62 protein-coding genes and 2 pseudogenes are annotated in these 56773 nt (G+C 67.0%); 28 read left to right on the top strand and 36 right to left on the bottom strand.

Translation table 11 applies throughout. The features are described from left to right. Positions 1 to 410 (top strand): annotated as a pseudogene (locus KGQ19_RS15840) (hypothetical protein); the annotation flags it as partial. Between the two features lie 454 nt (positions 411 to 864). Here KGQ19_RS15840 and KGQ19_RS15845 read toward each other — a convergent pair. From KGQ19_RS15845 to KGQ19_RS15855, 3 genes are all read right to left on the bottom strand, one after another. Then, positions 865 to 1335, bottom strand: coding sequence for a hypothetical protein (locus KGQ19_RS15845; protein WP_212009924.1), 471 nt, complete (start codon positions 1333 to 1335; stop codon positions 865 to 867). 119 nt (positions 1336 to 1454) lie between these two features. Then, positions 1455 to 1706 carry a hypothetical protein gene (locus KGQ19_RS15850; protein WP_212009925.1) on the bottom strand — a complete coding sequence of 84 codons (252 nt, stop codon included), beginning with the start codon at positions 1704 to 1706 and terminating at the stop codon, positions 1455 to 1457. Beyond that, positions 1703 to 1924: a hypothetical protein gene (locus KGQ19_RS15855; protein WP_212009926.1), complete on the bottom strand. Its 222-nt coding sequence runs from the start codon at positions 1922 to 1924 to the stop codon at positions 1703 to 1705. The genes KGQ19_RS15850 and KGQ19_RS15855 overlap by 4 nt, the downstream gene beginning before the upstream one ends. A gap of 310 nt (positions 1925 to 2234) precedes the next feature. Between KGQ19_RS15855 and KGQ19_RS15860 the strand changes: the two genes are divergently transcribed. The 6 genes from KGQ19_RS15860 (at position 2235) to KGQ19_RS15885 (ending at position 8526) form a co-directional block, all read left to right on the top strand. Next, positions 2235 to 2990, top strand: a complete 756-nt coding sequence (locus tag KGQ19_RS15860; protein WP_212009927.1) for a GntR family transcriptional regulator — start codon at positions 2235 to 2237, stop codon at positions 2988 to 2990. Further along, complete coding sequence (locus tag KGQ19_RS15865; protein WP_212009928.1) at positions 2987 to 3940, top strand: ABC transporter substrate-binding protein; 954 nt, start codon at positions 2987 to 2989, stop codon at positions 3938 to 3940. The genes KGQ19_RS15860 and KGQ19_RS15865 overlap by 4 nt, the downstream gene beginning before the upstream one ends. 708 nt (positions 3941 to 4648) lie before the next feature. Beyond that, positions 4649 to 5515, top strand: a complete 867-nt coding sequence (locus KGQ19_RS15870; RefSeq protein WP_212009929.1) for a helix-turn-helix domain-containing protein — start codon at positions 4649 to 4651, stop codon at positions 5513 to 5515. Next, a complete protein-coding gene (locus KGQ19_RS15875) occupies positions 5515 to 5949 on the top strand; it encodes a hypothetical protein (RefSeq protein ID WP_212009930.1) in 435 nt (144 codons plus the stop codon). Before KGQ19_RS15870 ends, KGQ19_RS15875 begins: the two co-directional genes overlap by 1 nt. 320 nt (positions 5950 to 6269) lie before the next feature. Then, complete coding sequence (locus KGQ19_RS15880; RefSeq protein ID WP_212009931.1) at positions 6270 to 7700, top strand: RNase A-like domain-containing protein; 1431 nt, start codon at positions 6270 to 6272, stop codon at positions 7698 to 7700. Positions 7701 to 7749: 49 nt separating this feature from the next. Then, positions 7750 to 8526 (top strand): contact-dependent growth inhibition system immunity protein, encoded by a 777-nt coding sequence (locus KGQ19_RS15885; RefSeq protein WP_212009932.1) that lies wholly within the window; start codon positions 7750 to 7752, stop codon positions 8524 to 8526. A gap of 124 nt (positions 8527 to 8650) precedes the next feature. Here KGQ19_RS15885 and KGQ19_RS52780 read toward each other — a convergent pair. The 7 genes and pseudogenes from KGQ19_RS52780 to KGQ19_RS15920 form a co-directional block, all read right to left on the bottom strand. Then, a pseudogene (locus tag KGQ19_RS52780) lies at positions 8651 to 8932 on the bottom strand (Scr1 family TA system antitoxin-like transcriptional regulator); the annotation flags it as partial. A 102-nt stretch (positions 8933 to 9034) separates the two neighbouring features. Beyond that, a complete protein-coding gene (locus KGQ19_RS15895) occupies positions 9035 to 9853 on the bottom strand; it encodes a WbqC family protein (RefSeq protein ID WP_212009934.1) in 819 nt (272 codons plus the stop codon). After that, entirely contained in the window at positions 9795 to 10457 is a 663-nt protein-coding gene (locus KGQ19_RS15900) for a YdcF family protein (RefSeq protein WP_212009935.1), read from the bottom strand. Before KGQ19_RS15900 ends, KGQ19_RS15895 begins: the two co-directional genes overlap by 59 nt. Beyond that, positions 10454 to 11566 (bottom strand): hypothetical protein, encoded by a 1113-nt coding sequence (locus tag KGQ19_RS15905; protein ID WP_212009936.1) that lies wholly within the window; start codon positions 11564 to 11566, stop codon positions 10454 to 10456. Before KGQ19_RS15905 ends, KGQ19_RS15900 begins: the two co-directional genes overlap by 4 nt. 651 nt (positions 11567 to 12217) lie before the next feature. Then, positions 12218 to 12373, bottom strand: a complete 156-nt coding sequence (locus tag KGQ19_RS15910; RefSeq protein WP_212009937.1) for an SAM-dependent methyltransferase — start codon at positions 12371 to 12373, stop codon at positions 12218 to 12220. Between the two features lie 51 nt (positions 12374 to 12424). Further along, positions 12425 to 12850: an NUDIX hydrolase gene (locus KGQ19_RS15915; protein WP_212009938.1), complete on the bottom strand. Its 426-nt coding sequence runs from the start codon at positions 12848 to 12850 to the stop codon at positions 12425 to 12427. Between the two features lie 9 nt (positions 12851 to 12859). Then, positions 12860 to 13657 (bottom strand): GntR family transcriptional regulator, encoded by a 798-nt coding sequence (locus KGQ19_RS15920; protein WP_212009939.1) that lies wholly within the window; start codon positions 13655 to 13657, stop codon positions 12860 to 12862. Positions 13658 to 13846: 189 nt separating this feature from the next. Here KGQ19_RS15920 and KGQ19_RS15925 point away from each other — a divergent pair, with 189 nt between their 5' ends. The 17 genes from KGQ19_RS15925 to KGQ19_RS16005 all read left to right on the top strand — a co-directional run bounded on the left by KGQ19_RS15925 (position 13847) and on the right by KGQ19_RS16005 (position 28069). After that, the gene (locus tag KGQ19_RS15925) at positions 13847 to 14473 is read left to right on the top strand and encodes a hypothetical protein (RefSeq protein WP_212009940.1); all 627 of its coding nucleotides are present in this window, start codon (positions 13847 to 13849) and stop codon (positions 14471 to 14473) included. Then, positions 14470 to 14730 carry a hypothetical protein gene (locus KGQ19_RS15930; RefSeq protein WP_212009941.1) on the top strand — a complete coding sequence of 87 codons (261 nt, stop codon included), beginning with the start codon at positions 14470 to 14472 and terminating at the stop codon, positions 14728 to 14730. Before KGQ19_RS15925 ends, KGQ19_RS15930 begins: the two co-directional genes overlap by 4 nt. Before the next feature lie 214 nt (positions 14731 to 14944). Continuing rightward, positions 14945 to 15514, top strand: a complete 570-nt coding sequence (locus KGQ19_RS15935; RefSeq protein WP_212009942.1) for a hypothetical protein — start codon at positions 14945 to 14947, stop codon at positions 15512 to 15514. Between the two features lie 20 nt (positions 15515 to 15534). Continuing rightward, positions 15535 to 15732, top strand: coding sequence for a hypothetical protein (locus tag KGQ19_RS15940; RefSeq protein WP_212009943.1), 198 nt, complete (start codon positions 15535 to 15537; stop codon positions 15730 to 15732). Positions 15733 to 15950: 218 nt separating this feature from the next. Continuing rightward, complete coding sequence (locus tag KGQ19_RS15945) at positions 15951 to 16892, top strand: cupin domain-containing protein (RefSeq protein WP_212009944.1); 942 nt, start codon at positions 15951 to 15953, stop codon at positions 16890 to 16892. A 177-nt stretch (positions 16893 to 17069) separates the two neighbouring features. Continuing rightward, on the top strand, positions 17070 to 18395 hold the full coding sequence (locus KGQ19_RS15950; RefSeq protein WP_212009945.1) for a tetratricopeptide repeat protein: 1326 nt from the start codon (positions 17070 to 17072) through the stop codon (positions 18393 to 18395). A gap of 129 nt (positions 18396 to 18524) precedes the next feature. Continuing rightward, complete coding sequence (locus tag KGQ19_RS15955; protein ID WP_212009946.1) at positions 18525 to 18917, top strand: LuxR C-terminal-related transcriptional regulator; 393 nt, start codon at positions 18525 to 18527, stop codon at positions 18915 to 18917. A 135-nt stretch (positions 18918 to 19052) separates the two neighbouring features. Continuing rightward, positions 19053 to 20159 carry a radical SAM protein gene (locus KGQ19_RS15960; protein ID WP_212009947.1) on the top strand — a complete coding sequence of 369 codons (1107 nt, stop codon included), beginning with the start codon at positions 19053 to 19055 and terminating at the stop codon, positions 20157 to 20159. Then, positions 20156 to 20791 (top strand): dTMP kinase, encoded by a 636-nt coding sequence (gene tmk, locus KGQ19_RS15965; protein WP_212009948.1) that lies wholly within the window; start codon positions 20156 to 20158, stop codon positions 20789 to 20791. Before KGQ19_RS15960 ends, tmk begins: the two co-directional genes overlap by 4 nt. After that, entirely contained in the window at positions 20788 to 21615 is an 828-nt protein-coding gene (locus KGQ19_RS15970) for an endonuclease/exonuclease/phosphatase family protein (RefSeq protein ID WP_212009949.1), read from the top strand. Before tmk ends, KGQ19_RS15970 begins: the two co-directional genes overlap by 4 nt. Before the next feature lie 34 nt (positions 21616 to 21649). Beyond that, the gene (locus KGQ19_RS15975; RefSeq protein ID WP_212009950.1) at positions 21650 to 21973 is read left to right on the top strand and encodes a MazG-like family protein; all 324 of its coding nucleotides are present in this window, start codon (positions 21650 to 21652) and stop codon (positions 21971 to 21973) included. Between the two features lie 311 nt (positions 21974 to 22284). Next, complete coding sequence (locus tag KGQ19_RS15980) at positions 22285 to 23820, top strand: ISL3 family transposase (RefSeq protein ID WP_212009951.1); 1536 nt, start codon at positions 22285 to 22287, stop codon at positions 23818 to 23820. A 251-nt stretch (positions 23821 to 24071) separates the two neighbouring features. Next, positions 24072 to 24362: a hypothetical protein gene (locus KGQ19_RS15985; RefSeq protein WP_212009952.1), complete on the top strand. Its 291-nt coding sequence runs from the start codon at positions 24072 to 24074 to the stop codon at positions 24360 to 24362. A 1614-nt stretch (positions 24363 to 25976) separates the two neighbouring features. Then, a complete protein-coding gene (locus KGQ19_RS15990; RefSeq protein WP_212009953.1) occupies positions 25977 to 26231 on the top strand; it encodes a hypothetical protein in 255 nt (84 codons plus the stop codon). Positions 26232 to 26240: 9 nt separating this feature from the next. Further along, a complete protein-coding gene (gene imuA', locus KGQ19_RS15995; protein WP_212009954.1) occupies positions 26241 to 27050 on the top strand; it encodes a DnaE2-dependent mutagenesis accessory factor ImuA' in 810 nt (269 codons plus the stop codon). Between the two features lie 62 nt (positions 27051 to 27112). Then, positions 27113 to 27421 carry a hypothetical protein gene (locus tag KGQ19_RS16000; RefSeq protein ID WP_212009955.1) on the top strand — a complete coding sequence of 103 codons (309 nt, stop codon included), beginning with the start codon at positions 27113 to 27115 and terminating at the stop codon, positions 27419 to 27421. Positions 27422 to 27769: 348 nt separating this feature from the next. Further along, complete coding sequence (locus KGQ19_RS16005; protein ID WP_212009956.1) at positions 27770 to 28069, top strand: hypothetical protein; 300 nt, start codon at positions 27770 to 27772, stop codon at positions 28067 to 28069. 142 nt (positions 28070 to 28211) lie between these two features. Here KGQ19_RS16005 and KGQ19_RS16015 read toward each other — a convergent pair whose 3' ends face one another. The 13 genes from KGQ19_RS16015 to KGQ19_RS16075 all read right to left on the bottom strand — a co-directional run bounded on the left by KGQ19_RS16015 (position 28212) and on the right by KGQ19_RS16075 (position 40551). After that, positions 28212 to 28550: a hypothetical protein gene (locus KGQ19_RS16015; protein ID WP_212009958.1), complete on the bottom strand. Its 339-nt coding sequence runs from the start codon at positions 28548 to 28550 to the stop codon at positions 28212 to 28214. Positions 28551 to 28657: 107 nt separating this feature from the next. After that, positions 28658 to 29614, bottom strand: coding sequence for a GH25 family lysozyme (locus KGQ19_RS16020; protein ID WP_212009959.1), 957 nt, complete (start codon positions 29612 to 29614; stop codon positions 28658 to 28660). Positions 29615 to 29626: 12 nt separating this feature from the next. Then, positions 29627 to 30157, bottom strand: a complete 531-nt coding sequence (locus KGQ19_RS16025) for a hypothetical protein (protein WP_212009960.1) — start codon at positions 30155 to 30157, stop codon at positions 29627 to 29629. 50 nt (positions 30158 to 30207) lie between these two features. Beyond that, positions 30208 to 30549 (bottom strand): hypothetical protein, encoded by a 342-nt coding sequence (locus tag KGQ19_RS16030; RefSeq protein WP_212009961.1) that lies wholly within the window; start codon positions 30547 to 30549, stop codon positions 30208 to 30210. 15 nt (positions 30550 to 30564) lie between these two features. Continuing rightward, positions 30565 to 30729, bottom strand: a complete 165-nt coding sequence (locus KGQ19_RS16035) for a hypothetical protein (RefSeq protein WP_212009962.1) — start codon at positions 30727 to 30729, stop codon at positions 30565 to 30567. Between the two features lie 36 nt (positions 30730 to 30765). Beyond that, complete coding sequence (locus tag KGQ19_RS16040; protein WP_212009963.1) at positions 30766 to 31287, bottom strand: hypothetical protein; 522 nt, start codon at positions 31285 to 31287, stop codon at positions 30766 to 30768. Positions 31288 to 31323: 36 nt separating this feature from the next. After that, complete coding sequence (locus KGQ19_RS16045) at positions 31324 to 31845, bottom strand: hypothetical protein (protein ID WP_212009964.1); 522 nt, start codon at positions 31843 to 31845, stop codon at positions 31324 to 31326. Between the two features lie 46 nt (positions 31846 to 31891). Further along, complete coding sequence (locus KGQ19_RS16050; protein ID WP_212009965.1) at positions 31892 to 32416, bottom strand: hypothetical protein; 525 nt, start codon at positions 32414 to 32416, stop codon at positions 31892 to 31894. Positions 32417 to 32439: 23 nt separating this feature from the next. Then, entirely contained in the window at positions 32440 to 34992 is a 2553-nt protein-coding gene (locus tag KGQ19_RS16055) for a hypothetical protein (protein ID WP_212009966.1), read from the bottom strand. Between the two features lie 114 nt (positions 34993 to 35106). Continuing rightward, positions 35107 to 38910: a phage tail tape measure protein gene (locus KGQ19_RS16060; RefSeq protein ID WP_212009967.1), complete on the bottom strand. Its 3804-nt coding sequence runs from the start codon at positions 38908 to 38910 to the stop codon at positions 35107 to 35109. Positions 38911 to 38953: 43 nt separating this feature from the next. Then, positions 38954 to 39427: a hypothetical protein gene (locus KGQ19_RS16065; RefSeq protein ID WP_212009968.1), complete on the bottom strand. Its 474-nt coding sequence runs from the start codon at positions 39425 to 39427 to the stop codon at positions 38954 to 38956. Between the two features lie 555 nt (positions 39428 to 39982). Beyond that, positions 39983 to 40183, bottom strand: a complete 201-nt coding sequence (locus tag KGQ19_RS16070; protein WP_212009969.1) for a hypothetical protein — start codon at positions 40181 to 40183, stop codon at positions 39983 to 39985. A gap of 23 nt (positions 40184 to 40206) precedes the next feature. After that, the gene (locus KGQ19_RS16075; protein WP_212009970.1) at positions 40207 to 40551 is read right to left on the bottom strand and encodes a hypothetical protein; all 345 of its coding nucleotides are present in this window, start codon (positions 40549 to 40551) and stop codon (positions 40207 to 40209) included. A gap of 76 nt (positions 40552 to 40627) precedes the next feature. Between KGQ19_RS16075 and KGQ19_RS16080 the strand changes: the two genes are divergently transcribed. Continuing rightward, positions 40628 to 42232, top strand: coding sequence for a pentapeptide repeat-containing protein (locus tag KGQ19_RS16080; protein ID WP_212009971.1), 1605 nt, complete (start codon positions 40628 to 40630; stop codon positions 42230 to 42232). Positions 42233 to 42240: 8 nt separating this feature from the next. Here the strand turns inward: KGQ19_RS16080 and KGQ19_RS16085 are convergent, their stop codons facing one another. Beyond that, positions 42241 to 43398, bottom strand: a complete 1158-nt coding sequence (locus tag KGQ19_RS16085; protein WP_212009972.1) for a phage tail tube protein — start codon at positions 43396 to 43398, stop codon at positions 42241 to 42243. Next, the gene (locus tag KGQ19_RS16090; RefSeq protein WP_212009973.1) at positions 43395 to 43634 is read right to left on the bottom strand and encodes a hypothetical protein; all 240 of its coding nucleotides are present in this window, start codon (positions 43632 to 43634) and stop codon (positions 43395 to 43397) included. Before KGQ19_RS16090 ends, KGQ19_RS16085 begins: the two co-directional genes overlap by 4 nt. A gap of 65 nt (positions 43635 to 43699) precedes the next feature. Here KGQ19_RS16090 and KGQ19_RS16095 point away from each other — a divergent pair, with 65 nt between their 5' ends. Continuing rightward, entirely contained in the window at positions 43700 to 44146 is a 447-nt protein-coding gene (locus KGQ19_RS16095) for a DUF6283 family protein (protein ID WP_230418725.1), read from the top strand. Positions 44147 to 44149: 3 nt separating this feature from the next. On the opposite strand, the gene KGQ19_RS16100 is transcribed toward KGQ19_RS16095, so the two are convergent. Genes KGQ19_RS16100 through KGQ19_RS16110 form a run of 3 tightly spaced genes read right to left on the bottom strand, consistent with a single transcriptional unit; the run spans position 44150 to position 46318 of the window. Further along, the gene (locus KGQ19_RS16100; protein ID WP_212009975.1) at positions 44150 to 44635 is read right to left on the bottom strand and encodes a hypothetical protein; all 486 of its coding nucleotides are present in this window, start codon (positions 44633 to 44635) and stop codon (positions 44150 to 44152) included. A 4-nt stretch (positions 44636 to 44639) separates the two neighbouring features. Further along, positions 44640 to 45656, bottom strand: coding sequence for a hypothetical protein (locus KGQ19_RS16105; protein WP_212009976.1), 1017 nt, complete (start codon positions 45654 to 45656; stop codon positions 44640 to 44642). Then, complete coding sequence (locus tag KGQ19_RS16110; protein ID WP_212009977.1) at positions 45656 to 46318, bottom strand: hypothetical protein; 663 nt, start codon at positions 46316 to 46318, stop codon at positions 45656 to 45658. The genes KGQ19_RS16105 and KGQ19_RS16110 overlap by 1 nt, the downstream gene beginning before the upstream one ends. 34 nt (positions 46319 to 46352) lie before the next feature. Here KGQ19_RS16110 and KGQ19_RS16115 point away from each other — a divergent pair, with 34 nt between their 5' ends. After that, positions 46353 to 47027, top strand: a complete 675-nt coding sequence (locus KGQ19_RS16115) for a hypothetical protein (RefSeq protein WP_212009978.1) — start codon at positions 46353 to 46355, stop codon at positions 47025 to 47027. Positions 47028 to 47039: 12 nt separating this feature from the next. Further along, entirely contained in the window at positions 47040 to 47750 is a 711-nt protein-coding gene (locus tag KGQ19_RS16120) for a pentapeptide repeat-containing protein (RefSeq protein WP_230418733.1), read from the top strand. Between the two features lie 4 nt (positions 47751 to 47754). Here the strand turns inward: KGQ19_RS16120 and KGQ19_RS16125 are convergent, their stop codons facing one another. The 8 genes from KGQ19_RS16125 to KGQ19_RS16160 form a co-directional block, all read right to left on the bottom strand. After that, positions 47755 to 48015, bottom strand: coding sequence for a hypothetical protein (locus KGQ19_RS16125; protein ID WP_212009980.1), 261 nt, complete (start codon positions 48013 to 48015; stop codon positions 47755 to 47757). A gap of 320 nt (positions 48016 to 48335) precedes the next feature. Continuing rightward, a complete protein-coding gene (locus KGQ19_RS16130; protein WP_212009981.1) occupies positions 48336 to 48482 on the bottom strand; it encodes a hypothetical protein in 147 nt (48 codons plus the stop codon). Then, positions 48483 to 49700: an SU10 major capsid protein gene (locus KGQ19_RS16135; RefSeq protein WP_212009982.1), complete on the bottom strand. Its 1218-nt coding sequence runs from the start codon at positions 49698 to 49700 to the stop codon at positions 48483 to 48485. A gap of 141 nt (positions 49701 to 49841) precedes the next feature. After that, complete coding sequence (locus tag KGQ19_RS16140; RefSeq protein WP_212009983.1) at positions 49842 to 51677, bottom strand: hypothetical protein; 1836 nt, start codon at positions 51675 to 51677, stop codon at positions 49842 to 49844. A 57-nt stretch (positions 51678 to 51734) separates the two neighbouring features. After that, entirely contained in the window at positions 51735 to 52124 is a 390-nt protein-coding gene (locus tag KGQ19_RS16145) for a hypothetical protein (RefSeq protein WP_212009984.1), read from the bottom strand. 661 nt (positions 52125 to 52785) lie between these two features. Continuing rightward, positions 52786 to 54309, bottom strand: a complete 1524-nt coding sequence (locus tag KGQ19_RS16150; protein ID WP_212009985.1) for a phage portal protein — start codon at positions 54307 to 54309, stop codon at positions 52786 to 52788. A 60-nt stretch (positions 54310 to 54369) separates the two neighbouring features. After that, complete coding sequence (locus KGQ19_RS16155) at positions 54370 to 55908, bottom strand: terminase large subunit domain-containing protein (protein ID WP_212009986.1); 1539 nt, start codon at positions 55906 to 55908, stop codon at positions 54370 to 54372. A gap of 41 nt (positions 55909 to 55949) precedes the next feature. Further along, entirely contained in the window at positions 55950 to 56408 is a 459-nt protein-coding gene (locus KGQ19_RS16160; RefSeq protein ID WP_212009987.1) for a hypothetical protein, read from the bottom strand. Positions 56409 to 56773 lie beyond the last annotated feature (365 nt).

Raw genomic sequence — 56773 nt, forward strand, 5'->3', positions numbered from 1 at the left:
CACCACCCCCGCGCCCGACAACTCCCCCGCCGCCGGATCCCCAGTGGCAGGGCAACGTCCAAGTCGGCTCCCTCGGCGACTCACTGGCCACCGTCCCACCAAGCCCGGACCAGTCCGGCGACCCCGACATCAGCGCCAGCTTCGACGGCACCTTCTTCGCCAGCCTCGGCGCCACGCAATGGACCGGCCCAGCCGCCCCGACCCCCGACGCCTGCGCGACGCTGCTGCTGGCCCAGAACTCTGCGCACGTGACGGTCGTCCCCGGCGCCGTGTACTGCCTCCGCGTAGCGCACAGCGCCTTCAACCCGGGGCGGCAGTACGCGGTGGTACAGGTGCTGAGCCAGGGGCGGGATGCGACGAACTTTCCCTACATACGGATTCAGGCCACGGTCTGGCCGGACCAGGAGTAGAGCGCAGCCTTACCCCGCGACCGACTCCCGGAGCAGCGGCGTGAAGCTCCGCCGCTGGTCAGCACTACCTCCAGAGAGCCGCTGAGAGAAGTGGGGATGATCATGGCATCAGGGCCTGTTCTGCGCTGCTCGACCTGAAACGCCGTCGCGCCGGCCAAGTACACACTGGAGAACGCATCCAGGCCACTGTCGACGTCGGCAACACTCAGGCCAAGGGCCAGCTCGAACTGCTGATGTTGCGCCATACACACAGCGAGCAGCTGGCCGACGAACGAGAGCGGCGCACAGCTGCGGAGCTGAAGGAACGCGACGTGCGGTTGGACAAGCTCGAATCAAGCCAGGCGGCCACGAACCGGCGCGTGTGGTTCCTGGCCGCGGTACGTCTGCGCTGGGTATTGCGGCCAACGTCGGGGTGCAGCTGCTGTTCGTGCACCACTGACCTATCGGCCCGGCGTCAGCTGGCGGCCAGCGTCATGTTGAAGCCGCTGGCGACCTCGGCCGGCATGAACGTCTGCGTGCCGCGGTGGCTGATCGTGACGGTGTAGGTGGTGGCCGCGGCGACGTTTGTACTGAACGCAAACTGGCAGCCGCCACCGCCGAACGTGCCAGCCGCGAGGCTCGTCACGGCCAGGGTCTTGCCGGTCTGGTCGCCGATGGTGACGGCGACTCCGGCGTTGATGTCCTGGTAACCGCCGCTGCCGGAGCAGGTGGTGCCGACGCTGCTGTAGCCGCCGTCCGGCAGCGTGAGGGTGCCGTGGACGGCGGTGGTCGCGGAGCTGCTGGCGCTGCTGCTCGTGTGGCTGACGTAGCCGGCGCCGAAGCCGACGCCGAGCGCGACAACAGCGGTCGCCGTCAGGACGGCGGAGCCGAAGCTGCGCCGCGGCGTGTCGGTCACGGTCGGTTGCTGCGCGATGTCCGTATCCATGTTTCCCCCTGGTACCCGATTCAGTGCGCTGAGAGTACGCGGGGGCCCGGTTTCCGGAAGCGTACGGTCCTGGACACGCCGACGCCCGGCCGCATTGCGACCGGACGCCTCTGGTTGACCTACTTGGAACCCTGGTGGGGCCACCTCAGCGTGACGACGGCCGTCCGGATCAGTATGGCCATGGCGTCGCGCACCTCAATGGAGTCCGCCTCGTCGAGATCGGCTAACCGTTCGTTGTTCCAGCGCTCGTCGCCGAGGCCAGCGCCGGCCAGCCGCCACGTGCCGTCGGCGGCGCGGCCGAGTAGGACGCTGTCACAGCCGCGTGCGAGGTTGTGGACGACGGTGTCTGGGCGCGGTGTCCAGGCGCTCACGTTCCCTCCTTGTAGACGGGCGTGAGGGTGTAGTAGGAGAACCCGCCAGGTCCACCGGGGTCCCGATCGGACCAGACGAGGCCCTGCTGTGAGAGGTGGTCGCCGACGCCGCCGACGCGCTGCGCGATCATCGCGGCCTCGTAGGCATTGACTTGCTGGCCGCCGGGCTGGCCGTTGCGCTGCCGTAGCCAGTAGGCGGGTGTGCGCTCGTCTTTCACGACTGGCGTCCCAGGTAGGTCACCTGGTCGGCAGGCACTGACCATTCGAGGCCGCCGTTGACTGGCCGGAGCCAAACGCTGCCAGGCTTGTCGGGGGCGCAAAGATGTGGGGGTATGGGCGGTGGCATGACCTCGCCGACACGGCCTTGAGTATCACGGGCGAGGCGTCGGCCCGAGGTGGTGATGTCCTGTCTGGGCTGCATTACGGCTCTCCGCTCATCCCAACTTGAGTACCCAAGCCGGAACGGTATTCCTACACTGCGAAGCCGGTCAAGAACCTGGGTAGCCAAGTGGCGCTATCGTGGCCAGCATGAGCACCGTGACGTCTCGACGAGAACGGATCGCGGCCGACCTGCGAGCAGCCATCCTCGACGGTCGCTACGGGCCTGGGGACGCACTGCCGTCAGCAAGCGAGCTTTGTTCGCGCTACAGCACAAGCCGTGTCACCGTTCGCCGCGCGCTGGAGACGCTGCACGCTGACGGTCTCATCGACATGAGACAGGGTGCTGTGCCGCGCGTGCGGACCGAACCATCAGTACGTATCGCAATCGTCGCGGCGGATTGGCGTCGCCACCGTGACGCCGGCCGCCCCGGGTTCGATGCGACGGTCGCAGAGCACGGCATCATCGGCCGCCAGGAGATACTGGACGTGCAGGACCAGGTAGCCGCGCCGGGCCACATCGCGGCGGAGCTCCATCTCGACGACGGCGACGCCGTGGTGATGCGACTGGTCCGCATGTTCGCCGACGAGCAGCCGGTTCGCATGGCCCGCAGCTGGTTCCCCGCCAGTTGGGCATCCGGTACGGCATTGGCCGAACGGAGACGGATCCGCGGCAGCGCCGCCCGGCTCGTCGAGGAGCTCCGAGGCCCACTCGCCACATCCTGGATCGACCTGGAAGGCAGGAACGCCAGCGACAAGGAAAGAGAGCTCCTGAAATTGGCCCGCGGCGTGACCGTGGTCCACACCACGACCACATTCGAAGACCGGTACGGCAATCCGGTGTACGTGCAGGAGGAGATCTCCGACGCCAGCCGGCACAGCTGGCGCTTCCGGGTGGAACTGTGATCCGCGCCGGGGCCTGCCTGTCGTTGACGGGCAGGTTCGCGCCGTTCGGGACTCAGGCAGCGAACGGGCTGCGGTTGTGGGCAGCCGAGGCCGACGCGGAGCTGGTGGTGGTCGACGACGAAAGCAAGCCGGCGGTGCTCGAAGCGCGGATGCCGGAGCTCGCCGCGAACGTGGACCTGCTTTTCGGGCCGTACTCCACCATCCTGGCGCGGGCGGCCGCCGCGTTCGCGCAGCGCCGTGGATTGCTGCTGTTCAACCACGGCGGCAGCGGCGGACAGTTGAACATCCCCGGTTGCGTAGTGAACATCCTGACCCCCGCCGATCGATACGCATCTCCGTTCGTAGCGCACCTGGCCAAGTCCGGCTCGGGGCGGTTGTTCACGTACTGCGAGATCGGACAGTTCGGCCGCCAGGTGACCGCCGGCGCCGGCCGGGATGCGCGCGCAATTGGAATCGCCATCGATCAGCTCGACTTCGACGCGCCCCCGGACGGCGAATGGGACCTGCTGTCGGCCGGGGTGTATGAGGACGACGTCGCGGCGGTGAACCGGGCACGCACGCTGCCGAACCCGCCGCGGCTGGTGTGCAGCGTCGCAGCCGGGGTCGCCTCGTTCGCCGACGACGTCGACGATGCCGAGGGCGTGTTCGGGGTCGGACAGTGGGCGCCGGGCGCGGTCGGCGCGGTGGAGGCCGGCATAAACGAGCGCGAGTTCCTGCGCGCGTGGGAAGAGCGATTCGGCGGGGTGCCGGACTATCCGGGGGTGCAGGCGTACGCGGCCGGGGTGATCGCCGCTGCGGCCGGCCCGGGCCCGCACTGGGACACGGTCGCCGCGCTCGACCTGACGACAGTGTTCGGCCGGTTCCGCGTTGACGCCGCGATCGGTGAGCAGACGGGCCATACGGCCGTGCTCACTCGGTGGCGCGGCGGCCGGTCTCTGATCGCTCGGTAGCGGAGCCGTTCCCGGCGCTGATGGCGTCGGCGCCGGGTCTGCAGGCCGTGGCGACCTGCACTAACGAGTGATCTTCATAGGAAGGAAATGGGGATGCTCATGACGCGACTCAAGACCCATCAAGTCGTATCGCGTCGTGAACATCGTCCACATGTGAAAGGGCCCTCTGACCCGCTTCCGCAGCTCAAGCTACGGAAACTAAGGTCAGAGGGCCCACGTCTCGAGAGCCGCTGAGGGGACTCGAACCCCTAACCGCCTGTTTACAAGAGCGGTAGGTTGTCGCCTTGACCTGCGGCGCGCGCCCGCTCCCTCGTTGTTTTCCGCGTATTTCCCGCACGGGATGCGGCGCCACCGTGGAGGTCATCTCGCCCCCGCTTAGGAGGCGGGTGCTCTATCCCCTGAGCTACGAGGGCAACGCTCCGAAATCCTAGCGTGGGACGAGGTCAAGACACTCCCGGCATCTGGGTCCGTGTCCGGACGCCACGCGCCGCAACGGCCCCGGCGAAATCTCCCCGCTATTTCCCCGCAACCTGACCTGACGGCTCGGACACCACATCGGCCGCACCGAGCGTACCGCCAGCCCAGCCCACCCGCCGCGCCTTCCCTGCTCAGCCCCGCCTGGCCCCGCCGGCGGGGCTGACTCCTTTCTACGCGCCTTCGCGCCGTGCCTCGCTCCCAAGCCCGCCAGCACCTCTTAAGGACTTCTCCATGCAGCACCACCCGATAGGCAGCTTCGACTGGAAGCGCATCGTCAAGCGCGCCGAGCTGCCGCGCACCACGAAGCTGATCGCCGAGTTCCTGGGCGACTTCGCCAACGCCGACGGCACCGAAGTACGACCCGGCGTCGAGCTGCTCGCGAAGATCGCCGGGGTGTCCACCCGGACGGTGAAGACCCACCTGAAGACGCTGCGAGCAACCGGGCTGATTGAGAAGACCAAGCACTCCCGCGCGCTCGGCATGGCCGACGAGTACCGGCTCACCGTGCCCGGCCTGGACCGCACCCCCGTCCCGATGCGCCTGGACCCCGACTACATCCGCATCGAGACACCCGCGCCCGCCACCGACGAACTCCCAGAGGCTGTGGATAACGCGTTCGATTCTGTGGACTCATCTGTGGATGAGGCTGTGGACAACCGTTCGAGCGGCCCGTTCGGGGCGGACGCCTACGTGAAGCTGGATGCAGCCCTAGGTGAAACTGGACGTCCGTCTAGGGGAAGCGGGCTTCACCCCTCTATCCAGACCAACCACTACCAACCATCTACTGGGTCACCTCAGGTGGGTACCTCACTTGAGGCTGTGCACCCGACCGATCAAGGCGAGTCGATGGCGAGGGGTGGGTCCGAACCGAGCGACGCCGAATACATCGCTGCATACGAGATCTTGATCGTCCTACCGGACACCGAGCCGTTCAACACCGTGGCGCTCGCCGAGTTGCATGCCGCTGGGATTGTCGATCCCTCGCCCAGGCAGATCGCGGTGCGCGCCGCCGACATCGCCACGCGGCCGGCGGTACCGGACGAGCAGCGGAGCACAGCACCCGTCGCCATCGGTTCCCACCCGGCGGAAGGAGCCTGATGCCGCGGACCACTGTGGTCGACCGGCCCGACTTCCACGCCTGGCGTGCCTACCGGGCCGTGGTCGACGCCGAAGCCGCCGTCGAGCAGACAGCGGTCTTCCAGTTCCATCCAGAGGGCCGAGGGCGGGGCCACGTCGGCGTATGGATCCACGGCGGCCCGGCCGCCGGCGTCCGGATCGGCGCCGTCCTCACCACCTACCGCGAGTTCACGGACCCGGCCGCCGGGTCCGTCAGGCGGCGGCCCGGCTACACGGCGGTCGCCGACGCGATGGTGGCCAACGGCACCGTCAGCCCGGCCGCACCCATCATCACCGGTTTGGACTCGCGTACCGCCGCGGCGGCGCTGCTGTACGGCCGCTGGATCGAGCGTCGGGCCCGGCATCTAGTCGGCATAGTTGCTGGTGAACGGCATGAAGCACGAGCGCTCTGCTAGTCGAGGACGCGGATGAGTCCCACCTTTGACATTGGCCCTCCGGCTGTCGGTGGCCCGTGGCAACCTTCTGAAAAACGCACCGGCGCGAAAGAGGAACGGTCCGTGCAGGTGGACCTTGCGATGCCCGCCGAGGTGATCGAGGACGCGGACAGGCATGGCCGAAACAGAGCGCAACCGAATCGTGCTCGGGGGTTACCGAGATCGTGACCGCTTTGTAGACTCATCTCTCGTTGTGTGCGGGATAGGGCCAGGCCAGTACTGCTGGCCCAGCAACTGCTCACGCCTGATTTGAGCAGCACACTCGGGGGAGGGCTCGAACGATGGCGCGTCCGTCTGGCTGGGACGTATTGGGTTTGGACGGAGATCCAACGCCTGGTGTGGTGGAGTCGGTGCAGGCTCTGGCCAAGGAGTTCGGGGACTTCGCCCATGATGTCGAGGCGGCGTATCGGAACCTGAACAGCTTCGGTTCCGACACCGCGGCCCTGGAGTGGGTGGGTCAGACCGCGGAGGCCTTTAAATCCGCCTATGGTCCGCTGCCGGGGCGGCTGCAAAAGCTGTACACCTCCTATAGCGAAGCCTCTGACGCACTGTCCGCGTACGCGCCGAAATTGCAGAATGCGCAAAGCAAAGCAGATGCGGCGCTGCGGCAGGCCAAGGACGCCGAGGTCGATCTACAGCGTGCCACGACCTCGGCGAACAGCGCTGCGACCGATTTGAAGACTGCGCAGCAGAACCACGCGGTGAACCCCAACCCGCAGGCCGTGACCGATGCCCAGACGGCACACGACACCGCGCAGACCAAACTGAAGAGCGCCGAGACCCAAATGTCCGCCCTGAAGGCGCAGGCGCAACAGGCCCATGACGACCGCATCGCCGCAGCCAAGGACTGCGCCAAAGCACTCGGCCATGCCCAGCACGACGGCATCCACAACAAGCATTGGTGGCAGCACGTCGCCGACGACGTCCTGTCGACTACCGACGGTGTCCTGTCAGCGGTCGGACACTTCGTCGAAGGTATGAGCTACGACCTCGCCGATGTCCTCCAGGTACTTTTCAGCAAGCAGTCACTTCTCGGCATCGCCCAGACGCTCGCCGGGCTGCTGATGATGACCGCGGGTGCCGGCGGCGAGATCGGCGGCACAGCGCTCGACCTGACCGGGGTGGGCGCCCTACTCGGTGTTCCGGTGAACGCTCTGTCGGCAGGGCTGATAGGCGGCGGCGGCGTTCTGGCCGTCAAGGGCTTGCACGACTGGATGGCCGCGATGGCCAACGGCGACTACAACGCCTGGCCACGCAACAGCCGGGGCGGTCCGAAGCCGCCGCAGCCGCGCGAGGCCGACCCTGGCGGCGACGAGGACTTCGGCGGACACGGTGTCGAAAGGCACGTCGGGCGCAGCGACCAGCAACTCGCGGAACGATTCGAGAAGAACCTCAGGGACGTCAGGGAAAACGGGAGAAGGCCGCTCCAGGACGCATCCACCTACGAGAACTACGCCGACGAGCAGCGGTTCTCGCAGCAGGTCGTCGACTCCAACAAGCAAGAGATCAGCGACTGGCTGAAGAGCAACCCAAAAGGGACCCAAGAGTTCACGATCGAGGACGCCGATGAGGTGACCGGACGTTCCCTGTCCCGCCAGGACTGGCAGAATGGTAACGGCCCAAGACAGGTGCGCGGCGCCACCGTGGTCTTGCGACCCGATCCGAGCGCACCCGGCGGCTACTACATCCTCACCACCTTCCCCTCCGGCTGACGCCGAGGGAAGTACTTGACCGACATCCACGACACACGAGGCCAGGGCGATGACACAGCCGGACATCTTCGACGACGACGCGCCGTGGGCCGAGTGGCTGCCCGAGCTGCGGATGATCCTGTCCGCCTACAACTCGGTGCTCGACGACCGGTTCTCTGACACCCCGGAAGTCCCGTCGAAGGCGATGCGGTCCTACCTGCGGATGGCGACCTACTATCCGGGTCGGGCATTTCGAGCGACCGCCGAGATTTTGGAGGTGCTCAAGCGCGGCCTGGACTCGCCCGAGGTCGCCGCCGAGTTGGCCACGATGCCCCCCATGGGGGTGCCGCAGGGCCGCACTCGCGAGGACTGCCTGATGATGATGATCCCGCACCTGGTCGCGTTCACTGAGAGCGGCGAGCAGACCGAACCCGCCGTGCCGGAGACCAAGTGGGAGTGGCGACAGCGGCTGCCGAACCTGTCCAGGCTGCTCGGAGGCTACTACCACCAGAGCGCGGTGGACTATCTGTTCCCTGATGTGGAAGACGACAAATACGACGAGGCGGCCTTGGCCGAGTTTTATGGTAGCGGTCCCGATCCGCGTGCTGCGGCGGTGGTTGCCGAGATCGGCGAGCTGCTGGAGATGGGACTTGACGAGGACGCGCTGGAGGCCGCGGTGACCGCGCTGGGGTCGGACTACGGCCCCCCACCAAGATGCTCCCGAGAGAGCTGGCTGATGGAAGTGGCCCAGCACCTGTCCCAGCGTCTCCAGGCCGATGGATATCAGCCGCCGGAGGGCCTGAATCCCGCTTACCCGCCGCACGACAAGCGCGCGTTCGCCCGGTGATACCCGCATCGGATGGCCGTCCCTCGCTGGGGATCACCGCGTCGGCGACGATTTCGATGCGGCTCATCGGTGACGCCGCCACCCGGGCCCGTATCGGCACGATGCCGAGACGGACGTTTGACTTGCCGGCTAGGTCGAGCAGGTGCTCCAGCTGCTCTGTCATCACGTCGGGGTCGGCAGTGGCCCCGTACACGTGCTCGGCAATGACGGCGTGGAAGCACCGGTCTACATCATCAATGAGTTGTCCGCGAGCCATGCGCAAGTCGACGGCCTGGGCCACGGTGTCGGGCAAGCCCAACAGATCGCGAGCTTCGGTAAGGCGCGCCGACGCATAGGCGTGGGTCTGGTACTTGCCGGGGATCACCGACGGGGCGAAGTTCTTGAAGACGCAACCGGCAGTTTCCATGTCGAGGAGCTTCTATTGTGTAGGGGCAGTGCCGTCGGTCATGGTCACCATGTGTCGGTTGTACTCGATGCCCATCGTGTTCGAGTCCTTCGCGTGTGATCACTAGGCCGTGGAGGGACGGAGATCAAGCAGGCCGCGGTTGAACGCGGCGACTGCGGACAGCAGCTGGGTCAACCGCTGCGGGCCGACGGTCGCCAATGCCCAAAGGGCACTGATCCTGCGGGCGGAGGCCCACATCTCACCGGTCGATTCCGCGGGCGTGCGGAAGGGGATGATGCCGATGTTCCGGGAGGAGAAGTACTCCGGTTCGAGATAGCTCATCCCGCCGGTGCCGCACAAGTAGGTGGTAGCGCCGACCAGACCGGCGAGGTCCCCGAGCCGTTCGGATCTGCCGTTCCCAGAGGGCAGGTCGCTGCTCATCATGGTTTGCCCAGACCAACGCAACTCATCCAGCAGCGCGGTGGTGGAAGCTTCGGCGACGGCGCCGATCCGGCCAGTAGCGTCGAACGCCGCCAGGGTCGCGTCGACCACGCGGGCGACGACAGGCCAGTACCGGCTGTGCCGGTAATACTGCTCGATGAGCAGCGCGAGCCGGCGGCGGCTCCGCTCGGGCTCGGCCACCACGGCCTCCCCGATGACGGTCGCCCGACCGGCGGGCAGATGGGCAGCCAGCGAGAGCCACTGGGTGCGGGCCGGGTCGCCGAGTTGCCCGAGGCGCGTACGGTGCTGGTAGTCGCGGCGGGTGAACTGGACATCGTCCAGCACGATCCGGATGTCCGCCGCGTAAAGTTTGGCCAGGGTGGACAGCCGCGGGAACAGATTCGGCTGATGGATCGCGACCGCCGCGGACGACGGGCGAGGGTCAGGGCTTGGGCAGGACGCTGTCGTAGCCGGCGACGATGAGACGTTTGAGCGCAGCATGAACTTCCTCCGGGACGACTTGCTCGATCATGTAGCCGTACTTGGGGTACTCGATGATCCGCTGGAGGTCGCCGACCATGTCGCAGAGGATGTGCCTCTGGTCGGTGAAGGATGCGAGGTATTCGGGGAAGGCGATCGGCTGGGAGGCGCAGACGACCTTGACCTCCGGCCACTGGGCCCGGCAGGTGGCGAACGCGCGCCGTTCCATGAACGGCATCGCGATGAGCGTCACGGAGGTCGGCACGATGCCGGCCTGGCCGAGGAGTTGCCGGGAGAGCATGATGTTTGCGCCGCTGTTGGTGGCCTTGTCCTCGATCATCATCGCCGACTCCGGCACACCGGCCGCGAGGGCGGCGGCGTGGAACGCGACGGCCTCCCCCTGTGGGAACACGTTGATGGTGTAGTCGTTGGTGGCGCCGGTGAACACGATCAGCGGAAACCGGCCCTGGTGGTACAGCGTGGCCGCGTGACGGGCGGCGCCGAGGTCGAAGCTGCCCAAGACGACCGCGACTTCGGTGTTCCTCGGTTCGTGTCCGAGCAGGTGGAAGTCCCACAGGATCTGGGCATCTCGGCGGTGCTCGTCGGTGATGTCCTGGGCGGTCACGCACGCTCCTTGCTCGATGGGATGCCGCTCACGGCCGGCGCCGTGAGCGATTGACGGATCCTTTGGATGCTGCGTAGTTGGTGTCCCAGATTGAACTGGCCGGCGACACGATCGACATGATCCAGACGGGTGAGCCCTTCAACCTGGGTCGCGGCATCCGACACCAGGATGTGCGCCATGGCGGTGCCGAGCTGAACTTGCTGAAGCGGCGAATGAGCCCGGCCGGTCGAGCGGGCGATCTCGATGTGGCGCATGGCGCCGGCCAGGTTGCCTGTGCCCCGGTACGCGAGAGCGATCTTCTGCTGGGCGCTGGACCAGTCATCAGGCTCACCCAGCGTCTCGAACATGCGCGCAGCTGTAACCATGACGCTAACTGCCTGGTCGTGCTCATCCTGCTTACTTAACGCGGTCCCGACCCACAACGCGGCACGTCCGCGGTCCCGGGCGCTGAGTCGGTCGTCGACGGCGAGCTGATCGTACTGGCGGCCTGCCGAGACCGCGTCACCGGACATCTCCGTGACCACTGCCAACGACAAGTCGATCTGCGCGACGCGCCGCGGGATACCCAGCTGGGTGAACACATCGCGGGCTTTGCGGTAGGTCGATTCCGCCGATAGCTGCCCCAGCAGTGCGCCCTGGTCACAGTGGTAGTCACCGAGTAGCGTCAGGGATCTGCCGTAGAGGTACAACCCACGCTCGTCTAGCTTGTCCGGTTCGAGTCGCGCCAGCCATCGGTTCAGCAGCTCCCCGGCAAAGCCGAAGTTCTGCCAGCTCAACGCAACGACCGTACGCTCCAGGTCCTCAGACCACGCTTCGAAATCCAGGGTTGCTACGCTCTGTGCCACCTTGACACCGGCAGCACCTGCTGGGCGAAGTTCGGCCATGAGAGCTTCGAACCGCAGCTGTTCATCGGCTGTGGCGCGTGCCAAGACGGTGTCCAAGATCGCCTGAATATCGGGGCGGGGGACCGTAGCCGTGCGGAGCTGGTTCCACTTGCCGACAGTTCGAGGGGCGACGCCGAGACGGTCGGCGAAGGCGCGAACGCTGTCCCGGACAGCTCGTTGCAGCGCCGAGGCCTCAAGGCCTGTCCATTCGCGCAGGTAGACCACGGCACACCTCCCTTCCGCAGCCATCGAACCACGCTGACGTCGAGCGATGCACCGGAAGTGCAACGGAAGTACTACAGCAGGTCATTCCCGCCGCAGCACCCCAAGTCCACGCTGGGTGTCGAGGGAGTCGCAGTGCGTTCGAACCGAAGGCTCCCAGGACAACGAGGGAGGCGCGAATGGGTTGGATCACTGAGCGGCATGCCGTCGATGATCCGATCGTCTACGGCTTCCTCCGCGATCCAGCTTCGACCAATACCCGTCTCCAGGCTTTGTCTGCGGCGCTGACTGAGTACTGCCGACAACACGAGTTGACGCTCGGCGCTGTCTTCACTGAACGGCCAGCGATCGCCTCGCCGGATGTCGGCGCGTTCGACAACCTGCTTGCCGTGCTCCAGTCCCGGCGGCCATATGGGGTCATCCTGCCGGCCCGAAGTCACCTTGGCCCTCGACATCTGGCGGCCAGTCGAGCACGACTGATCTCGACATACGGGGCTCGTCTCATAGCAGTTCGAGGTTCTGACTGGCTCCCCGGGCAAGGGCTGGAGGAGTCAGTCCGCGGGAACCGTCAGCTCTCTTCTAATCCACTCCGAGAGGAGGAGTATGTACAGCCCGCCTCACCTGCACGTAGGTCATAGCCATATCGGGGATCATCTACTCCTTCGCGGGGGCGAAGTAGTCGGACAACATCTCGGTGGCCCACACTGCGGTTCGTACATCGCCACGGGGTCCGAACTCAGGGAACCAGGGCTTCACCTCCAGCACCGGCTTCCCATCGACCGCGTCGAGTTCGGCGACACGCAGCTCCATGCCGTCGATCTTGATCAGCAGGCACCTGAGGTCCGGCTCGGCTTCGCCTCCCTACAGCAAGCTGGTGCCGTCATGGCTTCGGGTGACGGGTTCGAGACTGTCGAGCGCGTCGGTGACTCGCACCGCGAAGGCTTCGACGGAACCCAGCCCGATCGCCTCGCGATCCAGCCACAGAACCTCGGCAGCTTCGTCGTTCACGGCCGCCTCACCACCGATCAGCTTGCACCGGTAGACCAGTGCCACGACGCCGATCTTCATGTTCTTGTAGACCCCGGTCAGTCGAAGAGGCGCGACCTGGTAGCCGGTCTCTTCGCCGACCTCGCGAACCAGCCCCGAAAGAATGTCCTCATCCTCTTCCAGGATCCCACCGGGGATCTGGAGTGCGCCGTTGTCGCGACGCCGGATCATCAGCACTTTGCCATCGTCGCGGACGGTGACACCGGCGACGGACACCGAGTGGCGGTAGTACTCAGGCATGGCGGACCCTCACTCGGCCTCGAATTCGTAGGTGTACTTGATGGTCGGGCCGTTGACGACGGAGCGGAAGACTTCGAGGACACGGGCATCGTCCGCGGTCTCCCCGGCGGAAGCGCGATAACCGAAGACGTGACGTACCGTATCCGCCACGGGTACGCCTTCGCCGATGCGCAGCAGCTTTCGCTCCTCGGGCTCAGGCATCCGCGCAGGACCGTGTTCGACGTAGTACTTCGTGAAGACGAACCCGACGTCCTCCAAGCGGGCAAGGCTGCCACCCGGCCCGGTGACGATCTCCCGGATCGCGGTCCCCGCGACGTCCTCGACACGCCAATGCGATGTGGCGATCTGATTCGCAGTGTCGTCGACGTATTCGCGACGAGTGCGCTTGAACACCGTTGCGCCTTCGGCGACACCGAGCAGCGCGGCGATATCGGCTGGCGCCGGCACATCGGCGAGTTCCAAGAGCTCTTGCCGGAAGGACAGACCGGCGGCCTCGGCGTCGGCTTGTTGGGCGGACTTCCCCACCGCCCGGAACGATCGCCGGAAGCGCTCTTTGCCCAGACGGATCAACGGGGCCGGAGCCACGACGAATACGCCACGACCTGGCTGTCCTGCGACTCTGCCCTCGTTCTTCAGTTTGTCAACGCCCTGCCTGATGGTCTGGGGTGCGACACCGAACTGTTCAGCCAACACGCGCTCGGAGGGCAGCTTGTCTCCCGGTCGCAAGACCTTGTCCTTGATCTGCTGACGCAGGAAGTCGGCGATCTGGACGGACGGGGACCGCGGGTCCATCGGGTCGATGGTCATGGCCGCATGGTACACACCAACCTCACTAGCGAGGTATTGCGGTTGATCTTACTCAGCGCTACGGTCCACTTACTGCACTACCTAACTAGTGAGGTTGCGTTCAAGCAGCCGCGCCAGACAGCGGGCGGCCCGAAGTGGAGTCCCTCCATTGCAAAACCCTGATCACACATAGCGACGGAGGTGGCGACCATGCCCAAGCAGTCACGATGCGGCCATGCCCTGACGGAGACGTTCGGGGAACACAGCACAGCCCCCTCACCGGTGTATCTGACAACGGCCAACGGGGCTGGCACCGGCCTGCTGCCGTACACGAGTGCTGCGGCACTGCTGGAGCACGTCACCGCCTCACCTTTGAACACTGTCACCGGCGACCTGACCCTCGGCTTCGCCTGGCCCGTGCCCGGCGCACGCCCCCGGCGCTCCTACGCGGTGATCCCGCTGGCTGCCCCAGTCTGGCCGAACACGCCGTATCCGACCGCCGTCACCGTCGAGTTGTGGTGGCCGCCTGATCAGGACGGCTACCGGCACGTCCGATCCTTCCTGGTGTGGGCGGACGCCCCCTACTACGCCTACCGGATCGCCTGCTGCCTGTGGTCCACGGCGGCCACGGGTGCCGGAGCGGAAGCGGCCTACCTGTACGGCCCAGACCGGCGCACCGCCTACCGGGTCAACAACTTCGCCAAGACCTGCTCCCAGATCCCTGAGAGCTACGTCGCCGCGATCGCGGCCACCGCCGCTGACCGCGACACCACCGACCCACTACCCGACAGCCCGCAGCCTGCGGCAGCCGTCCTTGAAGAGGAGCGCGTCTCGTGAGGGAAGAACGCATCGCCGGAACCCTGACCTACACCGGTACCGCCGAGGAGATCGTCGCGCTGTTGCGCGGACACGCCGATTTGCGTGACGGCAGCGCGGACTTCTTCAGCGCCGCCGACATGCGCCGCGGTGCCGACGAGATCGAAAAGAGCCTGTGCTTGGAGTACAAGCTCTCGGCCGTCTACCGGGTCGAGGACGCGGACAGCGCCCAGGCCGAAGGCGACGGCGAACTCGTCGACACGCGCGGCAACCCATGAGCCGGTGCGCGCCGCCGCCCACACCGGGGCGCGCACCTTCCCCAGACCAGCGGCCCTGGCTTGTCTGCCCTTGCGCCCGCCGGGGCCGCTGACCAACGCGGGCGGTCCGCGCGCCGGCGCACCGACGATCCCCCCGACGCCGGAGCGCTGCGCAAACGAGGAAGGCGCGGACCGCCCGCAGCACCAGGACACACGACACGAGGGAAGCCGTCCCATGACCGCCCCGATCCTGACCGTCTACCCCGGCGCAGGTGTTCCGCCGTCAGGTCATGACGAGTTGCGCGTGCCGCCTGCGCAGATGAAGACCGGCGACCGCCTGCTGCTGGGCGGACGGATCCGGACGGTGCGGCACGCCAAGCGCGATGGTCGCCGACCGGCCGCTGTGCTCCTGGACGCGGCCGACGGCGGCCCGAACGTCGAGGAGTGGGTGCCCGAGACCGGTGACCTGCCGCTGCCGATATGGCGGCCCAGCCGCAACGCCGCCCGGGAGAGGGCGGCCATCACCAGCGGCCGCTCCACCGCGACCCGCCACCTGGTGGTCGCCGCGTCGCTGGCCTCAGAGCCGGACCTCGGCCCCCGGATAGTCCGCGGACTCGGCTCAATCCCGACCACACGCGACAACCGCGGTACACATGGCGAGGCCCGCGCGCAGTTCCCGGCGTTCCAACGCACCCGGCCTGAACCGGACCAGGCACCTGCCCTCGCCGCCAGCCCCAGTCATATCGCGCAGCTCTACGCCGCCATCGCGACCATCCGCGGCTCCGGCCAGTCCGACCAGTTCTGAGCCAGCCAGCAAGGAAGCCCATGAACACCCAGATCCAGCCCGCCGCCGTCACCATCCCCAGGCAACGCACCTGCGACAACACCGCCAGCCGCGCCGAGGCCGGCCGGGACCAGGCCTGGCCCGGCGACGTTGATGACCGCGGCTACACGCTCTGCTTCAGCAGCGCTGACGACATGGGCACATGGCTCACTCCGGAAGAGGCGGCGGGATCGGTGTGACCCGGGCGGCCGATCTGACCTCGGTGGCTTGATCGGCCTGCCCTCCGGGGCGTCCATGCACCCGATGCTGCGCGGCAGCGACGACCAGGGCCGTCTCGGAGCAGCAGCGCCCACGAGCGCCTGCGAGAAGTAGCGACTTCCAGCCAGAAGCAATGTGAACCCCGGCCCAGGCATGAGGCCTGTACGCCGGTCCCACCAATCACGATGGAGGCACACCCTTGTCCATGCTCACGGCCGAGAACCAAGCTGCCGAATACATGGTCGAGTGCGAACCGATCAGCACCGACGAATACCGGATCATGGCTGACGCGGCGAGCCGCTTCGGTGACCGATACGGAAGCGGATACGTCACCCGACGCGCCGTGCTGGCCGAGATCGGGGGGTTGCAACAGCTGGTGCGGGCCCCCGAGGTCTTCATGGGGGACCACACGACCCACCAGTTCAGGAACGAACACGGCCCGCAGACGGCGCACTGGATGATGAGCGGCGTCTACACCGTCAATGACGAGTCGGTCCGCTTCGAGGTGGACTCACACCGGCAGGCGGCGGCGATGACCGCAGTGGCGTGGGCGGCCGCGCGTACAGCTGGCGGCCCTGGACCGGAAGCCAAGGTCAGCATCTTCCGGGGTGCGCTCGACCCGTCTTGGCTTGCCGAGCTTCCGACGCCCACGCCCGAGGACCGGCCCGTCGAACAACTCACGGCGCTGGTTCAGGGGGCTGACTTCGCTCGTTTCGACACCACCGAGCAGGTCCGCGCCGCCTATACCGAGCAGCACCGTACGCACGTGTTCGAGGGCATGAACGCCACCTACGGATGGGCCTACCTGGCATCACGCTGGCTCGGCGCGCTCTCCCGCAGTGACCTGACCGTCCTGGTCGACCTGTTCGACTCCCGGCACGGCGACGGCCGCCTGGATACGCACTACGACTGCTGGTACAACGTCACGGTCCAGCTGTCCGGCGCGAAGGACTGGCGAGTCGGCCGGGGCCTCATCGTCCCCGGCGAGGAGATCGTCACTCACACCATGCGCGCCGGCGACGTCATGGTGATACCCCACGACGTCCCACACCACGTCGACACGCCGGCCGACCCGGGCCACTCCCGGCACCTGATCTTCACGATCGACCGCCGTGAATCAGAGCAGCTGACCACTCCCTAACGCTGCGCCAGTGGGCACCTGACACAGACCACCGCCGCGCCGGTGCGACCACACCCGGCTCGGCGGTGCACCACCTGCAACACAGAAGCCGATGCAGGCATGTCCAAAAGCCAGGCGCCTGCCCAGGCCCCGGACACCAGATCCAGCACCACCAACAATCAAAGGGGGACCGAACCCATGTCGACCATGCTCACGCCAGAGCAGTCCGATGCCGCAGCCGCGGTGCTGGAACGCCGCTACGCCAAGCGCGACGGATCACACACCTCAGACATTAGCGATCGAGCACGACAGGTGCTCGCGGCACTGATCCGGCGGTACGCGCTCGCCGCCAACGCCGCCCGCCGCGTCTCGCACATCCTGCTGCCGCCGCTGCCCGGCGATGACGAACTCGACGGTGCGCCCGAGTTCGCGACGTTCGCGGATGCCCAGGCCTACTACCTGGCCAACGAGGAAGGGATCCACCAGGCGCTGATCGAGGCCGGCCTCTACGGCGTCGACGGGCACAGCAGCCGAGTGGTACGAGGGTTCGAGCAGGTGATGACCACCGTGCACAACCCCGGCCGGCGGATCGAGCTGGCCGAGCTCGCGCTGACCAGCGCGCGCTGCCACGATGACGCGCTTGCCGAGGCACACGCCCTGATGAACCGCGGCGGCGGCTACAAGATGGGCGAGCAGCCGCTGAAGGCAGTCACGGACTATCAGCAGGCAATACAACTGTTCGTCGAACTCCACGACGACGCCGGCGCGCGCGAGGCCTTGAGCCGCCTGGCCGTTGCGCACGCTGCCGCCCGGCACCTTGACGACGCCGACGACACCCTGGATCAGGTGCTCGCGCTGTGCGAGGAAGGCGATGTTCTCGCGGCGTTGGCGTACGCCACCCGGGCTTGGGTGGCCACCCAACGCGGCGAGTGGGATCAGGCGATCACCGCCGGGCTCATCGGGCTGGACAAGCTTCAGGCGTGCGATGCGGCCAAGGTGTGGCTCGCCGACGCGCACCTGGAACTGTTCAAGGCCTACATCCGCTCCGGCGATATCGAGAACGCCCGCCAGCACCTGACCGCGATGACGACGCTGCTCGCCAACGATTCACAAAACGTCCCACCGCGTATCGCCGCCGCCTTGGCCGACGGCGAGTTGCTGCTGGCGCAGGGACACCACCGCGACGCCCTGGCGTCGTACCAGCGCGCCGTGATGCTGCAATCCGCCAACCCCCAGCCCTACGGCCTCGGCAAGGCGTTCGACGGCACAGGCCAGGCCCTGCACGGACTCGGCGAGTTCGACCGGGCCGCCGAGCAGTTCACCTTCGCGCTCCGGGTCCGCCTCCGGACCGGCGAGTCGTTCGCCATTGCCCGCAGCCGCTGCTACCTGGCTAAGGCGAAGGCCGCGGCCGGGCACATCGCCGGAGCCGTCCGGCTGCGCGAACAGGCCCTGACCGACCTGACCGGCCTCGTCGACCCTGCCGCCGACCTCCTGCGCGCCGAGCTGAACCGGCTGTCGCTCTGATGTGCCCGAAGGAACGGAACTCAACACACACCCGGCATCGCGCCGGTCAGGCGCAGTTCCGCGGCAAGCAGTTGTCCCCCGGGACAGTTGTGACCCAGTGGGAGGTCGGCTGCTGTGCCGCCTAAGGTTGTGCCAGGGATCCCATCGGAGCGGCAGGCCGAAGCGTTGGAGCTGCTGTCCAGCGACCTGAGCGCGTCCGAGGTCGCGCTCAAGATGGGTGTGAAGCCGCACACGATCGGCACCTACGTAACGCAGTCGGCAGACAAGCTCGGGGTGCGCCGCACCCCCGCGGTGATCATGCTGGCCTGCTCCAGCGGGCTGATTCCGCTAGCCCTGGGCCGCGCATCGGTGCCCGCTGCGCCGTTCCGGGAGCTGGTGAGCCTCGCCGAGGCACTGAAGAGCGCGACCAGCCTGGACCTACCGGCCCTTCAAGCCAGAGCCAAGACGACACTGGCGGCCTTGGCCACTCAGAACACGCCGACCTGGGCCCTGTGCAACAGGAGCGCCAAGTCCGACGCATAGCAATGTAGACGCTGCCGGGCCGAGCCACCACATTCACCCGACCCCACAGCGCACCTCACGGGGTTAAGAAGCACCACCGTCAACACGGCACGCCTGGCAGGTGTTGCCGCGTCCCGGACGAGGAGACCTGAACCCATGACCGCCCGCAGCATCATCCAGACTGACCTGGCCACATCCTGCTACTTCCGCACCTCCGTAGACTACCCAAACCGCAAAGCACTCATTCAGATCATCGAGCCGTGCAACCTGCGCTGTGCGCACTGCTTCGTCTCGGCTACCAAGCACGGCGCGATGATGAGCCTGAAGCAGATCTGCGAAAGGACGATCCCGCGCCTGGCCGCTGCGCGTGTCACGCGTGTCACCCTCACCGGCGGCGAACCGTTCATGCACCCCGACCTGGTCGCCGTCGCTACGGCGTTCCGCGAGGCCGACATGGGGGTAGGCGTGTGCACCAACGCCACACTGTGCACTGATACACAGATCAAGGCCCTGACCGAGCTCGGCGTACACATGAACGTGAGCCTGGACGGCTTCGCCGCCGATTCCCACGGAAAGTTCCGCGGCGACCGGGCCAGCTTCGAGACCACCGTGGCCACCGCTCGCAAGTTCGCGAAGGCCGGCATCCTGCAAGGGCTGCTGTGTACCCCGAACAACCTGGCCGAGGACGCCGAGTACGAGCAGCTGTGCCAGTTCGCCACGGACAACGGCGCCGCCTACGTGCTAATGAATCCGCTGTCCTCCATGGGCCGGGGGGTGAAGAGCATGGACAAACTCGCCTCCCCCGAAGACCACATGCGCAGCATCCACGCCCTCACCGAGCCGTTCGACAGTGCAGAACTGGACGTAGTGCACATCCGCTTCCCCAATAGCGAGCTACCGCTGGCTGGCTGTGAGGCCGGCACCATCATCTACGTGTTCACCGGCGGGGAGGTAACCGTCTGCCCCTACCTGGTGTTCGCCGCCCGCACCCCGCAGTCGCAGCACGCCGACACCGAGTTCATCGTCGGCAACATCTTCGAACACGACGACATCGCCGAGCGGCTTGATGCGTACCACTTCCACGAGCGCTACACCGTAGGCGCCAACGACACCTGCACCAGCTGCTCCAAGTCCGGCAGCTGCGGAAAAGGCTGCCCGGCAGCAGTGATCTCCGCAGGAGGCCGCATCGGCGACGTCGATGCCGAGGTGTGCCCTGTGACCACCAGTGGCCGCCAGTTGCTGCCGATTGTGGGCGTGTCGTGATCGTCCCCAACCCGGCCCGCGGGCTGTTCATCGCCTTCGACGGACCCGGCGGCGCTGGCAAGTCCACGAGCCTCGCAGCGGTCCAAGCACATCTGGAAAGCGACAGAGGCGTGCAAGTCCATGCCACTGCCGAGCCCACCGACACCGAACTGGGGCGGCTGATCAGGACCGGAACAGACTGCTACCGTGGCCCGGCCCTGGCCCACCTGGTCCTGGCCGACCGTCACCAGCACCTGGACAACGAGATCCTGCCAGCGCTGGCAGCCGGCAAGATAGTGCTGTGCGACCGCTGGATCGCCTCCACGCTGGTGCTCCAGGCGCTGGACGGCGTCGAACCCGGCACCCTGTGGAAGCTCAACCGGCACTTCCCACACCCCGACCTCACCGTCATGGTTACCGCCCGGCAGGCTGTGCGGGCCAAGCGGCTCGCCGAGCGCGGCACCCACAGCCGGTTCGAGCGCGATGCGGAGCTGGCCGTACAAGAGGCTGACCTTTTCGCACACACCGCTACCTTTCTGCGAGCGCGTCGGTTCAACCTGTACGAAGTTGACACCACCGACGCCGCCGCGGAGCAGGTCGCCGCCGAGGTCGCCACTTGCATCAAGACACTGAGAAAACGGCAGGATCCGTGACATCACCGCTGACACCCCAGCTGGGAATTCTCACAGCCAACATCGGCAACCCCTCGCTGCTCCGCGCCGAACGCCAACTCGCCTGGCTGGCAACGCGGCCCGAGCACATCCTGGTGCTCACCGAAACGGCCGACAGCGTCGGCTGTGCATTGCTGGCTGAGCGTTTTACCGGCGCCGGCCATACCGTCGCCTTCCCGACGCCGACTCGCGGCGAGCGCGGCGTGATGATCATCAGCCGTGCTCAGACCGTCACCACGACGCGTCCGTTGGACGTCGGATTCCTACCTCACCGGGCGGTGTCCCTGGCCGTCGGCACCGACGCCGGCACCGTGGAGGTCATCGGCCTGTACGTGCCCTCCCGCGACGCAGGAGCAGCCAAGACCGAACGCAAACGTCTATTCATCCAGGCCTGCCGCGACCACCTACCCGGCGCTGGCGATGACCTGCGGCTTATCGTCGGGGACTTCAACATCCTCGAACCCGACCACAATCCCCGCTACCGGATCTTCCAACCCTTCGAGTACGACTTCTACCGCTGGTTCGCCACCGCCGGCTACACCGATGCCTGGCGCAGCCTGAACCGCGAGGGCGACCCCCACTACTCCTGGGTTGGCCGCACCGGCGACGGATACCGCTACGACCACGCCTTCACCTCCGCAGGCCTGCACTCCCGGCTGATCGAATGCGAGTACGTCGACGACCCCCGCACCGGCAAGGCAGCACTAAGCGACCACTCGGCGCTGTCGGTGCGCCTGGCCCTCGCCACCGATGAGCTGTTGCTAGTGTCCGATCCGACCGTCTCAGACCAGCAGGCGCTGTTCTGACCCCCTCCTTCACAAGAAGCGGAACCCCACCACCATGACCTCTGACGGCACCTGGGACACCATCGCGCAGCTCACCGCCTGGCTCGACCGAGACAGCCCCGTGCCGCCCGACCAAGCCCTACAAGTACGCATCCTGAAGATCACCGAGGAGACTGGTGAAGCAGCGCAGGCGCTCATCGGCGCAACCGGGGCCAACCCACGCAAGGGCCACAGCCACACCATGGCCGACGTGAGCAAAGAGCTGTGCGACGTCATTCTCACCGCCATGGTTGCCCTGCGGACCCTCACCCCCGACGCTCAGACCACATTCGCAAAACACCTCGCCAACGTTGCTGACCGTTCCCTGACACCCCGCTGATTCACTCCTATTGACACCTCGCCTTTCGACGTTCTGGCAGGGCTGTGAGGCTAAATCCGTTGAGGCTTCGCTACGGTGCTGCCATGCCCGAAGACCAGCGTCGACAACGCCACCACGGACATGCTCTGTCTGTGTCAACGGCCATGAGGAAGTCGGGGTGGGTGGACGGGTGATGGCGAGGCTGGCGGACATCAGAATTGGTTCTGGCGCTGATCACGTGATTTGGCGGTCTTGATCTTCCTGGGACCCTGCGATCATCGGCCGAGTGTCTATCTCAATATTCTGACGTCCCGCTCCCGCATCTGGTCGGCGTGCTGTTGGAGCAGGTCGCGCGCGACGAGGGGCATGTAGTGCTGACGGCCACTGCTCGCTGTGCCGCAGCATCCTGCCCTGGCTGCGGTGAAGCCTCGGCGCGGGTCCACGCCCGATACGTGCGTAAGGTGCGGGACACCGCGATCGGCGGCGCCGAGGTGGTGATCCACTTGGGGGTTCGGCGATTCCGCTGCGAGAACCCCGGATGCCCGGCAGTCACGTTCACCGAGCAGATACCGGGTCTGACCAGCCCGCACTCCAGGTTCACTCCGCTTCTCGGTGGCGAACTCGACGCGATCGGTCTGGCGTTGGCCGGCCGTGCCGGAGCACGGCTGTCCGCGAAGCTCGGGATCGGGGTGAGCAGGCACACCCTGCTGCGGCGGGTCCGCGCCCTGCCGGAGCACCCCTCGCCTCGCGGTCCACAAGTCCTCGGCGTCGACGACTTCGCCCTCCGCAAGGGACATGTGTACGGGACGGTTTTGATCGATTTAGTCACCCACCGGCCGGTGGACCTGCTGCCCGAGCGCACCGCGCTTCCACTGGCCACCTGGCTCCTGGACCACCCCGGAACGGAGGTGATCTGCCGGGACCGAGCCGGCGCCTACGCCGAAGGCGCCCGAATCGGCGCCCCCGACGCGATCCAGGTCGCAGACCGCTGGCACCTATGGAACAACCTGTGCGAGGCGGCAGAGAAATCCGTCGTCCGACACCGCGACTGCCTGCGCGAACCGGCCGTCGAGCCAGCAGAACCCACCGCAGCCGCGACCTTGGATACCAGCTTGCAGGAGGCGACCACCTCACGGCTCGCGATCCGCACGATCGAACGCCACCGCGCCGTCCACGAACTCCTCGAAGACGGCAAGAGCCTGACGCAGATCCAGCGCAAGCTGGGCTGGGACGCCAAGACCGTGCGCCGCTTCGCCGACGCCGACGACCCGTCGCAGCTGATGGGCGGCGTCACCAGGCCCAGCGTGCTGGACGAGTTCAAGCCCTACGTCATCGACCGCTGGAACGCCGGCGTCACCGACGCCGTCGTCATCACCGCCGAGCTGCGCGACCTCGGCTACGACGCCACCGCCCGCACCGTCCGACGGTTCCTCGCTCCCTACCGGAAGGCGGCCGCCAAGATCCCGACAACCGCGGTCCCGCCCAGCGTCCGCGAAGCCACCGGCTGGCTCACCCGCCACCCCGAGACCCTCGCAGAGGAGGAACAACAGCGACTCAAGCAGGTCCTGGCCCGATGCCCCGAACTGGACGCCCTGGCCGAGATCGTCAAGTACTTCGCCAAGATGATAGCCAACCTCGACGGCCACCTCCTCGACGACTGGATTACTACGGTCCGCACCGCCGACCTCCCCGACCTGCTGCCCCTGACCAAAGGCATGTGCCACGACCACGCGGCGGTCACCGCCGGACTGACCCTGCCGTTCAGCTCCGGCACCGTCGAGGGCCACGTCAACCGGATCATGCTGAAAAGGCAGATGTACGGACGGGCGAAGTTCGACCTGCTGCGCAAGCGAGTCCTCTACGCCTGAAGATCAAAGCGAAGATCGTTCACGTGATCAGCGCCAGAACCACTTCTGGTGTCCGCAGAACCAGACTCTGCTGTCCGCCCAACAAGACTTTGACACGTCCGCCGTCAGTCTGTGGCTAGAGCCTTGGGGCACCGATCACTGGATGCGTCCGGGCGAGGTGCTCACGGTCGTCACCGAGGGCGACCCCGAAGAGTCACCCCGAAGAGTCAGCCTTCAACGTGGTCATCCACAATCAAGGAATCACCGTGTGGGTGAACAACGCCAACACCGCCGAGGTCTCCGACCAGAACGGGAACGAGGTCCCCTATGGTCATCAGCGCCCGATCGAGGCGATCAGGGAGTTCCTCGCGGGCGCGAAACAACTGCTGGAGCATGTCAACGCCAACGGCAGATCATCGATGCATCAGGAGATTGCCCGCACTCACTACGAGCGGCTGAGGCAGGAACTCGCCGAGGCCGAGGCCCTGCAAGAGGGTGAGCCGGACGCGACAGCCAGCGTCCTGACCAGCGACGACGATGCCAGCCGAGCCGACACTCGATAGCGCGATACGGCAAGACTGGCGCAAACGATCGACGCCCGACCTTCCGCAGCCCTGGGTGTCAGCTACCACGATCAGAAGTCAGCTAGCTAGAAAAGTCGCAACAAGTGTGCCGGGACACGTTAGTTGCGCCTGATGCAGCAAGGTGACCTCGTCGGCTGGCGGCGGCGGGACACCGTAGTTGGCACCGTCGGGTCACGGTAGTTGCGGCTGGAGCCGAGTTGTCGAGCTATCTGACACCGATATCGGGGTTATCCGGGGTCCTTTTGAAGCCACGCACGCGACGTGGTCCTTTGGCTACGTCGTTGAAAGGTATCAAGGTATCTAAGGGTTTTTAGCGGACTGCTGGGCCGCCGGGGCCCACGGCTCCCATGCGGCGACCATTTGGCCTGGAGCGCAGCCCACACCGAAGGCATGGACATCGGCGCGGCGGCGTTGCAGAGCCTCTTATGCGCAGGTCAGAGGCCTTCAGCTCAGGATGTTCTCAGCGTTGTTGTCCGCGCCCCAGTACCCCGTGTTCACGCCGAGCGTTATTGTCCTGGACTTCCTACATGGGTGGGGAGAGCATGCCATCCATGGGTGGGCAGAGCATGCCGTCACCTACGTGCAGGTCAGAGCCTGCAAAGAGTCAGTTGCTGAATATTGCTGATCCGACCATGGGAGATGAGCGCGGTCCAAACTCCGCAACTTGCAAAAAAATCATGTGAGAGCGGGAGATACTCTGCGGCTGTCGACCCGCCACCCTGTACTTGACCTAGGAACCCGAGCAGGGCGGCAAAGCCAAACAAGGAGATCCCATGGAATTGCCCCGCAATGGTGTCACCAGCTCTCCGCCGCTCCCAACCAAGCGACTCGGTCAGCAAACCACGGTTCTGATCGTAATCCTGGTTGTCGTGGTCATGAACCCGAGCCCAGCCCTGGTCACCGCATGTGCCAGCCTCGTGTTGGCCACAATCGGAGCGTCGCACCGAATTGCGGCAAAACGTTGAGAAGAGGCTGGGCTGTGCGGGCTTAGCCGCATAGCCCAGCACTTCAGATGCCACACGCCTCTCACACCAGCCGACTCATGTGAGAGCCCTGGGCTGCTAGGCCGACGGACCTCAGTCGCAGATTCCGTGGCCAAGTCGCAACTAACGTGGCACGGCACAACAAGACGCGTGCCAGCAGGGCACTCCCGCCAACCAAATCTGGGTGTTGGCGGACATCAGGAAATCCAGGTCCACGGACACGTCGAACGACCCCTTACAGCGATCACGAAGCGTTACCAAATTCGAAGCTGATGCGTCGTCGGTCTCGATGACCGCGACCCGGCGACGAGAGCCCCGTGGCACCCGACTGCCCCCGCTGCTGCGCCTTTGGGTTTGCGCGCCCTGGACCGCAGCCGGCGAGCCGCGGCGACCACTCACCGATCGGCCTCGAAGCCCGATCGCAACGAGTCACGATGTGTCCGCCAGCCGGGGCCGCTGCTGTCCGCGAATCACGACCCCGCTGTCCGCCAGCCCGGATTTTCCCGTGTCCGCTATCATCTGGGAACCGCCAACTACAGCTGGCAGTCACAGTCACCCGATCTAATGAATGAGCAGCCCCGCATCATATTTGTTCGATTAGGTTCCAGGGGTGTCCCACGAACCGCTCCAGCCGATAGCTGACGCCATCACCTGCGAGGTCGCTCGGTTTGAAGCCGAATACGGGCTGAACCTCGGTGTCACCGTCACAACCGATGAGCAGGCCGGAACGGTCACAGCCCGCGGCGAAGGCCTCACGAAATGGGGCCCCCGGCAGAGCCTCAGCGCCGCGCTCGACCGCGCCGGGCTACGCCACGACATCCACATGCCGTCGGCCACGATCATCGTGTATCCGTCCGTCACCTGATCTGGCGCGATGGCCGCCCCGCTGCCGCAGCAAGACCGCGCCGCAACCGTCGCCCGCCTACGCCAGCAGTTCGTCGACAACGGCACCGCCCCCGAAGTCCGGCACCGTGGACCCGCCGGCGGCGGCGACATCCCCCTGCACCAACTCCTGCGCCCGCTCGTTCCCGGCGGTAGCCTCCCCCGCGGCACCATCGTGGCCGTACCGCCCCGCACCGGAAGCACAGCCGTCGGAGGCGGCGCCATCTCCTACGCCACGCACGCACTCCTCGCTGGTGCCACAGCAGGAGGTGCGTGGGCTGGGATCATCGGCTACCCGAACTTCGGGATCGCCGCCGCCTGCGGGCTCGGCGCCGACCTGTCCAAGATGCTGATGCTCGACGAACCGGGCGAACGGTGGCCCGACGCGGTCACGGTGCTTGCCGCCGCGGTTGACCTGGTGCTGCTGCACGCGCCAGGCAGACCGAACGGCACGCAACTGCGGCGCCTGGCGAATCGCATCCGACAAACAGATCGACAACGCGGCTGCGTGCTCGTCGTCACCAGCCCGTGGGAGAGAGCCGACCTCACCCTCAGCGTCCATTCCCCGCAGTGGGAGGGACTCGGTGACGGCGTCTGCAACCTCACCCGACGCCGGGTCACTATCAGGTCCAGGACCCGGCCGCCGCCGTCCTCCTTCGGCGCTGGCGGGGTCACGACCTCCTGGCCTGGTGGTCGGTGGCCTGCTTGCGTTGCGGCGTGCCGTGGAAAGCGTGGCGTGTCCCGCGGCCAGGCTCTCCTTGATGCCGGCGATCTCGCCGCCCCAGCCGCACAAGGGCATTGACGTCGGATATCGCACTGAATCCACGGGTCGGCCCACCCCTCACTGATGTCCAGATGGCACGTATGAGGTTCATTCACGAGGCTTTCGACGGCTGGGAGCCGCTGTCTCTCGAAGAGGCTGTGAATACGCTTCGTCGTGATCTTGTGAGCCACCGCGACTACGAGATTGGCCTGTGGGAAGCCGAGGCACAGGCTTTCATGAGTACCGTGCGCAAGTTCCGTTTGCCCGCAAGCCAGCGGCCCAAGCTTCGGAGCCTGCTGCTCGGTGCGGTCTGCGGCAACCCGATGCCCAACGGACCGAAGGTCGCAGGTTGGATCCGGTACGGCGACCAGCAACTAATGCGCGCACTACCCGCCGGTCCGCCCCAGTAACTGACCGCGTGAAACGCAAAAGGTTGCCCGGGGCCCCTCTCCCGCAGGAGACGAGACCCCGGGCAATGCCGGATCAGGTAGGTGTTGAAGCTCTCCGCCTGCGACGCTCGGCGTCGACAGCGTCGCGCTCGGCCTGCATCTGCGACATCGACCGGCCACCGAGGCGGTGCCCACGGGGCCGGTCCCGAGATTCACACGAGCCGGTGTTGCGGCCACTACACAATCAGTACCCTTAGAACCCTCAGTCGGACAATCGGCTGAACAGCAAGCGCTCGCCTGGCACCTGAGCAAGAGGGTCGGGGGTACAGGATGGACTTTAGGCACCCGGTGTTCAGTATCAAGGCAGGGATGAAAGAAGGTGAGGTAAAGGGGATACTCGGGGACAACTACCTACCGTTTGGAATCGACCAGATCGTTCCGCACATGAACGAGCAAGGCATCCGAGTGAATCGCGCGGACGAGGATCAGCCAGAGGTCGCCTGGGTCTATGAAAGGGACTCACAGGGCCAGGAGATTTCAGTCACCTTCTGTTTCGGCTCGGTGGCCTTGGTAGACGTGTACAAAAAAGACGATCGCGGGAAGGAGGTGCGCCTGGTGCGTATCAACGACCAAGGGGTGGTCGTCAATCGCAATCACTTCGGTCTGTGACGCAGCAGCGCTGTCCAGCCGACCCCCGCGCTCGGGCACGTGTTGTAGGTACGGCTATCCGGGAGGCGTCCGGCCCAGGCCGGGAGCGTGAAGTTCCAGACGCCGATCTTCTTCAGCTCCCGGTTCTGGGTCAGTAAACCCATCAGGCGGTCGGCGCCGGGCCCGCCGGCGGCACCGGGGTGCTCGGCGGGTTCGCCGCCATGCCGGTGCGGGGCGCGACCTCGGCGGCCTGCGCGGCATGCAGGTGGTCGGTGACCAGCTTCCACGGCAGCGTCGGCCACAGCTGCCGGCCGGTGGTAACCGCGATGCCGAACAGCGTGGCCAGCGCCGCCTTCCAGCCCACATCGGAGGTTCCGGTGGCCAGCTGGAGGGCGAAGGTGGAGGCGACGGAGGCGACGAACCGCAGCGCCTGGGCACGGATGTGGTAGCGGGCGAAGTCGGCGGCGAGGCGCTTCTCCAGCGTGGACAGCAGAGATGTCACTGGCGGTGTCCTTATTCAGTTGTGGATGGGCATGAAGAAACCGCCCTGCTGCTGCGAGGCGGCCTGCGGGGTGGTGCGCTGTACTGCGTTGGTTGAGGACGGTGCCCTTAACGGGCGGCGGCCTCGATGAGGTAGGCCAGGGCCGGGCCGGTGGTGTGCCGGACGATGCTGATCTTCTGCACGCCGTTTGGGAGCGGGCCGCCCCAGGGGTTGATCCGGTCGCCGGCTGCCGGGACCACGACGTTGTCGTGGATGTCCCAGCCGCGGCCAGGGATGTAGGCGGCGACACGGACGGTGCAGTCGCCGAAGTCGGAGCCCAGGCTGAACCACACGTTGCCCCAGTTGCTGCCGGTGTTGGCCGGGGGCGGGGCGACGATGTGGGCGTTGGTGTCGTTGGGGATCTCGCCGGTGGCGAAGGCGGGCATGTTGTCGTCCTCCGTGGGATTGGTGGCAGGCGGTTCGGGGGTGGCGGGGCCGGAGCTGGTGCCGTTGATGAGGTCGGCGAGTTCTTGTGTGGTGCCGCGGTAGGCGTTGAAGTCCATCCGTTGCCCGCCATAGGGCTGGGAGTTGGTGTACTGCCAGATCGCCGGGCTGGTGCCGCCGTAGGGGTTCCAGTTCGGATCGGTGTCGGAGTAGCCGCCGGGGTAGCCGGAGGCGACGATGGCCACGCCGAGGGAGGCGAGGTTGCCGCCGACCTGCTCCCAGAACCAGCGGGGGAAGTAGGCGCCCCAGACGCGGCCGCCGAGGGATTGCATGCGGGTGATGAAGTCCAGGCAGTCCTGCACGGTGGGATTGGAGGCGCCTTCGGTCTCCACGTCGAGCATCACCGGCGCGGAGCCGACTATGGCGAAGCAGTACTCGGCCTGTGCAGCGCCGTTGCTGGCCTTCAGGAAGTGGTAGGCGGAGAAGATCGCCCCGATCCGTGCGGCCTGGGCCTTGAACTCCTCGTAGTTCGCATCGTCGTAGTAGGTGCCCTCGGTCGCCTTGGCGATGACGGCGACAGTGCCGGGCTGGATGACCAGCCCGTCCTCGTAGGAGCTGATATCGGGGAAGAACACGGTCATGTCGGGGGTGCCCTATTCAGTTGTGCCGGTCGGCGCCTGGACAGCAGCGACCGGGGATGTGCTGGCCATGGAGTCCAGGCGGGTGTGCAGCCCGGACAGGGAATCGGAGTGCTCGCCGAGCCGTGCGAGGGCGTCGGTGAGCGCGTCGTCCTGGGCGGCCAGGTGCTGCTGGATCTCCAGGGAGGTATGCAGCACGGCTTCGGCGTCCAGGAACGTACGCTCGTCGCGGTCGTCGGCATGGGCGGCGGAGATCCGATCGCCGAGCAGGATCACCGAGAGCAGGACCAGTTGGAGGAACGTCTGGGCGGCCCAGCCGACGATGACCAGCAGATCACCGCTGGCCAGGGCGGCCGGCAGGGACACCAGGGCAAGCGCGGCGAAAACATAGGCGCACCACATGGTGCCCACACCGCGGGTGACAGCCAGGGCCAAGCGGTTGTTGAACGCCGCCGCGCGGCCTGCTCGGGGGTCTGGCCGGTCCGCGGTGTCGGTTCGGGTTCGGGCGGCGATGTGCGGGTGCGGAACGTGGGCGAACAGCGGCACAGTCAAGGTCCTTATTCAGTTGTCGCTCCGGACGGGAAGCGGCTATCCGGTCACGGGCTGCGCGGCGTGGCCGAGGCTGGGGTCGTACCGCGGGCTGCGGTGTCGGCGACCAGGACGGCGACGTGGGCGACGGTGCGCTGCACCTCGGCCAAGACCGCGCTGTGGTCGGCCAGTACAGCGGTGTGCCGGTTCTGCTCGACCGCGATCCGGTCGACCTGATCGCGCAGGGAGCTGCCGTGGTTGGGGACCAGCTCGATCGAATGGCGCTCGATCTGCTCGACGGCATACATGATGCGGCGGGTGTGACGGCCGCCGCGAACCAGCACAGTCCAGGCCGCCCCGGCCACAGCAGTGGCTGAGGCGGCGGTGACAGACCAGCCTTCGACATTCAAGATCAGGCCTCGTATTCAGTTGTCAGCGTCGGGTTCTACGCCGGAGCAGGCGATGAAGCAGGCGGGCGGCGCGCGGGCCTCGGCGGCGAGCTGGCGGGCGGCGGGGCCGAGCTGCGGCGCCACCACGATGACGACGCCGCAGCACCACAGCAGGGACGCGGCGATGAACACTGCTGCCATCGCTGCTCCGCTTCGTATCTGCCTGTGGGGGGGTCCTCAGCTGCTGACCCAGTGGATGAACATGCGCGGGCAGCGGTGGTCGGTGCAGGTGGTGATGGGGTTGAAGTACGGCGTCGCGTACAGCTCCACAAAGTCCCCCAGGTTCAGCTGGAGGTAGCCGCTGGCCTGGACGGTGCCGCCGGCGTTCGCGGGCCCTTGATCGAACCGCAGCTGGGTGCCGATGTAGTTGGCGGAGGAGTTCACCGAGATGGTGAGGGACGAGATGGGTTCTGCGGTGCCGACCTCGGCGGGGGTTTGCATGCCCAGCTGCCCGGTGACGTGGTAGAGCCCTGCGAGCTGGCACACGTAGCGGGAGTTGTTGGCGCTCGGGTTGTGACCGCCCGCGTTGTCGAATCCGGAGTCGAGAGCGATCGGTATCGTCTCGCTGGTGCTGGTACCGGGCAGTGTCTGCGCCACCGACTGCCACAGGTAGGCGTAGGGCCGGTTGAGCAGGAAGTTCGCGACCGGCGGCATGGTGGCGTTCCACAGGACTGCGGTGCCGGTTTGGGCGACGCCCACGCCCACCGGCGTGGGCGGGGGATACAGCGGCGGCATCTACAGCCCCACCCAATGCAGGCCCATCCAGGCACCGACGCCGTTGCTTTCGGTCTGGCCGGAGTCCTGCCACAGCTGCGTCTCGACGTAGTCGCCGGTTTGCAGCGGGATCTCCGCGGTGGCGCAGCCGCCCATCCTGGAGAAGGTCAGGTCCCGCCCGAACAGGATGATCGCCCAGATCACGGCTTCGTTGGCGATGATCGCCACAGACTCCTCACCGCCTGCGGAGCCAGCGAGGAACATGCCGGCGGAGGCCGACACCAGGTACGTGCCGGGGGTCTTCACGGTGTAGCGGGTGTTGTTGTTGACCGGGTCGTGGCCCCCTTCGGTGTCCCGCACCGCCGAGTCGAACGCGATCCGTGTCGAAGTGGATGTCGGTACGGACTGGCTGATCGTTTGGGTGAGCAGCGCCGACGGGGCGCGCATGTGGAATCCGGCGGCGTAGACGAAGCTGTTCCAGGCTGTCGCCGTGATCGGCTGGTCGGGGAAGGCCTGGGGCACGGCTGGGACAAGACGCGCCATTGGCGACTCCGGTGGTTTCGGTCGCCGCGGCGGCGTGTGGGTGCGGCTATAGGCCGATCCAGCGGGCGCTCATGCGGCAGCCGGTGGTGATGAACCCGGTGGGCTGGGCGGCGCCGGAGTTCTGGTAGATGCGCAGCTGGACCCCGTCACCGGCGACCACAGGGATCAGGGCACTGAGGCACAGCTGGAACCGGACCGGGCTCGGCGTGGACGGGATCTCGTAGGCGGCCCACGTGCCCTTTCCGACGACCGCCAGGGTGTTGCCGATGAACGCGCCCGCAGCTCCGGTCCAGGCCAGGTTGCTGACCGCCGACACCAGGTAGACTCCGGCGGCCGGCGCGATCCAGGTGTCACCGGCTGCGTTGCGGCCTTGATAGTTGTCGTAGACGACTTGGTCGAAGGCCACTGCGGTGTTGGCGTTGTCCTGGATCGATTGGGTGACGGTCTGCGCGAGCATCGCCCGTGGTGGGTCGCTCATCCAGGAGGCCAGCGCGGCCGGGCCGGTATCCCACATGTTGGAGGTGAACACCGCGTTGGAGTAGGCAGTGGCTGTCGCCGGGGGCGTGACCAAGACGACCCCCTTGGGATGCGGTATCAGTAGCCGAAGACGAAGTGGTCGAAGGTGGAGTAGTCGAACTGGCCGTAGGGGTTGGGGTCGGCCGGGGAGATCTGCAACGTGAGTTTGGCCTCGCCGGTGGTGTCCACCGACCAGGCGATGTTCTCCACGAACCCGTCGACCGCCACCGGCACGGCCGGGGCCGGCGGCCGCCGGACGGCCTTCACCCGGGAGCCGAGGTCCAGGCCGAGCACCGCCGGCCACATCGCCGGGTTCGCCGAGGGGTTGACTGTCAGCGCCGCGACCCGGGTGTGCGAGGTCTTGTAGCGGTTGACCAGGAAGTTGGCCTGGTCCTGGCACTCCTGCGCATTGGTTGACTGGGAGGTGACCTGCCGGTCGCGGACCCCGTTGGCCATTTGGGAGGCGAAGTCCTGCCCGGTGAAAATGATGTTGGTGCTGGCCTGGGTAATCTCGGCGAGGTTGGTGACCAGTGTCGGGTCGTAGTCGAAGCCGGGCTGGTCTTCGTACGGCCACTCCCCCGCCGCGGTGTTCTCCCCGAACACCACTGGCGACGGCGGCGGGTTCCAGCGTTGCGAGCGCGGCTCCAGGACCACGGTGCCGGCGGCGTCGCAGTACATGGTCCCGCCCTCGGTGTCGGTGACTGCTTGCAGAGCAGAGGCCGCGTCGGTGTCGACCAGGTCGGTGGCGGCCATGAGGGATGCGGTGTCGCTGTCGACGCTGGCAGGCCCCATCCATGCGGCCGCCGACAGGATCTTGCCGAACCGTTGGTCCGCAGAATCGCCTGCCCAGCCGGTGCGCCACGCGGCGTAGATGGCGTTCCACTGGTCGCTGTCGATGGCCCCGGCCCACTCGATCGCCAGGGCGACATCGCCGGAGAGGTTGTATTCCACGTCGTTGTAGTTCGCGGCACCGATCAGGTCCTGTCCGTACCCTCCGGTCGGAGGTACGAAGGCGGGTGTGACGGCGGTGCCGTATTGGATGCTGTCGAACCCGCTGCTGCACGAGGTGCCGTCGGCGGTGAGCCCGATGTAGGCCAGGTGCCAGTTGCCGATGCCGGCCTGGCCCAGGTAGTGAATCCCGGCGGCGCCCTGGTTGTTGGGGCCCTGATACACCGCCGAGACCGACAGGTCCGGGTTCACCCACAGCCCGACCGCGGTGGTCTGGGGCCCTTTCCAACTCGCCAGCCAGATCGCCGACTGCGCCTTCGGCGCCGCCAGCACCCGAAACGCGATCATGCGGGTGAAGCCTTGGCCCCCCGTACCGGGGCCAAGGAGGCCGGCACGGCTCGGCGGCAGCTGGATGTACGACATGTTGCGCGGCAGGTCATAGTCACCCACCCCGGTCGGCGCGGTGGAGGCGATGTTCACCACCGTGGTCCCCACCGGGCAGGCGAAGTTCCCGGCCGGCACGGCCGCGGTCCGGGTGACCCCGGCGGTGACCGCGCCGGCGCCTTCAATGCCGATCGCCACCTGCGCCGGATCCCGCTGCCCGGTCGCATCCAGAAACACCCCGCCGGCCTGGTCGTCCAGCATGTACGCGAACGTCGGCAGCGGCGCCCCCGGTGTGCGGAACGCCGCGGCGGTGAACGGGTCGGTCAGTTTCGATTGCGACAGCAACGCCAAGGCGTCGACTGCGGTCGCCTGTACCTGCCCCAGCGTTCCCTGCTGCCGCCAGGTCTGCGGATAGCGCTCGACTCCCCCGGTGAACAGGTTGAACCAGGTGCCCGGGAGCTGGAAGGTAGTCGCGCCGCTGTTCTGCTCGAACTGCACCCCATCCATCTGGAACGTCCAAGCAGTGGCCGGCGCCGCCTCCAAGGTCAGCCCGATAAAGACGCCTGCCGCGCCGGAAGGGGCGGTACCCGCGATCCCCACCGGCGTCCATCCAGCTGTGGCCGACCCGGTCAGCGACACCGATGGAGCCGTGATCGTGGAGATCATGTTCCCGGCAGCGTTCTGCCACCGCACGTACGGAACGACCGCCGTGTTGGCCCCAGCAGTCACCGAACGGATCCGCACCGAGAATGCATACGGCAGGCCTGCGCCGACAGCGATGGGCAGTGGCCCCACCTTGGCCACGGAGTTTCCTGCGGTGACCCCGGCCGGGACCTGCACCTGCCATACCTGCGTGCCCTGCCATGCTGAAGCCGAAGCAAACACCGTCGGCTGGCCGTACAGACCCGTGAGCCCGAACGTTGTGCCGACCGTGCCAGCGGCTAGCGGGGTACCCTCCCCGCCGGTGGCCTGGTCGATGGTGAGCAGGTTTGTACTCGGCGGCCACTGGGCCCGGATCCGGAACGGCTGGTATGGAGTAACCTGCCCGGCCACCGCCGAGCCGGTGTTGCCCGGATCGAACAGTCCGTCCCGGTTGTCCAGGACCCCCGACCACGTGCCGGCGGTGAACTGATCCAGCTCGTACTGGCGGCCCCGGGCGATGTTCCACGAGCCGATCAGCCGCGACGTGATGTCCAGCCACGGCAGCAGTTCGTAGGACGCGGCCGACGGCCCGTAGCCGATGTGACCACCCGGGGACCACAGGGCTTGGAGCCTGGGCCAGCTCGGGTTCTGCGACATGGCTGGGCCTTCACTATTCAGTTGTCTGGTTCACCGCGCACCATTGCCGCAGCCTGGTGGTTCTGGATGGACCGTCCGGTGCGCCTGCGCGAAAATCAGCACCCTTGCCGCGAACTATGAACCGCGCCGCCGTGCCGCGGAGTACGGCACGTAGGTGTTGCTGTTGCGCAGTCCGAATCGAGTCATGGCGGTGATAACTGCCTGCTGGACCGCGACCTCGGTGGACAGCATCGCGCCCTGCACCGTGACCGGGACGATGACCGTGGTGCCACCGCTGGCCCCACCGCCTGAGGCCATCGCGGGCAGTGCGCCACCGTGGGGAGCGGTGAGCATTGCCAGGGCACGCGGGTCGATCGGTGCACGGCCGGCGAGCATGTCCTTGGACAGGACGTACTCACCGGCGTGCACCATCGCCGGGACGGCCTGGCCGGCGGCGCCGGGGACCCAGCCGCCGTCGTCGTAGGTGAGGATGGCGCCCTTGCCGCCGGACTTGATGAACGCCCCGGTCTGGTCCTGGATCTGGTTGATCTTGTTGAGGGCGTTGTCCAGGTCGCTGGAGTCCATGTGGAACTTGGTGTCCAACTCCGCCGGAACGAGCTGGTACTGCTTGAGCAGGTCATCGACCTGGTCCTTGGACAGCCCGGCCTTGATCGCCACCTGTTCGAGCTGTACAACCTGGTCGGCCATGGTCTTGTTCGCCGCCCCGATGTCGGTACCGGCGTCGAGCTCCTTGGAGTGCATGTCCAAGATGGCGTTGGCCATGTCGGCGATCGCCTGCCGGTTGGCGATCGCCGCATCCGAGTTGGATCTGATGTCGGTGGCCGAGCCCTTGAAGCTCGACGCGTTGTTCTGAAGGGTCTGGTCGAGGTCGTTGAACTGACGCTGTAGGGCGTCGACCGAGGTGTTCTTGCTGATCACGTCGGACATGGCCTGGTACTGCGCCTTGGTGCGGTCGGTGGTGTCCGACAGCTTCTTCAGCGAGTCGTCCAGGCCGCTGTTGGCTGTGGTGGCTTGGTCGGTGGTGCCGATCCCCAACGCCTGCTCGGCGTTGATCTTGTCTATCGAGGCCCAGTACTGCGGGAAGTCCCGGTTGGCGTTGATCAGCGCCTCGTGGTTGGTGCCGACCACCGACCGGATTTGGTCGATCAGCTGCGCCGCCCGGTCGGCGTGCCCGGAGGTGACCAACCCGGCCAGCGCGGCATCGTAGGACTTCAGGGTGGCGCCGTCGCTGCCGTACTGCTGGTTCAGCTTGCCCAGGACCACGCCCATCTTGGCCATGGGGTCGAGCGTCTGCGGGATCACGGCCTTGAGCTCGTTGAGCCCATTCACCATGTCGATCATGTTCTCGCCGTCGAACTTGTCCTTGACGTGCGAGGCCGTGTTCTCCCAGGCGTCGAACGCCTTCAGGTCCACGGCTGCCTGGCCGAGGCCGGCCGAAGTGTCGGACATGCCCGAGCGGCTACGGGCCATGGCGGCAGTGAACTGATCGACGGACACCGCGGCGGTCTTGGCGTCATCAGAGCTGGACAGCAGGGTCGTGCCGAGCAGCGCGATCCCGGCCACCACACCACCGATGATCGGGATCCCGGCGCCCAGCCCGCCCATCAGCCCCGCACCGGCGACCTCGGCGCCTTCAGCGTCGGTGGCCATCGCCGCCGTCGAGGTGGCCATCCGGCCCTCGGCTACGGCGACGTCCGCTGCGGCCTGTTCGGCTGCCGCAGCGGCCTCGGCAGCCTCGGTCTCGGCCACCTTGGCGTAGACGCCGTACTTCTCGGCGGAGACCAGCGCGGCCTCGGCATCAGCCTGCATCGACTGGCGGGTGGCCAGCGACACGCCCTCGGAGGATTGCAGCGCCCGCATCATGAACGCGGCCTTCTCGGTGGCGGCGTCGGCCTCCACCTGGGAGGTCTCCAGAGTCTGCCGGGCCAGCTCCTGCTGCGCGGTCGCGGCGACCTGCGCGGCACGGGCCTGAGCCAGCAGCGCCGGATCGAACGATCCGGTGGCGATCGCGACGTAGCGGGCCATCGCATCGGTGCCGTCGGCGACACCGCGGTAGACGGTGCCGAACGCCCCGGCCACGGTGGAGCCGATAGCGCCGGCACTGCGGCCGAACGCCGACCAGGAGGCGCCGACCCCGGAGATGGCCTCCCCGATCTGCCCTGCTTGCCGCAGCGGGAAGGAGATGATCGCCGTGGCAATGTCCCCGATGAAGGAGATGGTGCGAAGCCCGGCGAGTAGCGCCCACTTCACTACCAGAGCGCCCAGGACGCCCTCGATGAAGACCTGGAAGTCGCCCTGGTGGTCGCGGACCAGGTTGGCGAACCATTCGATGCCCGGCCCGACGGTGTCGACCAGGGTGTGTGCCCCGGACAGCAGGTCGTGGCCGACTGTGTCGGCTACCGACTGCCCCAGGTGCAGCAGGATCGGCAGGACCACCGCGGCCGCGTCGCGCACCTGGCCGGTGAAGGTGGCGACGTCGTCGGCGACGTCGTGGACCGCCTCCCCGGCCTGGCGCCAGTTGGAGGTGTCCTCGGTGTCGGCCAGCGGCGCACCGGTATGCGTGGTCAGGTCGCCGGGAGCGAAGGGGTTCGCGGCGTCCTTACCGGGGCTGCCAGCTCCGGCACCAGTGAGCCCGCCCCAGAACTTGCTCCACGCCGCCGCGCCGCTGGTCTCCAACCAAGACAGCCCGGCGGAAATCTTCGGAACCATATAGTCGCCGACTTCGATTCCCACGTTGTGGAACCGGGCGCCGATCACGTCCAACTGCTGGCGTAGCGTCGCAGAGTTCTTCTGCCAGGCCGCGTCCCACGCATCGCCGTTGGCCTGCGTGGTGACCTGCTGGTACTTGACCTGGAGCTGGTCGAGCTGAGTGGTCAGCTCGGCGACGCCGCGGAAGGACTTGCCGCCGCCGAACAGCTTGGTGAGCATCGCGTTCTGCGCGTCTTCGCTCATCCCGTGCTCGGACATCGCCGAACGCAGGTGGCTCAGCGCGACGTAGACACCATCGGGCTTTTGAAGATCGTCGGCGAGCTGGTTGACGGTCAGCCCGCTGGTCTTCAAAACATCATTGAACGCCGACTGGGTGGACATGGCATCCGAGGTCGACAGGCCCAACTCGCTGGTGAACTTCGCGGCCTGCTTGGACTGGCCGACCATCATCGCCAGCATCATCGACAGCCGAGTACCGGCGGTGGACGCCGAGTCGCCCCGGTCGGTGAGGAAGTCCAATGCCGCGCCAGCCGACATCAGCGAGACATGCAAGGTCGCCGCGGTGGGCTCCCAAGACTTCACCGAGGCGTTGAAGTCGGTGAACCGCATCATGCCCTGACCGACGATGGCATTGATCTCAGCCATCGCCTTGGCAGGGTCGCGCAGCTGGTCGCCGTAGCCACGCATCACAGAGGTGAGCGCCACCGTCGTATCGTTCAGGTCGGCGCCGGAGATCTTGGCGGCCTTCTCCGACTCGGCAACAATATCAAGGGCTTGTGACAGTCCCAGGCCTGCCGAGACCGGGTAGTACAGGGCCGCGGCAACCTGATCCCCGGCGAACCCGGCCTGATTGCCCAGCTCCAGCAGCTTCTGGTTGAGGCCATCGGCGGTGAGGTGCGCGCTGGACAACTGCTTGGCATCCAAACCGGCCTGCGTATACAGGCGGGTGACCTGGGTCTGGAAGTCGGTGGCCCACTTCACCGACTCCGCGGCGGAGGCGACCACCGCGACACCGACGGCCTCGGCGGCGACCTTGACCGCGCCGAACCCGGCGGCGGTCTGAACGTTCGACTCGCGGATCGCATCGGCGTTGGCCTTCTGGAGCGCCGTGAACCGCTCGCCGTTGACCGCAGCGTCGGCCAAAGCAGCGTTGTAGGGGGAGACGATCGCGCCGATGCGGACCGCGAAGTCCGCGATGACATCTGCCACCGCGGCCTCCCGGGCTGCTCGCTATTCAGTTATGTGTGATGCGTCAGCGGAACCCCCAGGGGTGGCCGTTGCCCTTGCCCATCCACTGGGTGAAACGGAACCCGCCCAGGTCCCGGTGCAGCGCGGTCGCCTCACGCACCGCGCGCTTCAGAAACGGGTGGTCCTGCTCGTGCTCCAGGTACCCGCCATACAGCGAGGCCTCACGGTGCGTGCCATAGGAGGTCGTGAACCCCTGGCGCGGACCGATCAACACCGAGTAGGTGCCGTAGTCCCCCGGCTTGGGCTCCTCGTGACCGATCGAGGACCGAAGGTTCCCGGACCGCAGCGCCGGCGGCTCTCCATGCGGCGACGTCGACGCACCGAACACCTCGGCCCGGTACGTCAGCAACAACTCCCTGGCCCTCGCCACCGACAAGTCGGCGAGGGTGTTCATCATCGACGCGGTCTCAGCCGCGCCCTCCTCCACCATCGAGGTGAACAGCTGGGTAAATAGCCCCGGCTCCAAGATCTCCGGCATTGGTCCATCCCATAGACATCGATTAGCCGCCGAAGTTCGCCCAAGTCGGTGGCTGCATCCAACCTGAGGGAGTTGATTCGGTACGCGACTCGCGAAACGTAGTCTCCGCTGAACCCACCCGCAGAGTATTGACTCACCGTGCTAAATTCGTTACGAACGACGAAGGGGAGTAGCCCGCTAGCTCGGACGTCGACATACTGGCTCCTTTGGGAGCCCGGCCCCGGGGCGCCACAGTGGTTGAGACAGGACCACCTGGCGTGGGCAAGACCTTCGGCCTATCGATCCGTCATGGGTCGGGCCGAAGGTGGCGTCAAGCCTGAAGCCGATCCAGTAGCTGGAAGGCCACGGCCCATGGGGTCTCAAACCGTTTCCCGCGTTCTCGATGCAGGCGCGACCGCGGCTGTCGTCGGTTTTACCTTGACGATCGCGTTTCTAGCCGTCGTGGTTGTGGTGGCGCTTCGCGGAACCACTCCTGAGCAGCGGCCAAGCATCCTGCGGGCGCTGGCGGTACTGTTCCGGTCGATCCTTCGCCGTTGACCGTGAACCTGAGGCGGCCTACAAGGCTGTGGCGTCCTTTTCATGCTCAGCTCGGCGACGAGCACAGATCAGATCCCAGGTGAAGCGCCGCACGTACCAGGGGGTCTCCTGAAGCTGGTGCCAGGTCCAGCCCATCTCCCGCATCACCTCGAAGTCGACAAGCTCCTCCGGCGGCGCCCCGGAGTTCCACGTGCCCTCGTAGATGGATTCGGCGGGCAACAGGACCTCCTCGAAGTACGGGTCTAGCCCGCCGGGGTAGGGTCCGGCGACAACGCCTTGGACAGCGTCGTGCGGATCTCAATCGGGAGCTTGGCCACCAGCTCGGAGGTGGCTGGCAGTGGCAGCGGCTCCTGATCCGGACCGACGCCGAACGCGTCATAGGCATGCCAGTCGATCACCATGCGGGCGATCACCTCGCGAGAGAACAGCGCCGGGTCTTTCGTCTGTTCCTGCCCGCCGTCCTCCGGGCCGGTCAGCATCTCCAGCGGCACCGTCTTGCGGTTGCGCAGCACCACGTAGACCTGCTCCCCGGGCTCGGACAGCTCCGGGAAGTCGTAGCGGATGGTGCGGTTGGCGTAGCCGGGCACGAGGCCCTCCTCTATTAAGTTGTGGATGTGCGCCCGCAAATTTCAACTTCGCTGCGTAGCGCCCTATGCTCGATTCGTGACCGAGGGGAATCAGGGTTCAGGTAAGCCGCTTCAGCTTCGTACGCCACACGCGGTAGAGAGATCGCAGTGGTCGCTGTCCCGCGCCGTCGTTACGTCATCGGTCGTGGCTTTAAGCGCGGCGGGCGCTATCGCAGCGGTAGCGTTGTTCGGGCTGGGGCGGACTCATCACTTGGCCACCTCCACCAGCGCAGTGGACATTGTCAAGTTGGCATTCGGTTTGGTCGCTGGTGTCGGCGCCTCGGTAGGCCTGGTTCTAGCGTTCCGCCGTCATCAGATTGCTGAAGCCACAGCCCTGGTCGACAAAGCCAAAGAGGCACGGGAATCCCGCAAGGAGGCGCAGGAAGGCCGACGAGAGGAACGGGAAGTGCAGCGCGCCTTCAATGAACGATTCGGCGCCGCCGCTGCACAGCTCGGCAGCGATCAGTACGCCGTGCGAATCGCCGGAGTGTATGCGATGGCAGGGCTCGCCGACGACTGGGACGCTGGACGGCAGCGGTGCATCGAGGTTCTGTGTGCGGTGCTACGGCGGACCAACACCGCACAACCCACCGACGACGAACCTGCTGAGACCGCGACGGAGAGTGACCGCGAGGTGCGGCGCGCCATCGCACGCAGCATCGCCGAACGGCTGCGCACCACCGCCGCGTGGCAGCGCTGCGACTACGACTTCGCCGGGGCGTCGTTCGACTTCGAGGTCTCCTTCGACGCCGCAGCCTTCGCCGGCGGCTCCGTCTCCTTCAACAATGCCCAATTCACAGGGACCACCTCGTTCGATAACGCAGAGTTCGCAGGCGGCCACGTGTCCTTCAGCCGCGCACGGTTCACCGACGGCGTCATGTCGTTCGACAGAGCCCGGTTCACCGGCGGCACCGTCAGCTTCAACGATGCGCAGTTCACCGGCGGGACAGTCTCCTTCTACGGCGCAGAGTTTGCCGGCGCCGACGTCTACTTCGCCGGAGCGAAGTTCACCGGAACGAATGTCCGGTTGAGTCTCGCGACGGTCGCCAGCGGCAACATCAGCTTCAGGTCCGCAGAGCTCACCGCAGGCAGTATCGCGTTCCACTCGTGCGAGGTCACCGATGGCAACCTAATATTTACCGACGCACAGTTCTACGGCGGGGATCTCGATTTTGTCGGAGCGGAAATCAAGGGTGGATCCGTATCGTTCCTACGAGCGAACTTCGCAGGCAGCAACGTCCTGTTCATGACTGCCAAGATCACCGGTGGCACGCTCGCGTTCACCAATTCCACATTCGCCGCGGGAATGGTCTGCTTCAACAACGTAAAGTTCAGCGGAAGCACCGTCACCTTTGCTCTCGCAAAATTCGACGGCACGACCGTCCTCTTCAACAAGGCAGACTTCGCCAGCGGCACCGTCGGCTTCATGCAGTCGAGTTTCACCGGCGGTCACATCGGATTCGATCAAGCCCTCTTCCGCGGCAGCAACATCACATTCTTCGCCGCGACACTTACCGGCGGACGTGTAGACCTGTCCAAGCCCAAGGAGTGGACCCGCCCGCCGGTCTTCGACCGCGACTATGACCCGGCCCTGATTTTGCTCCCAGACTTCAGTCCGGGGTTGGCAGCCTCGCGTATCTGAGCCGCCGGTCAGTACGCGGTCTGTATGAAGTTCTTCACGGTGGCTTGGATGACGCCGCCGCCGTCGGTGGCGTTGGCGATCCCGGACAGGGAGAACGAGGCTGCGGCGTACGCGCCGGACAGGTCCCGGGCGCCCTTGTAGAACCCGGACTGGGACATGGTCAGGGCGAAGCTGGCGCCGCCGAACGGTAGCGGCTGGACCAGAGTCGAGGTGGCTGGGCCCTGGATGTACTGCTGGTACAGGTTCAGGTCGGTCATGTTCTCGAAGATCGCCTTGTAGGTGCCGTCGGCCTCCATCGGGCCGGCGAAGATCTCGCGGGGGGCTTGCTGTCCGGTGGACAGGTGCAGCGCCTCGGTGGCGCGCTTCAACGTGAGGTCCAGGCTGATGCCGCGGGTGCTGGCCGCGCCGCCGTTGCTCATCTGCCACTGCCACCCGAGCATCGGCGGTAGCGAGGTGTATGGCTGGGCCATCGGGGTCTCGGGCGCCGACGGGTAGGACAGCATTTTGAGGCTGAGCGTCACCGCCGACTTCGGGTCGATCTTGATCTGCATGTCGGAGATCGCCGCCGAGGAGAACCCGTATGTGCCGATGGTGTCGAACACGGTCAGGCTGAACGTGCTGCGCTGGAACGCGGATTGCTTGAACAGGTGGACGGCTTGGGAGACGACGTTGGCGCCGACGGCGTGCGTCTTGGCCAGGCCGGCGCCCGAGCCGGTCGAGGTCAGCGGAGTCGAGTACGGCCCGGTGCCGGTGGCCACTCCGGTGATGGCGTATTCGATGTTGGCGCCGGTGTCGATGGCGATGGTGGAGCCGGCCGGGACGGATGCCGCGAGGGGGATCGAGTTGGCGCCGACCGCGGTGCCGGTGCCTGCGATGGTGGTGGAGATGCCGGGGGTGACGGTGTCTGGGCCGATCATTCCGCGCAGGAACATGCCGACGATGTCGGGGTAGCACATGCACTCGATGTCCCAGGTGGCATCGACGCTGCCCTGGTACATGCCGTGCAGGATCGAGTCGTCGCCGCGGACCGATTCGTCCTTGAGCTGGGCATACACGTCTTCGAAGGTGGCCTTGGTGAACGGCACGGCCATCGTCGGGGCGAGGTACTGCCCGAGGGCGAGTTCGCGGGCGATGCCGAGGGTGGAGGCGCGGGAGAGCTGGGTCATGCCGCGGCCCCCTCAGTGGGCGCCGTCTTCGCTGCCGGCCGGGCCGTCTCGGGCTCGGTGGCGGTCGGCGGCTTCTTGGTGGAGCGGTCAGGCGCCACAGGCTCGAAGCCGGCGATCGGGATCGGCCAGTCCAGCGCTTCGCCCGGTTCAACCGCGACCGACGGGTACAGCTCGCCGTTCTCGGCGCGGTGCTCAGGCAGCTGCGCGATGTGCGGGTGGGGGTTGCGGTAGCGCACGCGCCGCCTCCGGTATGAAGTTGTGGTGTTCAGGTGTTCCTCGAAGCGGGCGCGCGGCGAGGCCGATGGTGAGGAGTGGTGAGTTGGTGGACGACGTTCGTGGGCCGGCGCCGAGTCCGTGCACGACCTGTCCGTATCGGCGGGACGTGGCCTCGGGGGTGTGGGACGTGGAGGAGTACGAGAAGCTGCGCGGCTACGACGCGCCGACCTGGGGGCAGCCGCAGAAGGTCTGGATCTGTCACTCCTCGGCGACGCCGACAACCGAACAGCGGCTGTGTGCCGGATGGTGCGGCTGCCACGACGGCGAGCATCTGTTTGCGCTGCGGGTCGCCGAAGCCCACCGGACGCTGGCACCTGAGGTGATCGCGGCGGCCATCGAGTATGTGTCCCCGGTGCCGCTGTTTGACAGCGGAAACGAGGCTGCCGACCACGGCATGGCCGACTTCCTTTGGCCTGGTCGGGAAACGATGGAGGCGATCGCCAAGGTCCGCCGCCTCAGGGGGCGGACCTGAACCTCAGGCGAACAGTTCGAAGTCGTCGACGCTGTAGGTGATGGTGGCCTTGAAGATCCCCAGCGACACGGTCTCGGATGCCGGGGTGAAGGCGACGGTCACCATGCCGGGGTTCTCGCCGGCGGACAGGAACCGGCCGCCGTGGGAGTGGTCGTGTGGGAAGCCACGGATCCGGGCCAGCGTCGCCTCGATCGCATCGTCAAGGTTCTGCTGGTCAGCCTCCGCGGAGCCACCGGAGTTGTTCAGCGGCCACAGCGCGTGCAGCACCATCCGGTGCCGGGCCATGATCCGGATGTGCGCCGTTCGCTCCTCCGAGACCTGGGTGCGGGTCACGTACAGCGAGGTCTTCATCGTGGCCGGTGTGCGCGGCCAGTAGCCGGAGACGACGCCGAACGGCCCGCCCGCGCTGGTGTTCAGGGCGGGCAGGCCGTCGCCGGCAGTGTTCAGCCAGTCGGTTTCGCGGGACACCACGTCGGCGGTGGAGGGCATCGCATCATTCCCAACCGCCGGTGTTGAATGTGGAGTTGTCGCCGTCGCGTGCCATCAGGTACGCGATGATCTTCTGTTTCTTGTCCGGGTCCATGTGGGCCCAGCGGGCCTTGAGTTTGGCGCGCTGCTTGGCCTGCCACTGCGGCGACATCGTGGACCACTTGGGGTGGATCCACTTCCCGGTCTTGGCGTGGTTCTTCCAGATCAGGTACATGATCACCTTGTCCCGCTTCTGCGGGTCCATGGTGTGCCAGCGGGCCTTCAACGCCGCGCGCAGCCGCGCCTGGTGGGCCGGGGTCATGGTCGACCATTTGCGGTGTGTCCACACCCCGGTCTGCTGGTAGCGGCGCCACGCCAGGAACCCGAGGATCTTGTCGCGCTGCTCCAGGGACATGTGGGTCCAGCGTTCGCGGGCGGCCTTGGCCAGGGCCGCTTTCTGGGCGGCGGTCATCTGCTCGCCCTTGATGTGGAACCAGACGCCGGACGTCAGGTAGTGCTGATACCTCAGGTATCGCAGTACCTTGATGCGCTGGGCCTCGGGCATGGCCTGCCAGCGGGCCTTCATCCGGGCCGACTGCTTCGCCCGCCCGGCCGCGGTCAGCTGGATGTGCCGGCCCTTCATCCGGGCCGAGAGTTTGGCACGGGCCGCGGCCGACATGTGGCGGTGCTTCATCCGGGCGGCAAGCTTTGCCCGCGCGGCCGCGGACATGTGCCGGCCCTTCAACCTGGCGGACAGCCTCGCCCTGGCCTCGTCGGACAGGCGGTGTTTGCGGGTGGTGGCCCGGTGCACGGCGCGCTGGTGTTGGCCGACGCGCCGCACCCGGTGGCGGTGCCGGTGCCGGATCTTGTGGCCCGGCCTGCGCCGGTAGGCCGGGCGGCCGGTGCGGTGGTGCAGCGCGTTGGAGTAGCCGCGGCGCACACGCCGCTTGCGGGAGGGCAGCTGGTAGGCCGGGCGTTGACGGCGCCGGTACTTGCTGTGCGCGCTGCGGGCCGGCGTGCGCCGGCGCCGTCGGCGCGCCATCAGTTGGGACGCACGTAGGACACGAGGATGTCCACGGCCTGCCCGCGCAGCGTGTCCGCGTCGTGGGTGGTGGTGCCGGGGCGCAGCTCGGTGACCGCCAGGTGCGCGGCCATCAGCCGGCACGCCCGCGACAGCGAGGCCGGGACGGTGGCGTAGCCGCCGGAGTAGGTGACCCGGATCAGCGAACCGGCCGGCAGGTACGTGCCCAGCGGGAACCACACATGCCCGCTGTCGTTTTCCGGACCGACCAGCCGCGCGGGCTCAATCAGCTGCGACCCGCCGAAGCTACGCAGAATCAGCACACTGATATCGGAGTAGGACCACATCTCCGGGTAGCGGGGCGCGTACTGATCCAGGTAGACGTGCCGGATCAGGGACGTCGTACCCAGCGCCGCAGCGTAGGAGGCACCGACCACACCCTGCGGGTCGATCGGGATGCCGCCGGCGTCGCCGTACTCATCGGGATCCACCCCGGAGGCGCGGTGCGTCTCGACCAACCCGGTGAACGGCGCCAAGCGGCGGTCGGTCTCGTCCTCGCACATCCGGGTGGCATCGACGAGGAACCCCATCACCACGTCGGGATCGAAGTGGACGAACAAGTCCGCGAAGGGGCCGGCAATCAGCTGAGCGACGGTAGCCAGCGGAGTGACGGCATCGGTCACGGGTTCCTCACAAGATCGGGCTCAGCTCTTCGCCATGAGCGGCGTGACGCGGCCAAAAGACGTCCCTACGATCGAAGCCATGGGGGAATCAGGGGTCGAAAAAAGGGCAGCCGCAGTCCCGGCAGCGCGCAGTAGTCAGGCAGCGTCGCCGCGGCGACTCGCCAAAATCGTCGGGGCGGCTGTCGGCGGCGCCCTGGCCGTAGTGTCCGGTGGGCTAGCCCTGTCGCTATGGGCTCTGGGCCTGACCGGCAAGATCAGCGAGTCGACCGCCGAAGTTCTAGACCTGGTGAAGCTGGGCTTCGCCTTGGTGGCCGGCGTCGCCGGGACCGTCGGGTTGGTCCTGGCCTACCAGCGGCACCTGCTCGCGGTAGGCGCAGCCAGCCGGGAACAAGCCAAGGAGGACCGGGAAGACACGAAACTCTTTAACGAGCGGTTCGAAAAGGCCGCGAGCCTGCTGGCCGACAACGCCTACGCAACAAAGCTGGCCGGGATATACGCGATGGCCAAGCTGGCCGACGATTGGGACGCTGGCCGCCAGGTGTGCATCAACGTGCTGTGCGCGAACCTACGACGCGACTACGCACCGGCGCCTGACGGCGCCGAGGCCGAGAACCTTGCCTCGCGCCTGGCCTTTACCGACAACCAGGAGTTTCGTCACACCATCATCGCCGTCATCACCTCCCGTCTGCGCAGCGGCTCGGGCCCTTGACAAGGCTGCGACCTGGACTTCCACGGAGCAGCCTTCGACGGCGGGGACTTCAGCGGCGCCGTCTTCTCCGGCGGCAGAGTGGACTTTGGCGGTGCCAGGTTCATCGGCGGCAGAGTGGACTTTGGCGGCGCGACGTTCGCTGGTGGCAGGGTCACCTTCGGCGACGCGAAGTTCACGGGTGGCCGAGTTACCTTCCGCGAAGCACGGTTCTCCGGCGGCGAAGTGACCTTCCGCGGGGCGGAGTTCGCTGGTGGCACGGTGGCGTTCCACAACGCGCAGTTCTCTGGCAGCAACGTGGGCTTCGTCGGCGCCACGTTCACCGGCAGCCAGGTGCACTTCGGGGTCGCCCAGGTCACTGGGGGCCACATCAACCTGTTCGACGCGAAGTTCGCCGCTGGCGTGGTGAGTTTCGGAGTCACCGCGTTCTGCGCCGGCTCAGTGGGCTTCGACAACGCGCGGTTCGATGGGTGCGCGGTGGACTTCAAGAAGGCGAGGTTCGTCGGCGCCGACGTTTCATTCGGCGGCGCCCAGTTCGCTGACGGCATTGTGGACTTCCGCTATGCCAGGTTCACCTGTAACGCGGTGATCTTCAGCAAGGCGGGTTTCTGCGGGGGGACGATCGACTTCGCTCACGTCGACGACTTCTCGGTTCAGCCCGTCTTCGACTTCGAACTCCGCAACCCTGCAAAGGGGGTCGCGCTGCCGCCCCTGCCGATCTCCTAGCGCGCTACGTCGTCGGCGACGTTGAACCGCGGCTTGCCTTCGCAGGTGGCTTGGGTACTGAAAGCTCGGTGGTCTCCGGCTCGGCAGCACCGACGGCCGCTTCTGCCACAGGGGAGGCTTCAAGTGTGAAGCCGCCATCGGGGATGCGGGCCAGCACCAGGGCGTGCTCGACCGGGACGGCGATCGCGGCGCCGTCGGCCAGCCAGGTGTGCCCGGCCGAGTCGGTCCCGGCGTGGGACTTACGGACGTTAACCATGTCAGGCATCGGTGCGGTACTCCTTGAACGGGCGGCGGGGGAGGTCGGTGGCCCCAAGTCGCGCGCCCTGGGGCCGATACGCGCTCGCCCCGACGGGGTGGCCAGTCCGAAAGAGCATTGCGTGTCGCGCGGCCGGGACCGCGCCCACGCGTGGCTAGAGAAGGAGAGGGAGTGTCCTGTGGCGCGCCTTCTCCAGGCGCGTTTCCAGGCGCGCCGCGCGCCACGGGACGATCAGGTGTGGCCGGGCCGCTTCGCTTTTCGGGGCCCGGCCGGTGTGCGTGGCGTGCCGGCCTGTGGTTGGCAGCCTCCGCACACGACCAGGTGGCTGGTCAGGACAGGGACACCGAGATGCGGGAGGCTCGGCCGACAAACTTGGGCGCCCTCACGCCTAGGGTGGTGTCGGTGATCAGCGCGTACGGCATGGAGTCCGGGGACGCGGTGGTCGGGTACAGGTCCAGCGGCTTGTACTGCCGCATTTACGGCCGGACCAGGTTCTGCGGGTCACGGGAGATCAGAAAGATGTTCTCCAGCCCCTGCCCGCCCGGACCGATGCCGGTGTTGGTGCCGTAGTAGGCGGTGGGCAGGAAGCCGGGGACGGTGGCGCCGTTGGAGGGGACCAGGGCGGTGCCGGTGTCGGTGATGGTGGTGGTCATGATCGGGGTGATGCCGTCGGCCGCCAGGCCCACGGTGGCGTCCACCCAGCCCAGCAGCGTTTCGCCGCCGGCGGCGGTGCCGCGCCAGACCTTGTACAGGGTGGGCTGTGCGCCCTCCAAGCCGGTGGGGATCGTGAAGGCCAGCGCCACCGAGCCGGTGGCGCCGGTGGTGGTCGCCGAGACCTCGGCGGACGGGGAGATCTCGCCCTGGCGGGCGATGACCGGGGAGAGACGGTAGAAGTACTGCCCCGCGGCCAAGCTGCCGCCGGTGGCCGACGGGGTGGCGGTCACGGTACCCATGGACAGCGCGCGGGCCTGGAGGAAGCTGGACTTCAGGATCGGGATGTCGCGGTAGGCCATGACGTTCAGGCCGGGGGCGATCTCCACCTTGTCCACGAACCGCTGCTGCGGGGTGAGCAGGTTCGCGATCTTGGAGTTGGCGGTGGAGGACATGACGAGGGCCCACGGGGAGTTGCCGGTCGGCTCAGCGGCGTTGGTCTCCACCATGTCAATCAGCCGGTCCAGTACAGACAGGTTCAGGCTGGCGCCGTTGGCGTCGATGGCGTTCTGGTTGGCGCCCCCGTAGTTGGAGATCATCGTGTCCAGGCCGTCAAACTGCGGGCGCGGGCCGGCGGCCGTGCAGGCGGAGTTCGCCCACAGAAGAGCGGTCTCCACATCCCAGGTCATGCCTCGGATGGAGCCCTTTATTTCCGTTTCGCGAAGATTGACCAGCTGCTGGGTCACTTCCTGCGCGTAGCCGGTAACGGAGCCTACGGTTTGGAAGTGGCTCATCTTGTACTGGTTCTGGACGTAGGAGCCGTTGGAGGTCGGAGAGGCCCCACCGTCGCTCACCCAGCCACCAGAGGCGACCTGGGTGCGAGTGTTGAAGTTGTAAACATCCGTAGGCCACTGGATGGCGGGGATGGCGGTGACCAGCGGAGAGTAGCGGCGCTGGAGCTCGACCATCACCGGGTCGATGACCTTGGGCAGGAACGGGGATGCGCCGACGGCGTTGAGCGCCTCGCGCAGTTCGGCAGTCAAGGAGGTACCTCAATGCTTTGATAGTCACGGGAGTGACCATCGCTGCCGTGAGGCACCGTCCCCGGTCCGGGGGTGTGGCGGTCTAGGACGTGCGGCTGCCCGCCGCAGGGATCATGCAGTTGCTGGTGGAGCGCCCTGTGCTCAGGCGCGCGGGACTCGTCCGTTCAGGACGTAGTTCTCCAGCTGCGGGAACGCGTAGCGGCTGAACTCGGCCTCGCTGTATTCGTGCAGCGGCTTGTTCGGCCAGCCTTCCGGCAGCCCGTTCTCGTTGAGGGCCGCGCCAGAAGGCACGCCCGGGGCAACAGCCGGTGCGGTCGCGGTCAGGCCCTTGCGCCCGCCGCCGAGCTGCCCGGACTCCACCAGGTCCTGCACTCGCACGGTGACCTGCTCGGACACCAGGCGCGCGATGCGCTGGTCCTCGGTCTCGGCCACCGGCGGTGGGACGGCGCCCGCCTGCGCCTGCACCGCGGCGGTCTGAGCGGCTGCGGCCTGCGCCATGGCAGCAGCGCCGGCCGGGCTTCCAATCAGACCCGCCAGCAGGGCCAGCTGGTCGGGGGTCGGCGTCGCGGCGGCCTCGGCGACCGGCGCGGCCGGTGCTGTCTCGACCGGCGCCGGTGCCGCAGCCGGTGCTGTGGGGGCGATCGCGGCGACCAGCTTGCCGATCATGTCGGTCAGCTTGTCGAGCTTGTCCGGCTCGCCGGCGGCAGTGGCCGCTGCGGCGGCAGGCGCGGTGTCGGCCGGCGTGGAACCGGCGGTCGGGTTTGTCGGCTCCTCGGCCACTGCATCGTCCTCTTCGTGTACGGGGTCAGGGCTGTCCGGCGCCGGGTCCGGCGCGGCGGAAGTAGGTGGACCCGGCTCTACAGCGGGCGCGGCGGGCGCCGCCTCGGTGCCGTCGCTGGGGATGTCGATATCAGCGTCCAGGTCCGGGTCGATCGCCTTAATCGCGGCGATGGCGCCGGTCATGGCAGCGCGTCCGACCGCGTCCAGGTCGTGCGGATCCAGCTGGTAGCAGGAGACGGACACTTCGGTGGGACCGTTGGTCAGGCAGATCCTGTAGGCACCACCGAACCCCGGGGTTCCATCGCCGACGTCCTCGGCGATGACGCGGGTCGGTGCCTCGATCAACCACCCGCCCGCCGGGTCGGTGTAGACGCCGAATTCGGTCAGCGCCTTGACGGCGCGGCCACGAACCCGCTTGAGCTGCGCGGCTGTGTACTGCCGGGCTACCTCGGTCTCACGCAGCGCCAGCCAGGCCTGCTTGGCGTGCTCGCGGGTGTCCAGCGGGTACCGTTTGGCACCGTCGGAGAGGTAGTCGCCGCGGTCGGCGTAGGCGACCGGCGCGGCGCGCTCAGCGACGGCCGGCGCCAGTTCGGCGGGGTCGGTGGTCTCGACAACCTCCGCATCGGGCGCGGCCTCGACGAGCCCGAACTCCACGCTGGTCTCCCAGCTCTTGCCGGAGTTCGGGGGCGCGGGCGGGACATTCGGCACGTCGGCGGCCGACACGACCACGGCATGTGCGCCAGCCACCCCGGGGGTCGCGGTGAAGTCGAGGCCGTCGATCTCCAGATCGTCGGCGGTCTCCACGGCCTGGCCGTTGTCGGTGGTGGCCTTACGTGGAGGCGAAGCCCACCGGCCGCGGATGCTCACTCCGCGCAGCGCCGCCGTGGTGTCGGACTCGGAGGTCGGCAGCAGTCCGGCGATGGTGGGTCCGTGGCCGGCGTCGGCGATCTCGCCTTCGTAGCGGGCGGCGCCGGTCTCGTCCTGCCAGAGGCGCGTGACCCGGCCGACGATGCGGGTGGAGTCGTCCCCCGCGCCGTAGTGGGTTCGCATGGTGATGGGCGAGTCCCCGCTGTTGATGCGGGTGTTGGCTCGCTCCACCAGGCGGCCGATGTTCTGGCTGGTGTACAGGCGGTTGTTGCGCGAGACACCGGGGGCGATCGCGACACCGGTGATACGCGCCAGCGGCGGCTTGGCCACGCCAGGCTCCTCATATGAAGTTGTGGGTGTTGCAAGGTCCTGCGAAGTGTCTGAGGTTTAGCGGCCAGTCACGGTGATCTGGATTCCGGTCGCGGCGGCACCGGCGCCGCCCAGGGCGACGGTGACCTGTCCCCTCGCGGGCAGCACCAGCGCGGAGCTGTGCAGGCCGCCGGACATCGTGTAGGTGCCGGCGCCGGTGATCGCCGGGGTCTTCACCATCGCCAGGATCGGGTTGCCTGCCGGGTCGATGCCGTCGAGCTGCACTGTCAACGACGGGCCGGTGCCGGACAGGGCACCGGCCGGGACGGTCACCGCCAGCAGCACATCGGTGCTGGCGGACAGATCGACCAGGCCGGAGGACACCGGACCGGCGCCGAAATCCTCGAATCCGTTGACGGAGGAGTTGAACAGCGTGACGGCGTTGGGGGCATAGACCGGACTGGACACGGGGGATCCCTTCTCGGCTCAGCCGATCACCTTGGGCAGGAAGCAGGTCACGTCCATCGCCCGCAGTGGATGGCTCGGTAGGGTTGCCGGTTCCAGCGCCACTATCTGTTCGGGCCCAACGGCGGCTTCAGCCTCTCGAACCACTGAGCCGTCTTGCATCCCCGTAGGCTCCGGATGCGCCTGAACGTTCTTGGGGTCTTGGTGCGTCTTCGACATGTTGTGCCCAGCGTTGGTGTTGGTTCTTTAGCAGAAGCCTTACTCGGGGCGGTGGGTTTCTGTATCGTGAACCCGGAAGCGCTTCCTCAAACAGCCGACTACTCTGCGGAGAAGCAGTCTCGAAAGGAGGTGCCGGCTTCATGAAGAAAAAGCCTGACGAGCAACAGTTGCGCATCGCCGCGCTGTTGATCCAACTCATCGGGCTGGTCATCACGGTCTGCAAGACCCGCTGACCAGACGGAGGCTCAGGCCCGACCAAAACGGGCCTGAGCCTCAGTCCTTTTGCAGCTCAGCACGCCGGTGAAACTAAAAGGGCATAGCTAAGTTGCGCCTAAATCGTACTGCTGATTTACAGCGCGGACATGAAAAAAACAACAGGCCAGGACCCTGAGTGCAGCAGCGAGCTGTATGCCTCTACAGCAGGGCCAGCTTGTAGACAGGCGCCTCACGCTGGGGTCTTGATCCGCTCGCGGCTGGTCTCCTCGGAGACGGCCAGAGCGGTGACCGCTCTGGACAGGTCAGCAAGGCCCGCAAAGATCACCGTCGCCCACGGTGGCATGTGCTCTCCCCTGGTTGTCTCGCCCATGCCGCCGGTGAGCGGTTTGGCCAAGCCGCCGTTGAGGTCGGCGGCGGGGTTGGCGGAGATGGTCGGGTCCTGCGCCGAGACGCCGGGGGCGCGCTTGGCCAGGACCATCGCCTGGGACATGACGGCGATGTCGCGCCACAACACCAGGTTCTGCCGGTCAACCAGCACCGCGGCGTCGCCACCAGGCACCGGGGGCTCACCGATCTCGGCCCGGTACCTGTTCAAGGTCCAGGAGCCGTTGCGCAGCCGGGCGTCGCGGATGTCTTCCACGACCTTGCTGTCCCGCCAGTCGATGTCGCCGAACTTCAACCGCCACCCGTCGACCTTGAAGCCATGCCGGACCAAGTGGAAGTTCAACTTCTCCAAGACGATCTCGGCGATCGGCGCGCAGGTGTTGACGCGGAACGTCCTGTCCTGGGCCTCGCCGGTGCCGGCGCCCAGGTGCCCGGCTTCGATGACGCCGCCCTTGGCCGGGGGCACGCCGTAGACCGCGAGGATCTCGTCGCGCTTCTGGTCCAGGAAGCTGATGGCGTCGACGATGCGGGCCGGGGCCAGTTCCTGGACGTGGGCGCCGCCCTTGGTGATGATCGGGCGGCCGACGTTGTCAGAGCCCAGGTTGCGCTGGGCGTACATCGCATCCCAGCGGCGCACGTCGGAGGAGGACATCCCGGCGGGCATGTCCACGTGGACCGTGGGCGGGTTGCCCCTGCGGAAGACTTGTTTGCTGTTCCCGGCGGCGAAAAGCCAGCACGTGATGGGCAGCATCGCGGCCTGCGTCGGGGACAGCCCGAACACACCGGTCCGCAAGCTGTCGTCGGGGATGTGGATGACTTCGCGCGTCTCGAACTGGGCGCGCTGCCCGTATTCGGTGAGCTGCACGTACCCGGAGATGTGGCCGTGGGCGTCGGCGATCGGGTAGATCGAGGGGCAGTCCAGGTTGTAGATGGCGACCGGCTGGTCACCGACCCACACCACTTCCAGGTAGGCGTCACCGTAGACAAGCAAGTCGACGATGACGCCGCGCAGGATCTGCCGGATGTCGTCCCGGGGGTTGCACCAGGCGAGCATCCGCTCCAAGGCAAGAACGTTCGCGGGCTTGACCGGCTGGGGCTGATCGCCTTGGCCGGTGTCGCTGTCCCAGTCGGTGACCAGCCCGCCGGCGGTGATGGTACGCACGATCGCGTTGACCGCAGAGAAAGACCAGGGGCAGGCCACGTAGGCGTCATACAGCGTTTTCAGGGTGGTGCGGCGGTCGGCCGGGCCGGCGTTGCCGATGCCCTGGTCGTACTCGCCGATCCCGGTGTCCGGGATCCCGTACTCGAAGCCCTTACGCTCGACCTGTGTCGGCGTGTAGACAATGTCTTTGCTTGGGCGGCGACGCAATGCGGCACGTAAACCCACGACGTCGCCGCCCGTCTGTATTCAGTTGTGTATTCAGTTGTGTCAGGGCCACCACTGCGGGTCGTGGTCCTGGTCCCCACCGTCGGTGGGAGCGGGCTGCTCCCACCACGGCGAAGGCTCATACTCCGGCGGCCGGTACCCGAAGGCGCCGATCACGGCCGGGACGACCTCGGAGGTCGCGGTATCGAAGATCACGAACTCCGGTCCGGCGCCGAGGTTGATCAGCATGTAGCGCAGGGCGTCGGCGGCGTGGTCCTCGGCGTCGGTGTCGATGTCTTCGGGGTCGCCGGTGGTGGCGTGCGGCAGCGCCGGCAGGGTGCGGATCAGGTTTTCGCACACGTCGAAGACGTGCAGCAGCGGGCAGGTCTCCCAGCCGAGCGCCCGGTGATGCGGACAGGCCGGGCCCTCGGCCAGGTATGAGCGGACCCGCTGCCACCCGGTGACCCGGGAGCCCTTGCCCTTGCCGGCTGGGGTGAGATGCACCCCGTTTTCTGCGTAGACGTCGGCGATCGGTTTGGCGTCGCCGCGGGTCGCCCACATCGCATCGTCGGCGTAGCGGGCGACGACCGTTTCCTTCTCCGTCTCGGCCGCGGCAATCCGGTGTGCCTGCTCGCCCTCGCCGACACCGGGGCCGTAGTGCTCTCTATATAGGTAGACACGGCCGTCCTCGTCGACGGCGCCCCAAAGCACTGCGTAGGGTTTGGCGAATCCCCAGTCGATGCCGTTGTAGCGGCGCCACGACTCGGGCAGCGCGATCGGGGAGATGACGTGCCGGTCAGCCCGGAAGTCGAAGGCTTGGCCCGCGAAGCTGGACCAGTCACCTTCCAGGAATGCCCGGCGAAGCTTGTCGGGCAGCGCCTTCAAGTCGTCGACGTACTCACGGTTCAGGTGCGGGTTGTCGGTGACCGAGGACGGAATGAACCGGACCTGCCGGCCGCGGGCGTCAGTGACGACCTTCTTGCCGTAGCCGGTGGCATCGACGTACCGGGTCTTCACCGCCAGGTGGCCGGGACCGCCCGGATTGGATCCGGAGCGGATCCCGATCACCGGGATGTCGGCGCGGCCCGATCGGAGCCGGGACTCCAGGAACGCGATCACATCCGGCGGGGTCAGCGTGCGTTCGTCGAAAAGCAGCAGCTGGTACTGGCCGCCCTGCCGGCGGGTGGCATCCAGGATCGTCTCCGCGTACCGGAACATGATCACGGACTTGTTCGGGAAACGGAGCTCAAACTCGCTGCCGTTCCACACCCCGCCGAGCACCTGGGCGTAGCTGTAGTTTGCCAGCTCCGCGAGCAGCGACTCCTTCAGCTCCCCGTAGGTGCGGCGGAACGCACCGATCCTGATGCCGGGGTAGCGAATGCAGTCCTTGATCCCCTCAGAGATCAGGGCCTTGGTCTTGCCACCGCCGGCCGAGCCGCCCAGCAGGACATCGAACTCGGTGGCCGCGTGGAACTCGGCCTGGCGCGGCGTTGGCACGTAGTCCAGTGCGGCGAACACGTCGCGGCCGGCAGCCTCGCGGGCGCGGGCGGCGTCGATCTCCTCCTGGAGTTGCCGCAGCCGCTGAAGCCTTTGAAGCTTCACCGCCTCCAAAGACTCACCACCGCCCCGGCCGCCCGGCCGGTTCACGGCTCAGTGTCGGTTTCGGCGATCTCCCCGCCGGCGATGGCTTGGCGGGCGGCCAGTTCGTTCTCCAGGCGCAGGATCTCGGACTCGACCGTGGTGAGCGCGACCACCTGCTGGGTCGGGAACAATCTGCGGCGGGCTTCGACGATCCGCACCCCCAGCTCCACGTGCCGCGGGGATCCGGCCATCGCCTCCTCCCACACCGCGCACAGCAGCTCGTCCAGGCGCAGCTGCTCGATCGCGATGTACTCCTCGGTGGCCGCACTCTGTTCGCGGACGTTCGCGGCCAGCGCCCGGCGGATGTCGACGCTGACGTGGTTGGCGCTGCCGTACCCGAGAGCCGTGGCGATGTCCTCCAGCCGGGCACCGGACACCTTCATGCGGACGGCTTTGGCGCGGCGTTCGGCGACCTGGGCGTGGGTGGCGCGGGCGCGGGAGGAGCGCTTGCCGCCGATCATGGGTTCACCGCCGCGCCGGGGCAGGTGCACGGGGCAGGCCATGGGCAGTTGGCGTTGTGGATGAGGGCCGCGGCCGGCAGACCCAGGGCGTGCTGACTACAGCCGAACATGGCGATGCAGGCGCTGATCTCCCCGTTCGCCAGCGTGATTGTTGCCAGCTCGGCGGGAGTGGCCAGTCGTTGCCACTGGAGCGTGGCCGGGTTAATGCAGGCAGGTGCGCTGCACCCTCTAACCGACCGCGGGGTGCCGGTTGGAGACGTGGGAGTCTCAGTCACGTCAGGTCCCTGATTCAGTTGTGTATGAAGTTGTGGTGCGCCGGCCGCCGCATGTGTTCCCGAGGGGGCGGGGGTGGGCGTGGGCCTGCC

Origin of the sequence: Catenulispora pinistramenti (assembly GCF_018274385.1) — a bacterium.
Classification (GTDB): domain Bacteria; phylum Actinomycetota; class Actinomycetes; order Streptomycetales; family Catenulisporaceae; genus Catenulispora; species Catenulispora pinistramenti.

Coding starts and splice junctions, on each gene's coding strand:
- KGQ19_RS15845 (WP_212009924.1), bottom strand. CDS start 1,335: ATGGATACGGACATCGCGCAGCAACCGACCGTGACCGACACGCCGCGG.
- KGQ19_RS15860 (WP_212009927.1), top strand. CDS start 2,235: ATGAGCACCGTGACGTCTCGACGAGAACGGATCGCGGCCGACCTGCGA.
- KGQ19_RS15870 (WP_212009929.1), top strand. CDS start 4,649: ATGCAGCACCACCCGATAGGCAGCTTCGACTGGAAGCGCATCGTCAAG.
- KGQ19_RS15875 (WP_212009930.1), top strand. CDS start 5,515: ATGCCGCGGACCACTGTGGTCGACCGGCCCGACTTCCACGCCTGGCGT.
- KGQ19_RS15880 (WP_212009931.1), top strand. CDS start 6,270: ATGGCGCGTCCGTCTGGCTGGGACGTATTGGGTTTGGACGGAGATCCA.
- KGQ19_RS15885 (WP_212009932.1), top strand. CDS start 7,750: ATGACACAGCCGGACATCTTCGACGACGACGCGCCGTGGGCCGAGTGG.
- KGQ19_RS15895 (WP_212009934.1), bottom strand. CDS start 9,853: ATGCTGCGCTCAAACGTCTCATCGTCGCCGGCTACGACAGCGTCCTGC.
- KGQ19_RS15910 (WP_212009937.1), bottom strand. CDS start 12,373: ATGGAGCTGCGTGTCGCCGAACTCGACGCGGTCGATGGGAAGCCGGTG.
- KGQ19_RS15915 (WP_212009938.1), bottom strand. CDS start 12,850: ATGCCTGAGTACTACCGCCACTCGGTGTCCGTCGCCGGTGTCACCGTC.
- KGQ19_RS15920 (WP_212009939.1), bottom strand. CDS start 13,657: ATGACCATCGACCCGATGGACCCGCGGTCCCCGTCCGTCCAGATCGCC.
- KGQ19_RS15925 (WP_212009940.1), top strand. CDS start 13,847: ATGCCCAAGCAGTCACGATGCGGCCATGCCCTGACGGAGACGTTCGGG.
- KGQ19_RS15935 (WP_212009942.1), top strand. CDS start 14,945: ATGACCGCCCCGATCCTGACCGTCTACCCCGGCGCAGGTGTTCCGCCG.
- KGQ19_RS15940 (WP_212009943.1), top strand. CDS start 15,535: ATGAACACCCAGATCCAGCCCGCCGCCGTCACCATCCCCAGGCAACGC.
- KGQ19_RS15950 (WP_212009945.1), top strand. CDS start 17,070: ATGTCGACCATGCTCACGCCAGAGCAGTCCGATGCCGCAGCCGCGGTG.
- KGQ19_RS15960 (WP_212009947.1), top strand. CDS start 19,053: ATGACCGCCCGCAGCATCATCCAGACTGACCTGGCCACATCCTGCTAC.
- KGQ19_RS15975 (WP_212009950.1), top strand. CDS start 21,650: ATGACCTCTGACGGCACCTGGGACACCATCGCGCAGCTCACCGCCTGG.
- imuA' (WP_212009954.1), top strand. CDS start 26,241: ATGGCCGCCCCGCTGCCGCAGCAAGACCGCGCCGCAACCGTCGCCCGC.
- KGQ19_RS16000 (WP_212009955.1), top strand. CDS start 27,113: ATGAGGTTCATTCACGAGGCTTTCGACGGCTGGGAGCCGCTGTCTCTC.
- KGQ19_RS16005 (WP_212009956.1), top strand. CDS start 27,770: ATGAAAGAAGGTGAGGTAAAGGGGATACTCGGGGACAACTACCTACCG.
- KGQ19_RS16020 (WP_212009959.1), bottom strand. CDS start 29,614: ATGACCGTGTTCTTCCCCGATATCAGCTCCTACGAGGACGGGCTGGTC.
- KGQ19_RS16035 (WP_212009962.1), bottom strand. CDS start 30,729: ATGGCAGCAGTGTTCATCGCCGCGTCCCTGCTGTGGTGCTGCGGCGTC.
- KGQ19_RS16045 (WP_212009964.1), bottom strand. CDS start 31,845: ATGGCGCGTCTTGTCCCAGCCGTGCCCCAGGCCTTCCCCGACCAGCCG.
- KGQ19_RS16055 (WP_212009966.1), bottom strand. CDS start 34,992: ATGTCGCAGAACCCGAGCTGGCCCAGGCTCCAAGCCCTGTGGTCCCCG.
- KGQ19_RS16065 (WP_212009968.1), bottom strand. CDS start 39,427: ATGCCGGAGATCTTGGAGCCGGGGCTATTTACCCAGCTGTTCACCTCG.
- KGQ19_RS16085 (WP_212009972.1), bottom strand. CDS start 43,398: ATGACCCAGCTCTCCCGCGCCTCCACCCTCGGCATCGCCCGCGAACTC.
- KGQ19_RS16095 (WP_230418725.1), top strand. CDS start 43,700: ATGGTGAGGAGTGGTGAGTTGGTGGACGACGTTCGTGGGCCGGCGCCG.
- KGQ19_RS16100 (WP_212009975.1), bottom strand. CDS start 44,635: ATGCCCTCCACCGCCGACGTGGTGTCCCGCGAAACCGACTGGCTGAAC.
- KGQ19_RS16105 (WP_212009976.1), bottom strand. CDS start 45,656: ATGGCGCGCCGACGGCGCCGGCGCACGCCGGCCCGCAGCGCGCACAGC.
- KGQ19_RS16115 (WP_212009978.1), top strand. CDS start 46,353: ATGAGCGGCGTGACGCGGCCAAAAGACGTCCCTACGATCGAAGCCATG.
- KGQ19_RS16125 (WP_212009980.1), bottom strand. CDS start 48,015: ATGCCTGACATGGTTAACGTCCGTAAGTCCCACGCCGGGACCGACTCG.
- KGQ19_RS16130 (WP_212009981.1), bottom strand. CDS start 48,482: ATGCGGCAGTACAAGCCGCTGGACCTGTACCCGACCACCGCGTCCCCG.
- KGQ19_RS16160 (WP_212009987.1), bottom strand. CDS start 56,408: ATGATCGGCGGCAAGCGCTCCTCCCGCGCCCGCGCCACCCACGCCCAG.